The sequence below is a fragment of the Curtobacterium citri genome (assembly GCF_030362955.1).
Lineage (GTDB): Bacteria > Actinomycetota > Actinomycetes > Actinomycetales > Microbacteriaceae > Curtobacterium > Curtobacterium citri.
In genome coordinates, this window is record NZ_JAUCML010000005.1 from 1 (window position 1) to 56,371 (window position 56,371).

The window sequence follows — 56,371 nt, forward strand, 5'->3', positions numbered from 1 at the left end:
GCCGCCGGGGGCCCCCCCCCCCCCGCGGCCCCCCCCCCCCCCCCCGCCGGGGGGGGGGGGGGGGGGCGGGGGGGGGGCCCCCCCCCCGCGCCTCCAGGCGGTCACCTCAGCAGAGCGTCAGCGCACGTCCTCGTCGACCCAGTCGAAGGTCTTCGTGACGGCCTTCTTCCACAGGCGGAGCGTGCGGTCGCGCTCGGCGTCGTCGAGCTGCGGCTCCCAGCGCTTGTCCTCCTGCCAGTTGGCGCGGAGCTCGTCGAGGTTCGCCCAGAACCCGACGGCCAGACCGGCGGCGTAGGCGGCACCGAGGGCGGTGGTCTCCGCGACGACCGGGCGGACGACCGGCACGTTCAGGATGTCCGCCTGGAACTGCATGAGCGCGTCGTTGGCGGTCATGCCACCGTCGACCTTGAGCTCGGTCAGGTCGACGCCGGAGTCGGCGTTGACGGCGTCGAGGACCTCGCGGGTCTGCAGCGCCGTCGCCTCGAGGGCGGCACGGGCGATGTGGCCCTTGTTGACGTACCGGGTCAGACCCACGAGCGCGCCGCGGGCGTCCGGGCGCCAGTACGGCGCGAACAGGCCGGAGAACGCCGGCACGAAGTACACGCCGCCGTTGTCCTCGACGGTCTTGGCGAGGGCCTCGACCTCCGGTGCGCTGCCGATGATGCCGAGGTTGTCGCGGAGCCACTGGATGAGCGAGCCCGTGACGGCGATCGAGCCCTCGAGGGCGTAGTGCGTCTCCTGGTCGCCGAGCTTGTAGCCGACCGTGGTGAGCAGTCCGTTCTCCGACCGGACGATCTCCGTGCCCGTGTTGAAGATGAGGAAGTTGCCGGTGCCGTAGGTGTTCTTCGACTCGCCCTGGTCGAACGCCGCCTGCCCGAAGGTCGCGGCCTGCTGGTCGCCGAGGATGCCGGCGATCGGGACCTCGCGGAGCAGGCTCGAGGACTCGACGTGGCCGTAGACCTCGGAGGAGCTGACGATCTCCGGGAGCATCGACTTCGGCACCCCGAAGTCGGCCAGGATGTCGTCGCGCCACTGCAGCGTCTCGAGGTCCATGAACAGCGTGCGGGACGCGTTCGTGACGTCGGTCTTGTGGACGCCGCCGTCGGTGCCGCCGGTCAGGTTCCAGAGGACCCAGGTGTCGGTGGTGCCGAACAGCAGGTCGCCCGCCTCGGCCTTCTCGCGCGCACCCTCGACGTTCTCGAGGATCCAGGCGATCTTGGTGCCGGCGAAGTACGTCGCGAGGGGCAGGCCGACGACCGCCTTGTAGCGGTCGGTGTCACCGTCGGCGAGCTTGTCGACGATCGACTGCGTGCGGGTGTCCTGCCAGACGATGGCGTTGTAGACGGCCTTGCCGGTGTTCTTGTCCCAGACCACCGCGGTCTCGCGCTGGTTCGTGATGCCGACCGCCGCGACGTCGTGGCGGGTGATGTCGGCGCGGGACAGGGCCTGGCCGATGACCTCGCGGACGTTGTCCCAGATCTCGGCCGGGTCGTGCTCGACCCATCCCGCTCGCGGGAAGATCTGCTCGTGCTCCTTCTGTCCGACGGACACGATCGAGCCGGAGTGGTCGAAGACGATGGCGCGCGTCGAGGTCGTGCCCTGGTCGATGGCGACGATGTAGTCGGCCATGGGTTCTCCTTGGGGGTGTGTTCGGTGTGGTGGACGGGAGGTCGTCAGGAGACGACGGGGAGCAGGAAGGTCGACGCGCCGGCGGCGAGGGCGCCACCGATCAGCGGGCCGACGACGGGGACCCACGCGTACGCCCAGTCGCTCGAGCCCTTGCCCTTGATGGGCAGGAGGGCGTGCGCGATGCGCGGGCCGAGGTCACGGGCCGGGTTGATGGCGTAGCCGGTGGGGCCACCGAGCGAGACGCCGATCGCGATCACGAGGAAGGCGACGGGGACCGCGCCGAGCTCGGCCGGGGTCTTGCCGTTGGTGAAGGCGAGGACGACGAACACGAGGACGAAGGTGCCGATGATCTCGGTGACGACGTTCCAGCCGTAGCTGCGGATGGCCGGGCCGGTGGAGAAGACGCCGAGCTTGGCGGCTGCGTCGGGCTCCTCGTCGAAGTGCTGCTTGTAGGCGAGCCACACGATGACGGCACCGATGATCGCGCCGATGAGCTGGGCGATCCAGTAGAGGAACATCTCGCCGACGGTGATGTTGCCCAGGAGCGCCTGGGCGAGGGTCACGGCGGGGTTCAGCTGGCCGCCCGAGCTGTACGACACGGTGACGCCGGCGAAGACCGCGAAGCCCCAGCCGATCGTGACCATGAGGAAGCCGGCGCCGAAGCCCTTCGACTTCGTGAGGGACACGGCGGCGACGACACCGCCACCGAGGATGATGAGCAACGCCGTTCCGACGAGCTCTGACATGAAATTGACGCCGATGCCGTCCATCGGTGACCTCCAGTGCGAGTGGGTGGGGGTCCGGTGGTGCTGCGTCCGGCACTCCCCGTCGAGTGATTGGGGCCGAGCATAGTGACGCCGGTCACCGCTCCGCGATGCGGCGCCGAGGGAACCTCCGCGAAGTGCACGAACGTGCAGGAGCAGTGTGCGGCGCGCCATCCGAAGCGGCCCGCTGACCGCGATGGTCGTGCACGAACGTGCACGGCAGGCGAACGAGCGCCCGCTGTAGGGTGAACCCACTCCGGTCGACGACGGCGGTGGACGGCTCCTCCGACGGTAGGCCCCGCACCCGTGGAGGTCAGCGTGAAGAAGCTCATCAACGATCCGCACGACGTCGTCACCGAGACCGTCCGCGGCTTCGCCCGGGCGCACGAGGGCCACGTGGTCCTCGTCGAGGACCCGATCCACCTCCGGCGCGTCGACGCCCCGGTCGCGGGCAAGGTCGGCATCGTCAGCGGTGGCGGCAGCGGACACGAGCCGCTGCACGCGGGCTTCGTCGGCCACGGCATGCTCGACGCGGCCGTCCCCGGTCCGGTCTTCACGAGCCCGACCCCGGACCCGATCGTCGCAGCGACCAAGGCCGTCGACGGGGGAGCGGGCGTGCTCCAAATCGTCAAGAACTACACGGGCGACGTGCTCAACTTCGAGACCGCCGCCGAGCTCGCCGCGATGGACGACGTCCGTGTCGAGTCGGTCGTGGTCGACGACGACGTCGCCGTGCAGGACTCGCTGTACACCGCCGGGCGCCGCGGTGTCGCCGGGACCGTCGTGGTCGAGAAGTGCGCCGGCGCCGCTGCCGAGCGCGGCGACGACCTCGACGCCGTTGCGGCCGTCGCCCGGCACGTCAACGACGTCACGCGGTCGATGGGGCTCGCGCTCGGCTCCGGCACGGTGCCGCACGCGGGGGAGCCGTCCTTCACGCTCGCCGACGACGAGGTCGAACTCGGCATCGGGATCCATGGTGAGCCCGGTCGTGAGCGGATCGCGATGGCGCCCGCCGACGAGCTCGTCGACCGCGTGCTCGGACCGGTGCTCGCCGACCTCGACGCACCGGCCGGCTCGCAACTGCTGCTCCTGGTGAACGGCATGGGCGGGACCCCGCAGTCCGAGCTCTACATCGTCTACCGACGCGCCGCCGAGGTGCTCACCGACCGCGGGCACCACGTCGCGCGTAGCTTGGTCGGCGACTACGTCACGTCCCTGGAGATGCCGGGCTTCTCGATCACCGTCACGGTGCTCGACGAGGAGCTCACCGCCCTCTGGGACGCTCCGGTGGAGACCCCGGCACTGCGCTGGGGCCGTTGACCACCGACCACCGTCCAGGAAGGGAACACGAATTGGCGCTCGACACCGCATGGGCCATCGACTGGGTGCGTCGCACCGCGGCGACGATCGACGAGCACCGGGCAGAACTCGTCACGCTCGACCGCGAGATCGGTGACGGCGACCACGGCGAGAACCTGGACCGCGGCTTCCGCGCCGTCCTCGAGGCCGTCGACGCCGGCTCCTTCGAGACCCCGGGAGCGGTCCTCAAGGTCGTCGCGACGAAGCTCATCTCGACCGTCGGCGGCGCCGCCGGTCCGCTGTTCGGGACCGCCTACCTGAAGGCCGCGCAGGCGGCGGGGGAGGCTACCGAGCTCGACGCGGACGCCCTGGTCGCGGTGCTCACCGCCGCCCGCGACGGCGTCGTGTCGCGCGGCAAGGCCGAGGTCGGCGACAAGACGATGGTCGACGCGTGGTCCGCCGCCGTCGACGCCGCGAGCACGGCGGCAGCGGCCGGCGAGGGCCCGGAGCGGGTGCTCGAGGCCGCGGCCGACGCCGCCGTCACGGGCGCCGAGTCGACGGACCCGCTCGTCGCCCGCAAGGGGCGCGCGAGCTACCTCGGCGAGCGCGCCGTCGGGCACCGCGACCCGGGCGCGCAGTCGACCGCGTACATCCTGCGCGCAGCGGTGGACGCAGCGTGACCGTCGGCATCCTGGTCGTGTCGCACAGTGTGGCGATCGCGACCGGTACCGTCGAGCTCGCCCGCCAGATGGCGGCGGACGTCCCGCTCGTCGCCGCCGGGGGCACGGACGACGGCGGCATCGGGACGTCCTTCGAGGCGATCACCGACGGCATCGAGGAACTCGCCGCCGCGGACGCCGTCGTCGTGCTCTGCGACCTCGGGTCCGCCTACCTCACCACGGACACCGCGCTCGACTTCCTCGACGACGAGGCCCGCGCCCGCGTGCACGTCTCGCAGGCGCCGCTCGTCGAGGGGACGGTCGCCGCCGCGGTCGCCGCGCAGACCGGCGGCGACGCCGAGGCGGTCCTGGCGGCAGCGGCGTCCGCCGGCGGGTCGACGCTCGACGACGACGCCCGGCCGGGAGGCACGGCACCGGCAGACGAGGCAGCTCCCGTCGACGGGACGGTCGCCTCGGCGACCGTCGAGCTCGTCAACGAGAGCGGGCTGCACGCCCGCCCCGCGGCCGAGTTCGTGAAGGCAGCGGCGAAGCACGAGGCACGCGTCCGCGTGAACGGCGTCGACGCGAAGAGCCTGCTCGCGATCATGGCGCTGGCGCTGCCGCAGGGGGCGTCCGTGACGGTCGAGGCGGACGGTCCGGACGCGCAGGACGCCGTCGACACGCTGGTGGCACTGGTCCGCTCGGGGTTCGGCGAGTAGTCCTGCGCCCGCTCAGGCGGTCGGCAGCTCTTGCAGCCCGGTCACCCGGAGCAGGTCGAGGGCGGCTGCGTCCGGTGAACCGGGCGTCGCGGTGTAGACGACGATCCGGAGATCGCTGCCCGGCACCGTGAGGACGTCGCAGTCGATCTCCACCGGACCGACGCGGCTCGCGACGACCTTCCGGCTCGTCCGGTGCTCGGCGATCCGCCCGGTCTCCCACCGTCGCTCGAACTCCGGGGACTCGCGACGCAGGCGGGCGACCAGGGCGGCGAGGTCGCGGTCGGCCGGGTAGCGTCCGGACGCGGCGCGGAGGTCGGCGACCAGGTCGCTCGAGAAGTCCTCCTGGTGGGTGTCGTCCCACGAGACGCCGTCGTGGCCGTGCACGAAGTGCCGCCAGACGAGGTTGCCCTCGATGCCGGTCCAGCCCGAGGGGTCGCCGTTCAGGGCGGCCCACAGGTCGTTCCAGAGGACGATGTCGTGGGCGGCCGTGAACACCGCGATCGGCACGTCGCCGAGCCGGTCCACGATGCGCTGCACGCCCGGCGGCACGTGCCGGGGGACGAGCTGGCGGGACGGCGGGGCCGCGCCGGCCACCCGGAACAGGTGGTCGCGCTCCGCCACGGACAGGCGGAGTGCCGTCGCCAGCGCGCCGAGCATCTGCGGCGAGGGGTTCGTCGCCCGGCCCTGCTCGAGGCGCACGACGTAGTCGACGCTGACCCCGGCCAGCGCAGCGAGCTCCTCGCGCCGCAGTCCGGGTGTCCGACGTCCCGCGCCGGCCGGCAGCCCGACCTCCTCGGGTCGGACCCGGTCACGCCAGGACCGCAGGACGTCCGCGAACTCGCTCATGGTCCCATCCTCGCCGTTCGGGCGGGATCGGTCCTGGTACCGCTGGTCCCACCGTCGAACGGTGCCTGGGAACACGGTCGACCGGAGAGCAGGGTGGAGGCATGACGACGACACTCATCACCGGAGCCAACCGCTCCCTCGGCCTCGAGACTGCACGACGGCTCATCGACTCCGGGCACACCGTGTACGCCGGGATGCGGGACACCGCCGACGGCGACGACGTCCGGGCCCTCGGCGCGCACGTCGTGCAGCTCGACGTGACCGACCAGGCCAGCGTGGACGCGGCGATCGCGGCACTGCCGGAGCTCGACGTGCTGGTCAACAACGCCGGGGTGCTCGGCACCTCGTTCGGGGTCGACGACCTCGATGCCGGCGCCCTCGACGCCGTGCTCGCCACCAACGTCACGGGCGTGGTCCGGGTGACGCAGGCGGCGCTGCCGCTCCTGCGCGCCTCCGAGAACCCCGTGATCGTGAACGTGGCATCCGGCGTCGGGTTCGCCCGCTGGCTGACCACGCCGGGACGCGACGAGCACCCGGTCGCGGCCGTGCCGTACGCGGCGTCGAAGGCGGCGCTGATCGCGATGACGGTGCAGTACGCCAAGAACCTGCCCGGCTTCCGGGTGAACGCGAGCGACCCGGGCTACACCGCGACGGCCTTCAACGGCTTCGGCGGGCACCAGACCGTCACCGAGGGCACCGACGCGACGGTGGCCCTGGCGACGATCGGCGCGGACGGGCCGACGGGGGAGTTCCACGACCGCGACGGGCGCATCGAGTACTAGGCGGGCCGTCGAGCGCCGGGAGCGCGGTCGACCTGCCGCGCGCCCGGCGTCGCACGTCTGCCAGGATGGCGCCGTGCGCGCAGTCCAGTACGACCGGTTCGGTTCCACCCCCTCGATCGTCGAGCTCCCCGAGCCGAACGCCCCGGACGACGGCGTCGTCGTCCGGGTCGCGGCGACCGGCGTGTGCCGCAGCGACTGGCACGCCTGGCGGGGCCACGACGACTCCGTGCGGCTGCCCCACGTCCCGGGGCACGAGTTCGCCGGGGTCGTCACCGCCGTCGGGGCGTCCGTCACCCGTGTCGTCGTGGGGGACCGGGTCACCGCACCCTTCGTCTTCGCGTGCGGCACGTGCGACCAGTGCCGCGACGGCGCGACCCAGGTGTGCACACGCCAGCAGCAGCCCGGCTTCACCCTGCAGGGCTCGTACGCGGAGTCCGTGGTCGTCCCGCACGCCGACGTGAACCTCGTGCACCTGCCGGACGCGGTCGGGTTCGCCGAGGCCGCCGGACTCGGGTGCCGCTTCGGCACCGCGTACCACGCACTGCACGCCCGCGGTCGGGTGGCACCAGGGGAGTGGGTCGTCGTCTACGGCTGCGGCGGCGTGGGGCTGTCGACGATCATCGTCGCCGTCGCCGCGGGGGCCCGGGTCGTCGCCGTCGACGTCTCGACAGCGGCGCTCGACCGTGCCGCCGCGCTGGGGGCGGCCACCCTGGTGATGGACGACGAGGCGCCGGCCGCGGTGCACCGGCTGACCGACGGTGGTGCCCACGTGTCGGTCGACGCGTACGGGAGCCGGGCCACGTCCGTGGCGGCCGTGGCGTCGCTGCGTCCCCGGGGTCGGCACGTGCAGGTCGGCCTCCTGCTCGACGACGAGGCGACGCCGGCGATCCCGATGGGCCGCGTCATCGCCGACGAGCTCGAACTGCTCGGCAGCCACGGGATCGCCGTGGGGGAGTACGCCGCGATGCTCGACGACGTCGTGGCCGGTCGGCTGCGGCCCGCGGAGTCGATCGGGTCGACGATCGGGTTCGACGACCTGCCGGGTGCACTCGAGGCGATGGACCGGCCCGCGAGCGGATCCGGCATGACCGTCGCGGTGTTCTGAGGGCTCGGACTCCCGGACACCGGGGTCGGCATCTGGAATACTACGTGCATGACGGAGACTCCGGAGATCCGCGTCGACGAACCGGCCGCCGAGCCGGCGTGCACGGTGCCGCACCCGGACGGCCCCATCGAGGCGACGGTGCGCTCGCTCGTGGCGCGGATCCCGCCCGGGGGATCGACCGGGTGGCACCGGCACGACGCCTGGCAGACGGGCATCGTCGCGCGCGGACGCCTGCGGCACCGGACCGCTGAAGCGGTCCGCCACTACGGACCGGGCGACGTCCTGGTCGAGCCGCCGTTCGTCGACCACGAGGCGTCGAACGTGTCGGACGAGGAGCTCGTGCTGGTGTTCGTCGCCGTGCACCCGGAGGGGCGACCGCTCGCGACGCCGCGAGCCGCGCCGTGACCCGTCAGGAGCGGGTCGCCGAAGGCTGAGTTGACATAATATGCATTATCGGCGCTCGGGCATCACTGCTGGACAGACGGGACGAACCACGAAGACGACGTCGAACCAGCACGGTGGGCTGGTTCGACGTCGTCTCCGTGGTTCGGTGCGACCGAGCGGTTCGGTGCGACGGCCGTCCCGTCAGTGTTCAGGCGTCTCGTCGCCGGTCGGCACGTCGTCGGCGTCGATCTCGAGGGCGGCCTGCTCGCGGCCGTCCTCCTCGACGTTCGCGCGGTCGGTGTCCGGCTGCTCGGGCGCTTCGGCCTGGGTGGTCTCTTCTGCGGGGTCCGGCTGGCTGTAGCTCATGGCGCGGACGCTACTCGCCGTCGGTCCGGGCGGTCTCGGAGACCGGCCACCGGGTGCGCGACCCGGCCACGGACACACGGGAGGCGCGTGGCGACCCCGCCACGCGCCTCCCGTCCGGTGTCGCTACTGGTTCTGCATCAGCTGCGAGAAGACCACGGCTGCGAGGATGAAACCGATGACCGCGAGGACGATGGCGACGATCGACAGGATGATGCCGCCCAAGACCATGCCACGCGCCTGACCGCGGCGACGAGCCAGGAAGCCGAGGACGAGTCCGACGATGCCGCCGATGAGACCGACGATCGGGATGAACAGCGCAGCCACGGTACCGACGATGCCGAGCACCAGCGAGCCGATGGCCAGCCCGTTGCCGCCGTTCGTCGCGGGAGCGGCGCCGGGGGTGTTCGGTGCCGGCGGGTAACCGTTGGTGGACATGGGAGCTCCTCGTGTCAGGGGCCGCTGGCACGGGTTGCGTGCGGCCGTCTGAGCACAAGGTATGCGCTTCCCGCGAGTCCTGTTCAGGTTCGCTGGGCGCGCCGCCGGTCGTCGAGCGGTCAGGCGCGGCTGTGCCGACGCACGAGCCCGGGGAGCTCCGCCGGCTCGAAGGGCTGATCGGTGGCTTCGAGCTCGTCGGCCGTCCACCAGCGGGACGCCAGGATGTCGACCCGCTCGTCCTCGGTCCACCCGGCGTCGGAGAGCGTGAAGCCGGGGGTGCGGACGACGTAGAACTCGCTGTGGCCGCGGTCGTGGTCGGCGAGGTCCCACGCGACGGTGAAGTCCCACGACCAGACCGACTCCCCCGGGTCGTCGATCACGATGCCGGTCTCCTCGCGCAGCTCCCGCACCGCGGCGTCGCGGTGCGACTCCCCCGGGTCGACCCCGCCGCCGGGGGTGATCCAGCGGTGCGAGCCGTCGGACGACGGCGACCGTGTGTCCATGAGGAACACACGGTCGTCGGGGTCGAGCAGGATGATCCGGGAGGAGCGGCGGAGGCCTGGCTGCGCGGTCACCCGGTCGACGTTACTGCGTGAAGCCGCTGACGTCGCCGACGAGCTTCGTGTGGTCGGCCGGGATCGGCTCGACGGCGGCGAGGGCGATCTCGGCGGCGAACTCGGACACGCTGTAGAGCTTGCCGACCTCCTGTCGACGCCCCTCGATCGCACCCGGGTTCAGGCGGTTCAGGAGCGTCGCCGTGATCGTGCCCTCGATCATGTCGCCGGAGACGACGACGAACTCGATGCCGGCGGCCTCGAGCTGCGGCACCAGCTCGCGCAGGGCCAGCTCCCCCGCACGCTTGCTCCTGGCCACCGGGACGTACTCGTCCATCGTCTCGGCGGTCTCGACGAAGTGGGCCTGGTGGCTCGTCACGAAGACGACGCGCGATCCGACGGGCATGTGCGGGACGGCGGTCTGCAGCATGTCGACCTGCGCGTCGCGGTTGAGCCGCAGGGCGTAGTCCTCGCCGACGCCGGACTCCATGCCGCCCGAGGCGTTCAGCACGAGCAGGTCGATGCCACCCCACTCGGCGACGACCGCGTCGACCATGGCCTGCACGGAGTCGTGGTCGGTCAGGTCGGCACCGATCGCCAGGGCGGCACCGCCGTCGGCGACGACCTTCTCGGCGATCTGCTCGGCGCGACGGGCCTTGTTCCGGTAGTTGACGACGACCTTCGCGCCGGCCTCGGCCAGGTAGCCGACCGTGTCGGCGCCGATGCCGCGTGACGATCCGGTGACGAGGGCGCGCTTGTCGGTGAGGGATCCGGGGGCGAGGGGGTTCGTCACAGTGTTCTCCTGGTCGGGGTCCGGCCGGTCGGCCGCGGACGAGCCTACCAACCGGTCGACACCGGGCCGTGTCGGGCGCGCACCGCTCCCCCGCCGTGCCGGTGCATCCCCGCCCGGCGTCGGCGGGGGACGGTAGGTTGGGGGCAGGAAGACCGGCCGTCGCGACGCTGCACGCCGGAGCGCGCGATGCGAGGGAGGGAGATCGCGTGAACACCGACTGGATCCAGACCGTCGTCTGGGTCGGACTGACGCTGCTGCTCGGGGTGGTCGAGGTCTTCACCCTCGACTTCATCTTCATCATGCTCGCGGCCGGTGCGGCCGGCGGCCTGATCGCGGCCCTGCTCGGAGCGCCCTGGTGGCTCTCGACGATCGTCGCCGCCGGGGTCGCCCTGCTGCTGCTCTCGGTGGTCCGACCGCGGGTCCTCGCCGCACTCGGCCGGAGCGCCGACCCGCACCGCACCAACGTCGACGGGCTCATCGGCCTGCCGGGCACCGTGGCGGTGGCGTTCACCCCGTCCTCCCCCGGCCAGGTCCGTCTCGCGAACGGTGAGACCTGGAGCGCCCGGCTCACCGCCGACTCCCCCGTCCGCACACCGCCGCTCGGGACCCCCGTGGTCGTCGAGTCGATCGAGGGGTCGACCGCGGTCGTCCGCCTCGGAGAAAGGGCCACCTCGTGACCATCTCAGCCGGGACGATCGCTCTGATCGTCCTCGTCCTCGTCGTCGTGATCTTCGTGATCGTCGTCCTGTCGCGCGCGATCCGCATCGTGCCGCAGGCGACGGCCGGCATCGTCGAACGACTCGGCAAGTACCACAAGACCCTCAACCCGGGGTTGAACCTGCTGGTACCGTTCATCGACCGCCTCCGCCCGCTCCTCGACATGCGCGAGCAGGTCGTCTCGTTCCCGCCGCAGCCGGTGATCACCGAGGACAACCTGGTGGTGTCGATCGACACCGTCGTGTACTTCCAGGTCACGGATGCCCGCGCCGCGACGTACGAGATCGCGAACTACCTCGGTGCGGTCGAGCAGCTCACGACGACCACGCTCCGCAACGTCGTCGGTGGCCTGAACCTCGAGGAGGCGCTGACCAGCCGCGACAACATCAACGGGCAGCTCCGTGTCGTCCTCGACGAGGCGACCGGCAAGTGGGGCATCCGCGTCGGCCGCGTCGAGCTCAAGGCCATCGAGCCGCCCGTGTCGATCCAGGACGCCATGGAGCAGCAGCTCCGGGCCGAGCGCAGCCGTCGTGCCGCGATCCTGCAGGCCGAGGGCACGAAGCAGTCCCAGATCCTCGAGGCCGAGGGACAGCGGCAGGCGGCGATCCTCGCGGCCGAGGGTGACGCGAAGGCCCAGGTGCTCCGCGCCGAGGGCGAGGCGCAGGCGATCGCCACCGTCTTCGACGCCATCCACACCGGCGACCCGGACGACAAGCTGCTCTCGTACCAGTACCTGCAGACCCTGCCGAAGATCGCCGAGGGCAGCGCGAACAAGCTCTGGATGATCCCGAGCGAGTTCACCGAGGCGCTGACCGGCATCGCGCGGGGCTTCACCGGCGGACGCTCCGGCAGCGGCCCGGTCGCCGGCGCTGACGGCGGGACGGACTTCCTGTCGCGGATCTCGAAGCTCGCGAACGAGAGCCTCGCGAACACCACGACCGTGGACGGTGCCGCGGCGACGAACCCGCGGCCGGAGGCGACAGCCGCGGACATCGTGCCGGACGCCGCGCTCGACGAGCGGCTCGCCGAGTCGAACCGGAGTGTGGACGAGCACCTCGCCGCAGCCGACGAGGCATCGCAGACGGCGCTCGGCGACGAGGACCGTCGCGGGTAGTCCCCCCCCCCCCGAGATCGCAGGAACACGACGACGCCCGCCCCGGATCCGGGGCGGGCGTCGTCGTTCGTGTGCGTGTGTCCTAGGCGCCGCGTCGTGCGCGGAGGAACTGGAGCCGTTCCTGCAGCAGTTCCTCGAGTTCCTCCCGCGACCGCCGCTCGAGCAGCATGTCCCAGTGGGTCCTCGGCGCCTTGACGTCCTCGGCAGCGACCTCGACGGGGATCCCGTCGTCGCCCAGCAGCCGTCCTTCGCGCCCGGTCCGGGGCTCGGACCAGGTCTGCGGCACGTCCGCCTCGGCCGAGAAGACGATGTCGAACGTCTCCCCCGAGTCGGTCTGGTACACCGCGCGCTTGCGGTCGGAGAGCTCGACGCCCTCCTCGCTCTGGAGACTCTGGCTCCCGAGCCGCATCCCGCGGAGACTCCGATCAGCCATGTGTGTGCTCCTCTCGCTCGTCTGCCCTCCTCAACACCCTCCCACGCGCCGGGAATCCCGGTTGGGCGCATTCACAGAGCGTTCCCAGTGGGAGGTGGCGCCGTTCAGGAAGTGCGGCGCGCCGAGCGGCGTGACCGGCGGGTCCACGGTGCGCAGGCCAGCAGCACCAGGAGCGAGCCGAGCGAGACGAGGAGGGTCACGGACCCGGAGACGACCGTGGCCGGGGTGGTCCCGGTGCCGAGCGGCACGTCCGTGATCATCGACGTCGCCGTGTACTCCGGGATGCGGTCGATGGTTCGCCCCGTCGGGTCGATCACCTGTGACGCGCCGACCGTGGAGATGTTGACGAGCGCCCGACCGGTCTCGACGGCCCGCAGCCTCGCGATCTCGAGCTGCTGCAGGTTCTCATCGGTGCCCGAGAAGTCGGCGTTGTTCGTCTGCGCGAGGATGACCTGCGCTCCTCCGCGCGCCATGTCCGCGGTGAGCCCGTCGTCGACGATGTCGAAGCAGACCGCGATCCCGGCGCGGATGCCCGCGACGTCGAGCACGTTCGGCTTCGTCCCCGGCGTGTAGTCGCGCTGCAGCAGCCCGATGAGCGACGGTGCGAGCTTCGAGAAGAACCACCGGTCGGGCACGTACTCGCCGAACGGCACGGGGCGCTTCTTGTCGTAGGACGACTGCCACCCGTCGCGGGTCCAGACGAACGACGTGTTGTGCAGGACGCCGGACGGGGTCTGCGTGATCGCACCGGCGACGAGCGGCGCGCCGATCGTGTCGACGACCGAGTCGAGCGCGCCGGCGACCGCCGGGAACCGTCGGGGGTCGGCCTCGGCGGCGGCCTCGGGCCACACCACGAGGTCCACGCCCTCCGCCCCGACGTCGGTCGCTGCGACCTGCGCGCTGAGCACCTCGCCCGGCTGCGCGCGGTCGAAGTACCCGGCCGGACCGTTGCCCTGCACCGCCTCGACGCGGATGCTGCCGTCGATGCGGGTCGGCCACGCGGGCACCGCGAGGACCACGGCGACGAGCAGGCCGGCGGTCGCGACGCGGACCGGCGCCCGGAGCACCGTGCCGGGCGCGTGCGGGACGACGATCGCCAGCGAGACCACGACGGCGACGCAGTAGACCACGAGGAAGCTCACGCCGAGCACGCCGACGTACGCGGCGAGGTGTGTGAACGGGCCCTGCGACTGGGACAGACCGACGCGTCCCCAGGCGAACCCCTCGTACGGCCAGCTCCCGGAGAACCACTCGCGTCCGGTCCAGAGTCCGGCAACGACGGCCGGGAGGCCCCACACCCGCCAGGCGGTCGCGGGCAGCACGCGGGCGACCCAGCGGTACGCGAGGGCGATCGCCACGCTGCCGAGGGCGAAGTACGCGGCCTCGACGAGTGCGAGCGCGAGCCACGGGACCGGCCCGAGGTACCGGCCCGCCCACGAGATCGCCGGCAGCCAGAAGGCCGCACCGGCGACGTAGCCGAGCCAGGCGGCCCGTCGGGCGCGCTGGCCCATCGACGCGAGGAGCATGCACGCCGTGGCCGGGTAGGCGAGGAACCACCAGCCCGGAGACGGGAAGGCGAGCGCGAACAGCAGTCCGCCGACGACGGCGAGCGGGAAGGCGGTCCGCAGTGGCAGTGCCGCGAACTCGGCGGCCCGCACCGGGTCCGGCCGACCGACCTGCGGGCGCACCGCCGCCTCGAGGACCGCCACTGTTCCTCCCGTCAGACCGTCGCGTAGGCGACGATGCCGCGGCGGACCGCGTCCGTCGCTCGTCGGGCGGTCTGGGCGAGGTCGTCGTCGCCGGCGTTCCGGACCTGGTCGAGCAGGTCGATGACCTGCTTCGACCAGCGGACGAAGTCGCCGGCGGGCATGTCGAGCGTGCGCAGGACGTCGTCGAGCGCCGAGCCGGACGCCCAGCGGAACATGCCCACCGACATGGCCGGGGTCGGCGGCTGCGACCCCGCGAGCCGGGCGTCGCGTTCGATGTCGTCGAGGCGGGCCCAGATCGTCAGGGTCTCGTCGAGGGCCGGCCGGAACGCCCCGCGCGGCAGGGCGTGCTCGGTGCCGGGCGCGTCCTCGCGGCGGGGCTGGTAGACGATCGTGGCGGCCATCGCGGCGAGCTGCGCGGGGGTGAGGTCCTTCCAGACCCCGGCCTCGAGGCACTCCGCGACGAGCAGGTCGCGCTCCCCGTAGATGCGCTGCAGGCGCCGACCGCCCGCGGCGACCGTCGCCTCGTCGTCGCCGGTGACGACGAGGTACCCGAGCTGCAGGAGCACGTCGGTGACGCGGTCGAACGTCGTCGCGACCGCACCGGTGCGCGACCGGATCTGCTGCACGAGCTTGTCGTGCCCGCGCTTGAGCTTGTACCAGCGCTCGGCCCAGCGGGCGTGCGCCTCCCGGTCGGGGCAGGCGTGGCAGGGGTGCCGCTGCATCTGCCGACGGACGTCCGTGATCGCGGCCTGGCGCTCCTGGCGGGCGCCGTGCGAGGCCTCGCGACCGCCGGGCACGTTCGTGCGCTCGAGGTCGGACAGGCGGCGACGGAGGGCGGCGTACTCGGTGAAGTCGCCGAGGTGGCACTCCATCGCCCGCTGGTACCCGTCGAGCGACTCCTGCTGCGAACGGACCTTCCGCGCCAGGTCGACGACGGAGCGGTCCGCCTGGAACTGCGCGAACGACGTTTCGAGGACCTCGCGCGTGCGCTGGCGGCCGAACTGCTCGATGAGGTTCACGGCCATGTTGTACGTCGGCTTGAACGACGAGTTGAGCGGGTAGGTGCGGCGGCTCGCGAGCGAGGCGACGGCCTGCGGGTCGAGCCCGTCGGACCACTGGATGACCGAGTGCCCCTCGACGTCGATCCCGCGACGACCGGCGCGACCCGTGAGCTGCGTGTACTCCCCCGGCGTGATCGGGACCCGGGCCTCGCCGTTGAACTTCTCGAGCTTCTCGAGCACGACGGTGCGCGCCGGCATGTTGACGCCGAGCGCCAGGGTCTCGGTGGCGAAGACGACCTTGAGGAGCTTGCGGCGGAAGAGGTCCTCGACGACCTCCTTGAACGCCGGCAGGAGGCCGGCGTGGTGGGCGGCGACCCCGCGCTCGAGACCCTCGAGCCACTCCCAGTAGCCGAGCACGGCGAGGTCCTCGTCGAGCAGCGTGCGGCAGTGGTACTCGGCGGTCTCGCGGATCTCGTTGCGCTCGTCGGCCGTGGTCAGCGAGATGCCGGAGCGGAGCACCTGGCGGACGCCCTGGTCGCAGCCGTTGCGGCTGAACACGAAGAAGATCGCGGGCAGCAGCATGCGCTCGTCGAGCACCTTCGCGATCTGCTCGCGGTACATCTTCTCGGTGCGCGGTCCCCGGCGCTCCGGGTAGCCACCGCGACCACGACGGCCGCGGTGTCCGCCGCCGTTCCGCTCGCTCCGGGCACCGCCGCCGACGAGCCGCAGGAGCTCCGGGTTGACGCGGTTCGTCGCTGCCGCCCCGCTGGAGTCGAACAGGTCGACCATCTTGGTGCCGACGAGCACGTGCTGCTCGAGCGGCACCGGACGGTCCTCGGACACGATGACGTCGGTGTCGCCGCGGACGGTCTGCAGCCAGTCGCCGAACTCCTCGGCGTTCGACACGGTCGCGCTGAGCGACACGAGCCGGACCTCGGTCGGCAGGTGCAGGATGACCTCTTCCCACACGGCCCCGCGGAACCGGTCGGCCAGGTAGTGCACCTCGTCGAGCACGACCCAGGCCAGGTCGTCGAGCAGCTCGGAGTCCGCGTAGATCATGTTGCGGAGCACCTCGGTCGTCATCACGACGACGCGGGCGCGCGGGTTGACGTTCGTGTCACCGGTCAGCAGTCCGACCTCGGACTCGCCGTACTCGGCGACGAGCTCGGCGTACTTCTGGTTGCTCAGCGCCTTCATCGGCGTCGTGTAGAACACCTTCGCCGTGGGCTGGCGCATCGCGAGCCAGATCGCGAACTCGGCGACGATCGTCTTGCCGGCACCGGTCGGGGCGGCGACCAGGACGCTGCGGCCCTGGTCGAGCGCGTCGCACGCGGCGATCTGGAACGGGTCGAGGTCGAAGCGCAGGTCGGTCCGGAAGAGCTCGAGGTTGCGCGAGCGGTTGCGGACCTTCGCCGCCTGGAACCGCTCCGCGGGGCTGAGGCCGGTCGTCATGAGATCCCGTACTCCTCGTCGAGCTTCGCCTGCTTCTTCGCGAGCCGGCGGTCGTGGAACCACGTGATGATGCACGCGGCGACGTAGAGCACCGTCATCGGCACCGCCAGCAGGAACATCGAGATGACGTCCGCCGACGGGGTCACGATGGCGCAGAACACCAGGATGCACAGGATCGCCACGCGCCAGCTCTTGATGATCGAGCTGGCGGAGAGCACGCCGACGAAGTTCAGCAGCACCAGGAACACCGGCAGGACGAACGCGATCCCGACCGCGACGATGAGCTTGATGACGAAGTCGTAGTACGCCTTCGCGTCGACGATCGAGGTGTCCTGGCTGGACACGAAGCTGCCGAGGATCCCGACGATGTGCGGCAGGACGTACCAGCCGAACCAGCAGCCGGCGAAGAACAGCGGGATCGCGGTGCCGAGGAATCCGAAGACGTACTGCTTCTCGCGACGGACGAGCGCCGGCACGATGAAGGCCCAGACCTGGTACAGCCAGACCGGGCTCGCGATGACGACACCGATGGTGATGGCGATCTGCAGGCGCAGGTCGAACGCCCCGGTGATCATCGGGAAGTTCAGCTCGGCGGTGTGCCCGCCGACCTCGGCCAGCTGCGTGACCGGCGCGCGCAGTGCGTCGAGCACGAACGGCGTGAGGAACCAACCGCCGATCGCGCACACGACGACCGCGAGGACGGCCTTGAACAGGCGGTTGCGCAGCTCGATGAGGTGCTGCCCGAGCGACATGCGGCCCTCGGTGTCCTTCTTCGGACGACCGGGCCGCTCCGCTCGCCCGCTCGCGGTCGTCGAAGCCATGGACCGATCCTACGGGACCGGCACCGACAGACTCACCGCGGTGGACGGACGCACAGCCCGTGTCCGGACTGGAGGCGCGGGGCGAGCCCGACCCGCGCCTCCCGTCCGCCGTCGGGTCACCCGCAGCGACGCGGACGGCGACGCGGAGGGCGCTGGACCCGGTGGCGGGAGCCGCCTCACTCGGCGGCGAGAGCCGCCTCGGCGAAGGCCCGCACCGCGGCGCGTGCGGCCGGCGGGTCGATGACGACGGCTCGACCGGGCAGGCCCGCGACCAGGCGCACCACCCCGTCGAAGCCGTTCGACGCGGCGAGGCGGATGCGCACGCGGCCGTCGGCGTCCTCGGCGTCGGCCGTGTCGGCGAGGTAGTCGGCCACGAGCGGCAGTGACGAGCAGTCGAGCTCGACCGTGACGATGACGTCACCGCCGGACTGCTGGAACAGGGTGTCCGGGAGCACGACGTCGTCGATCGTCTTCTCGGCGGCCCGCTCGTCCACGCGCACGTTCGACATGCGGTCGAGTCGGAACGTCCGGAGTGCCTGCCGGTCCAGGTCCCACGCACGCAGGTACCAGTCGGTGTCGATCGACTCGACGCGCAGCGGGTCGACCCGTCGGGTCCCGCCCTGCGTGCGGGGGCCGACGTACTCGAACGCCAGCCCGCGGCCGCCCGCGACGGCGCTGCGGATCGTGGTGAGCGCGGCGTCGTGGAGGTCCTGGCCGACGGCCACGTTCGACGCGGCACCGCCGGCGCCGCGGGAGAGCTTCGCCATCAGCGCCCGGATCGCGTCGCGGTCGGCGGCCTCCGGCAGGGCGGACAGGTACTGCAGGCCGGCGATGAGCGCCGAGGCCTCGCGCGCGGAGAGCCGCGGGGAGTCGTCGATCGCCACCAGGTTCGTCAGCACGATCATGTCGTTCTGCTCGAAGTCGTCCCAGGCGATGTCGAAGAGGTCGCCGTGCTGGTACTGCATCGTCTCGCCGGGTACGCCGGACACCGCGATGAGCTCCACCGCGCGACGGATCCGCTGCTCCGGCACGCCGAAGTGCCGGGCCGCCTCGGCGACCGAGACGCGCTCGTGGTCGATGAGGTACGGCACCAGCACGAGCAGGAAGGCGAGCTTGTCCTGCGCCTGCAGGGGTTGCTGGTCAGCCACGTGCGCCTCCGGTCCGCTCGGTGCCCGCCGCGGCGGTGTCGTCGCCGGTGTGGTCCGCGTGGTCGGCGACGAGCCCGCGCAGCCGGGCGACGACCCGGTCGCGCAGGGCGGCCGGCTCGAGCACGCGGACCTCCGGCCCGAACGCCGCGAGCTCCTCGGCGAGGATCTGCGGGTCGACGTGGTGCAGGACGAGGACCCCGTCGGAGTCGACCTCGGTGCCGCGACGCCGCTGCAGCCGTCGTTCGGCGTCCGAGCCCGGGACGACGGCGATCCGCGCGGAGCGCTCGGACCAGACCCGGTCGAGCTCGGCCAGCGCACGCTCCCCCGCGCCCGCCGGCGCCGGGTGCCGGCCGGCCTCGTACGCCGAGACCGGTCCGACGATCCGGGACAGCAGGTAGTTCTTCGTGCCGCCGGTGGCGAACTCGTGCGCCGCGAGCATCCAGCGACCGCCGTGCTGCACGAGGGCCAGCGGGGCGAGCTCCCGGCGACGCGGCTCGTGCTCACCTGGGGTGATGTAGTCGAAGCGCACCGCTGCGGCGCGGTCGAGCGCCGAGCGCAGCGGCTCGAACGCGGCGTCGCGCGCCCGGAGCCGCGGCGCGTAGGCGGCGATGTCGGTGGGGTGCGTCGCGGTCGTCGCGTCGCCCTCGTCGGCGCCGGCCGAGCGCACCTTGAGCAGTGCGCGGCGGGAGTCCGTGGACAGCGCGCCCTCGCGCCAGGCCATCGCGGCGAGGGACAGCAGGGCGGACTCGTCCGGCGTGAAGCGGACGTCGAGCGGCAGGTCGTACTCGCCCTTCGGGATGCGGTAGCGCAGCGTCTGGTTGTTGCCGGCGGCGCCCGGGGTCTCGATCGTCTCGAGCGGGATGCCGAGCTCTCGGACGTCGTCCTTGTCGCGCTCGAACTGCCGCTCCAGCGAGGCGTTGTCGCCACCGGCGGTCCAGCGCTGGCGGTAGCCCTGGACGTTGGCCAGGATCTCCGCCTTGGTCAGCCCCGACTCCGTCGAGAGCAGCGCGAGCACGAGGCTGAAGAGCCGCTCCTCGGCGGGCACGCGGGGGGCTCGGGTCGCTGGCACGAGCCCGATCCTATGGCAGCGCGGGTGCACCGGAGTGCACCCGCGCCGCGGTCGGTGGACGGTCCGACAGGCCTCAGGCGGGCATCTTCCCGAGCACGTCGATGACGTACGCGGTGGCCTGGCCCTGCTGGTGCACGATCGCCAGGACCTGGTCGCCGACGCGGTGGCCGAGGAGGGCGTCGCGGACGCCGTCGATGACCTGGCCCTTCGCCAGCGGGATGGTCTGTGCGCCCGAGCCGTCGGTCCAGCTCGACCCGACGACCGACGAGTCGCCGGTGCTGCCGGCCCAGGAGACGGCCGTGTACTTGACGACCGCGGTGTCCTTCGCGGTGAGCTTCGCCCCCGACCCCTTGCGGAGCAGGTGGAGTGCGTCGTCCTTCGGCGCACTCCAGGACGGGATGGTGATGCCGGGGGCACCGGACGGCGCGAGGACGACGGCGGGCATGCCGTCACCGGCGAGCTGCGGCGTGCCGGTCGCGCGGGCGTCGAAGGCGCGACGGACGTCGACGATCGCGACGACCGCGTCCTCCTCCTTGCCCGACGGAGCGCTGGCGGACGCGCCACCGCTGAGCGAGCTCTTCGGCAGCGCCACGGCGAGCCGGTCGCCCACGTGCGCGCACTCGAGCGCGGTGCCGAGCGGGCCGTAGTTCTCGGCACCCGCGGTGATCGGGGCGGTCTGACCGGAGTAGCCGCTGGTCTGCGCGACCTGGCCCGTGGCGCCGTCGACGAGGGTGTACTCGATGAGGGCGGGAGTGCCGTCCTCGATCTCCCGGCCGTCGCCCGAGCGCAGCACCGAGACCTGCGTGCCCGTGGTGGTGAGCCCGGACGGGACCGTGACCTTCGGCTCCTTCCCGAACGCGCCGGTCGCCGTGACGGCTTCCGAGGCGGCGCCGGGTGCCGCGCAGGCGGACGGCGTCGAGCCGGCACCGCTGGACGCGCACGCGGTCAGCGACGCGACGAGGCCGATGGTGACCAGGAGTGCGGGGATGGTGCGCACGGACCCTCTTTCCGTTCGGTGCAGGACGGGCATGCGTAGCCTAGCGGTCGCCGTCGGGGGCGTCGCCCGACCCGGAGTCGGCCTCGGGGTCGGCCGCGGACCCGGCCTCGGCAGCGGCGACGCGTCGCGCCTGTGCCGCGGCCTGGCGGGCGACCTTGCGGAGCTTCTTGTCGCTCGCCGACCGCTCGCCCACGGCGCCGGGCGTCCACGCCTCGACGTCCTCGTCGGAGAACTCCGCCTTGCCTGCGCGACGCTTCAGGTTCGGCAGGACGACACCGTCCGCCAGCCGACGTGCGGTGACCAGGAAACCGGTGTGCCCGACCATGCGGTGGTCCGGACGGACCGCGAGCCCCTCGACGTGCCAGGTCCGCACGAGCGTCTCGCTCGACTGCGGGTCGGTGAAGCGCCCGGTGTCGCGGAGCGCCTCGGCCGTGCGGGAGAGCTGCGTCACGGTGGCGACGTAGCAGACGATCAGACCGCCGGGCACGAGGGCGTCGGCAGCGGCGTCGACGCACTCCCACGGGGCGAGCATGTCGAGGACCACGCGGTCGACGCTCTGGGGCTCGGTCGCGCCGGGGAGCTCCTCGACGAGGTCACCGACGGTCACCGACCAGTTGTCCGGCACGGCGCCGAGGAAGGTGCCGACGTTGCCGCGGGCGATCGCGGCGAACTCCTCGCGGCGCTCGAAGGACTGCAGCCGGCCGGTGGGGCCGATGGCGCGCAGCAGGAAGAGCGAGAGCGCGCCCGACCCGACGCCGGCCTCGACGACGCGGGCGCCGGGGAAGACGTCGGCGAACGCGACGATCTGGGCGGCGTCCTTCGGGTAGACGATCGCCGCACCGCGGGGCATCGACATGACGTAGTCGTTGAGGAGCGGCCGGAGCGCGAGGTACTCGTCGCCCGTGCTCGCGCGGATGACCGAACCGTCGGGCTGCCCGATGACGTCGTCGTGCCGGAGCACGCCGCGGTGCGTGTGGTACTCCCCCGCGGTCTCCAGGGACAGCGTCGTGAGCTTGCCCTTCGGACCGGTGAGCTGCACGCGGTCGCCGGCGCGGAACGGCCCGCGGGGCGGGGTGTGCGGGGCACCGCCCGCCGTGTGCGGCAGCGCGGCGGTGCCGTCCGTGCCGTCGGTGCCGGTCGGGGACTGTGCGTCGGTCATCGGTTCGCCGTCTCGGTGCGGGCCGCGAGGGCCGGGGTGGTCAGCTCGACCAGGCGGTCGACGTCGACGTCGGCCAGGGTCGTCAGGTGGACGTCGCCGCCCGCGATCTCGGACAGCGGCACGATGTGCTCGACCGCGACGGTCACCGCGCCGGACGCGACGGCCGAGGCGACACCGGTCGCGGAGTCCTCGATGGCGACGCAGGCGGTGGGGTCGACGCCGAGCTGCGCCGCGGCGGACAGGTAGGCGTCCGGGTGCGGCTTCGGGCGGTCGACGTCGTCACCGGCGACGACCACGCGGAAGCCGCTGGCACCGAGCGCGTCGGCGGCGACGAGGGCCATCTTCCGCCGAGACATCGTGACGAGGGCCGTCGGGATGCCGCGGTCGTGCAGCTCCTCGAGCAGTTCGCGGGCACCGGGCCGCCACGGCAGCTCGGCCGCCTGCAGGCGCTCCATCACGTAGTCGGTCATCCACTGGACGATCTCCTCGACCTCCATGTCGACACCGCGGTCGCGCAGGATCTCGCCCGAGCGCTCGAGGCCGCTGCCCACCAGCGACAGGCCGTCCTCGTGGGTCCACACGGCGCCGTGGCGAGCGGTCAGCTCGACCTGGGACTGCTGCCAGATCGGCTCGGTGTCGATGATCGTGCCGTCCATGTCCCACAGCACGGCTGCGGGGAGGACGCGTTCGGGGTGCTGGGCGGTCACGGGCGACGAGTCTACCGGGGCGCGCGTTCCGCTCCGGGCGGACGGGGCGGTGCCGACACCGACCCGAGGCCTATCCTGGGTGATCGACCCTGTCCGGCCGCGCGCGGCGTCGCGTGCGCCCCGCTCCACCACCAGGAGGCCCCTCCGTGCCACAGCACTCCCCCTTCAGCGACGGCCGCCTGCTCGTCGTCGCGTTCGAGGGCTGGAACGACGCCGGCGACGCGGCCAGCGGCCTCGCGCGCCGCATCGTCGACGCGCTGGAGCTCGACGAGCTGCGCGAGATCGACGGCGAGCGGTACGTCGACTACCAGTTCAACCGGCCGAACGTCGGGACGGCCGAGGACGGCTCCCGTGGCATCCAGTGGCCCCGCATCGTGCTCTACGGCCCCGGCGCCGAGGGCCGCCCCGTGATCGGCGCCACCGGCTCGGAGTCCGAGCGCGACGTGTTCGTGCTCGTCGGCCCGGAGCCCTCGCGCACCTGGCGCGGCTTCTGCGCCGAGGTGGTCGACCTCGCCGACGTCCACTCGATCGACGCGGTCGTGTTCGTCGGCGCGATGCTCGCCGACGTGCCGCACACCCGGCCGATCTCGGTCTTCGTGTCCAGCGAGAACGCCGGGGTCCGCTCGGCGTTCGACGTCGACCGGTCGACGTACGAGGGACCGACCGGCATCCTCGGCGTGCTGTCCGACGCGATGGACACCGCCGGGCTCACCACGCTGTCGCTCTGGGCCTCGGTCCCGCACTACGTGCACAACTCGCCGTCGCCGAAGGCCACCCTGTCGCTGCTCGACAAGCTCGAGGAACTCGCCGACGTCACGGTGCCGCGCGGCACCCTGCTCGACGAGGCGACCGAGTGGGAGGAGGGCATCGACGCCCTCGCCGCCGACGACGAGGACATGGCGAGCTACATCGGGCAGCTCGAGCAGGCGCGCGACACGGTCGACTCCCCCGAGGCCTCGGGCGACGCGATCGCCCAGGAGTTCGAGCAGTACCTCCGCCGTCGTGAGCGCAAGGACGGCAAGGACGGCGGCACCGCCGGTGGCGAGGGCCCGTGGCGGCCCCCGCAGCCGCCGCAGCAGTAGTCCCGACCACGGGACGGACGGGAGGCGCGGTGCCGGCTGGCACCGCGCCTCCCGTCCGTCGCGGCCCGGCTTCAGCCCAGGCGGATGCCGAGCACGGCGTCGACGAGGTCGACGAGCTCCGGCGTCGCGCGCGTCCCGGCCGCGATGGCCGTGTCGACGGCAGCGACCGCTCCCGGCGTGTCCAGGTCGTCTGCGACCCGGGCCCGGATCCGGGCGATGGCCTCGTCCGCGTCGTCGACGTGCCCCTCGCGCGCACCGGTCGCCCACTCGTCCCACGACGCCAGGCGGGTCGACGCGCTCGACAGCTCGCCGTCGAACCACTCCCAGTCGTCCGAGTACTTGTGCGAGAGCAGCGCGAGCCGGATCGCCCGCGGGTCCGCACCGTCGTCGAGCAGTCCGCGCACGGTGACGAGGTTCCCGAGCGACTTCGAGATCTTCGACCCCTGGTACGCGATCATCCCGGTGTGCACGAAGGCGTTGGCGAGCGGCTGGTGCGCCAGCGCGGCGGCGTGCCCGGCGCTCATCTCGTGGTGCGGGAAGACGAGGTCGCTGCCGCCGCCCTGCACGCTGATCGGCAGGCCGAGCTTGTCGCCCGCGATGACGCTGCACTCGATGTGCCAGCCGGGTCGGCCCGGGCCCAGTTCGGTGTCCCAGCTCGGCTCCCCGGCGCGCTCGGCACGCCAGAGCAGCGGGTCGAGCGGGTCGCGCTTGCCGGCGCGGTCCGGGTCCCCGCCGCGCTCGGCCGACAGCGCGAGCATGGTCTCGCGGTCCAGGCGGCTCTCGTCGCCGAGCGCCCACGCCTCGGTGGGACGGTTCACGTCGAAGTAGACGTCGTCGCCCTCGGAGTCCTCGGTCGGCACGTCGTAGGCGTAGCCCGTCTCCTGCAGGTACGCGACCGCCTCGGCGATCCGCTCGACCTCGTCCGTCACGGCCACGAAGTCGTCCGGCGGCAGGACGCGGAGCGCCTCCATGTCGCGGCGGAACAGGTCGATCTGCGAGGCCGCGAGCTCGCGCCAGTCGACGCCGTCGCGCGTCGCCCGCTCGAGCAGCGGGTCGTCGACGTCCGTCGTGTTCTGCGCGTACTCCACCTCGAGCCCGGCGTCGCGCCAGGCCCGGCCGAGCGTGTCGAACGCCAGGTAGGTCGCCGCGTGCCCGAGGTGGGTGGCGTCGTAGGGCGTGATCCCGCAGACGTAGAGCGCCGCACGCTCCTCGCCCCGGGTCGGGTCGACGGGGTGCCCGGCCGCCGTGTCGTGCACGACGGGACGCGGGGCGTCCCCCGGGACATCGGGGACGGACGGGGCCTGCCAGGCCCTCACGGCTGGATCACTCCGAGCGACAACAACACGATGAGCACGATACCGAGTGCGATCCGGTAGACCACGAAGGGGAGGAAGCTGCGCTTGGCGATGTAGTTCATGAAGGCGGCGATCACGACGAACCCGACGACGAACGCGACGACCGTCGCGATGAGCGTGTCGACGAGGCCGAAGGGTGCGCCGGTGTCGCCCAGGCTGGTCGCGGCCTCGTAGAAGCCGGACAGGAACACCGCGGGGACGGCGAGCAGGAAGGCGAACCGTGCGGCCGCCGGACGGGTGTACCCGAGTGCGAGCCCCATCGACACCGTCGCGCCGGAGCGCGAGACACCCGGCACGAGGGCGAGCATCTGCGCCACACCGATGAGCAGCCCGCTCCGGAACGTCATCTGCTCGATCGGACGGACCTTGCGGCCGACGACGTCGAGCACACCGAGCACCACGCCGAAGACGATGAGCACGATCGCGACGATCCAGAGCGACCGGAACGTCGTCTCGATCGAGTCCTTGAGCACCAGGCCGGCGATGCCGATCGGGATCGTGCCGAGGATGACCAGCCAGCCGAGGCGGACGTCCGGGTCGCCCTTCGGCACGTCGCGCCGGAACACCGACCGGAACCACCGCCCGACGATGCGGGTGATGTCCTTCCAGAAGTAGATGAGCACGGCGGTCTCGGTGCCGAGCTGCGTCACCGCGGTGAACGCCGCACCCGGGTCCTCCGCGTCGGGCAGGAACAGCCCGACGATGCGCAGGTGGGCGCTGGAGGACACGGGCAGGAACTCGGTGAGTCCCTGCACGAAGCCGAGGAAGATCGCCTCGAGGATGTGCATCGTGCGGGCCTTTCAGGGGTCAGCAGGCAGGACGGTGCCGCGCAGGCGACCCGGCAATGTATCAGTACGTCGCCAGCAGGTCCCCGAGGACGCGCCGCCCGAAGGCCAGCGAGTCCAGCGGCACCCGCTCGTCGACGCCGTGGAACATCGCGGGGAAGTCGATGCCTGCGGGCAGCTGCAGCGGGACGAACCCGTACCCGGCGATGCCGAGCGTCGACAGGGCCTTGTTGTCGGTGCCGCCGGAAAGCAGGTACGGCAACACCGGCGCGCCCGGGTCGTGCCGACCGAGGACGTCGCGCACGGCGTCGACGAGCGGGCCGCCGAAGTCCTGCTCGAGGCCGACGTCGCGGAAGGACGTGACGACCTCGACCTCGTCGCCCGCCAGTTCGCGGACACGCGCGAGCACGGCGTCCTCGTCGCCCGGGAGGCACCGGATGTCGACGAGCGCCTCGGCCGTGTCCGGGATGACGTTGTGCTTGTACCCGGCGGTGAGCACCGTCGGGTTCGACGTCGTGTGCAGGGCTGCGTGGATGAACCGCGACGCCGAGCCCGTGGCCAGCGCGACCTCGTCCGGGCCGGTCGTCTGCGGGTCGACGCCGAGGAACCGGGCGACCTCGGCGACCATCGCCTCGGTCGTGGCCGACAGCCGGACCGGCCACTCCTCGCTGCCGATGCGCGCGACGGCGGCCGCGACCTTCGTGACGGCGTTGTCGCGGATGACGTGGGACCCGTGCGCGGCCGTGCCCCGGGCGACGAGCTTCACCCACATCAGGGCCTTCTCGCCGGTCTGCAGCAGGTACGCGCGCCGGTCCCCGAGCGTGATCGAGTAGCCGCCGACCTCGCTGATGGCGGCCGTGGCGCCCGCGAACACCTCCGGGTGCCGGTCGACGACGTGGTGCGAACCGAGCACCCCGCCCGCCTCCTCGTCGGCGAAGTAGGCGATGACGAGGTCCCGCTCGGGCGCACCCTGGCGCTCGATGACGTCCGACAGCGATGTCAGCATCATCGCGTCCATGTTCTTCATGTCGACGGCACCGCGGCCCCACAGCATGCCGTCGCGGACGACCCCGCCGAACGGGTCGACCGACCAGTTCGTCGGGTCCGCCGGGACGACGTCGAGGTGTCCGTGCACGACGAGCGCCGGCTTGTCGCGGTCGCGACCCGGCACGCGGGCGACGACGCTCACGCGGTCCGGCTCCGACTCGAACAGCTGCGGCTCGAGGCCGAGGTCGCGCAGCGCCGCCTCGACGTAGTGCGCCGCCTCCGTCTCGCCGCGGGACTTCCCCTCGCCCCAGTTCGTCGTGTCGATGCGGATGAGGTCCCGCGCGATGGCTGCGGTGGCCTCGAGGTCCGGCTGGGCGTCGCTCATGCCCCGAGGCTACCGGGCACCCCGCGCCGGACCGCCCCGATCCGCGGCGACGTGCGGGACTCGCCCGGGATGCACGGCCGTGTGCAGCGGGCCTCCGGACCCGTGCTAGTGTCTTCTCTCGGCAGGAACGCCGGGGAAACAGCCCGGAGCGACGGCCGAACAAGTGAAGAACACCTGTCCGGGTGGCGGAAATGGTAGACGCGCTAGCTTGAGGTGCTAGTGCCCGTATTAGGGCGTGGGGGTTCAAGTCCCCCCTCGGACACGAGAAGATGCGGTGCCCCCTGGCCTTTCGGCCCGGGGGCACTTCTCATTGGTGCTTCCCCGGCGAGCATCGCCATCGCTTCGCTCAGGGCGACGAAGGCGGACGGGAGGCGCGGGGCGGGCTCGTACCGCGCCTCCCGACCGGCTGATGGGTCACCGGAGCTTCGTCAGCGACGCCGCAGGCGACGCACCAGCAGGACGACACCGCCGAGCGCCGCGAGCCAACCCCAGTTGGCGACCACCGGGTCGAGCAGCTGGTGCCGCCGGTCGCGGCGCGACGAGCCGGACCGCGAGGCCACCGGCCGGTTGCCGATCTCCGCCCGTACGCCGGTCTCGTGCACGACGCGGTCCGGACGGCCGCGCAGCGCGTCCGTCACCCGGTGCGTGGCGACGTCGATCCGGTCGCCGAGGACGAGGAGCATCCAGTGCGCCAGTCGTCCCTCGCTGAACCGGCGGTAGGCGTACCGCTTCACGACGCCGGCGAGCCCGGACAGCGGCTGCGCCGTCCCGAACACCGGCGTGACGTGGGCGTGCTCGATCGACCGTTCGCGGCCCTCGGCGCCGGGCTGCTGCTCCGGCACGTCCCAGTGCGCACCGGACGCGAAGCCGACCTCGCGGGACAGCTTGGGGACCGACGGGCGGTCGGCGGGGTCGAGGTCGCTCCCCCACCCGGGGATGCGCGCGCGGAGCTCCGCCGCCGTCGGGACGCGGCGGGGCGGATCGGCGATGTACGGGGTGTGGTCGGACACGGGTGCCTCCTTCACGGCACGATCACGGTCTTGATGCAGTCGTCGAGCTTCGACGAGAACAGGTGGTAGGCCTCGTCGATGTGCTCGAGGGGGATCCGGTGGGTGACGATGTCGCTCGGGCGGAAGTGGCCCGCCTGGATGTGCTCGAGCAGCCGTGGCCACTGGCGCTTCACCGGTGCCTGGTTCGTGTTGATGGTCAGGCCCTTGTTCATCGCGTCGCCGAACTTGACCGCGCTCGGGATCGGGCCGTACGCACCGACGGCGGACACCGTCCCGCCCTTGCGCACACCGTCGATCGCCCAGTTGAGCGCCGTCGGTGACCCGCCCTGCAGCTTGAGCTTCGACGCCGTGACCTGCTGGGTGAAGTTCCCGTCCGCCTCGGCACCGACCGCGTCGATCACGCTGTCCGCCCCGAGGAAGTCGGTCTGCTGCTTCATCTCGAGCACCACGTCGTCGACCTCGGCGAAGTTGATCGTCTCGGCGTGCGCGAAGGTCCGCGCCTTCTCGAGCCGGTACTCCAGCTGGTCGACCACGATCACACGGCCCGCTCCCATGAACCACGCGGACCGGGCAGCGAAGAGCCCGACGGGTCCGGCGCCGAGCACGACCACCGTGTCGCCCTCGTGGATCGAGGCGAGCTGCGCCCCGAAGTACCCGGTGCTCAGGGCGTCGGTCATGAGGAGCGCGTCCTCGGCGTCCAGCCACTCGGGGACGACCGACGGACCGACGTCCGCGAAGGGGACACGAACCCGCTCTGCCTGTCCGCCGTCGTAGCCGCCGGTGGTGTGGGAGTAGCCGTAGATGCCGCCGACCGCGGTGGCGTTCGGGTTCACGTTGTGGCAGTTCGAGAACAGCCCCCGCGCACAGAACCAGCACGATCCGCAGTACACGTTGAAGGGGACCATCACGCGGTCCCCCACCGTCAGGCTGCTCACCGACGAGCCGACCTCCTCGACCACACCGATGAACTCGTGCCCGAAGGTGTGCCCGACGCGGGTGTCCGGCATCATGCCGTGGTACAGGTGCAGGTCGGACCCGCAGATCGCGGCCCGCTCCACCCGGACGACGGCGTCGTTCGGGTGCTCGATCCGGGGGTCCGGCTTCTCCTCGACGCGGACCCGGTAGGGCCCGCGGTAGGTCATCGCGCGCATGGGCGCTCCTCTCGCTCGTGCTGCCCACGCTGACCGCGGGGACGTGCAAGGAGGCCCAGGACCGCGTGATCTGTGCAGTCACACCACACGACGGACGGGAGGCGCGGGGCCAGCCGGCACCGCGCCTCCCGTCCGTCAGGTGGTGACGTCAGCTCTTGGAGGCCTCGACGAAGTTGCGTCGCGGGTCGGTCTCCTTGATGAGCGAGGTCGCGTCGCGACCGGACACCGCGCCGGTGATCCAGCCGATGACGATCCGGACCTTCCGGTTCAGGGTCGGCATCGCGTACACGTGGTACGAGCGGTGGGCGAGCCACGCGAGCAGGTTCGTCATCTTGACGCCCTTGATGTTCGCCGCGCCCTTGCCGACGCCGTACGACGCGACGGTGCCGATGGACGGGTGGCGGTACTCCTCGAGCGGCTTGCCCGTGATCGAGGCGACCACGTTGTCCGCTGCGACGACGGCCTGGCGGACGGCGTTCTGCGCGTTCGGCGGGTAGTACGCCGGCTGCTTCTCGGCCGTCAGGTCGGGGACCTGCGCGACGTCGCCGAGGCCCCAGACGCCCGGGACGACCTCGTGCGTGTCCTCGGCCTCGACCTGGAGCTTCGCGTTCGCGGCGAGGTGCCCCTTCGGGCCGCGCGGCAGGTCGGTCGCGTCGAGGAGCGGGTTCGGCTTGACGCCGGCGGTCCAGACGAGCAGACCGGTGGCGAACTCGTCGCCGTCGGAGAGCTTGACGACGCCGCCCTCGCAGCTCGGCATGGTCGTCTTCAGGCGGACGTCGATGCCGCGGGCCCGGAGCGACTCGAGGGTCCACTTCGACAGCTCGGGGCCGACCTCCGGGGCGACGCGGTCGAGCGCGTCGATGAGGACCCAGCGCGGCTGCTCGCCGGCGAGCGACGGGTAGGTGGCGATGGCGGCCTGCGACACGTCGAACAGCTCGCCGATCGCCTCGACACCGGTGTAGCCACCGCCGACGAAGATGCTGGTGAGCAGGCGACGACGCTCGTCCTCGTCACGCGTCGCCGCGGCCTTCGCGATGTTGTCGAGCAGCTTCGCGCGGACGTAGGCGGCCTCCTCCACGGTCTTGAAGCCGACGCCGACCTCGTCGAGGCCCGGGGTCGGGAAGGTGCGCGTGACCGACCCGAGCGCGACGACGAGCTGGTCGTAGCCGAGGGTGCGGTCGTCACCGCCGGCCGTGGCGATCGAGACGGTCTTGTCCTTCGACGAGATGCCCGTCACCTTGCCCTGGATGACGCGGGTCTTCTTGAGCGCACGACGCAGCTCGAAGGTGACGTCCTTCGGGGCGATGTGCCCACCGGCGACCTCGGGCAGGAACGGCAGGTACGTGTAGTACGTGTTCTGGTCCACGAGCGTGATGCGCATCGGCACGGTGGCGGCGTGCTTCTGCAGCTGCTTGACGGTGGTGTAGCCAGCGGAACCGCCGCCGAGGACGAGGACGTGAGGGATCGAGTCTGCCATGCGTCCGGTCTACCGGACTTTGGCCCCCGGTGTCATCAGCCGCGCGGGCGGTCGCGCAGACGCCACCACGCGGTCTCGGCGAGTTCGGGACCGGTGTACACCCCGTGCTGCGTCCGACGGGACTCCGTCAGGGAGAACGCGCGCAGCCGGTAGCCGCCGCCGAACCGGTCGACGATGGCCTCGGGTGACGCCTCGGCGTCGCGCCGGACGTACCATGTGCGGTCGTCCACGGGGTCGAGCACGTCGCGCGCCTACCGGCGTCCGCCGATGCGGGAGCGCAGCACGTCGATGCGCTTCTGGATCTGCTCGATGCTCGCCTGCGCCACGGCCGGACCGCCGCTGATCCGTCGGAGTTCGGCGTGGATCGCGCCGTGCGGCTCGTTCGAGTGGCGCGACCAGATCGACACGAGCCGCGCGAGCTCGGTGCGCTGCTCCTTGATCGTCTGGTACATCGGCCGGTCCACGTCCTCCTTCGGCTTCGGCAGGCCGTCCTTCGCCGTGCGGCCCTTCGAACGCTTGGCCTGGGTCGCCTGGCGTGCACGGAGGAGGTCGCGCACCTGGTCGGGTTCGAGGAGCCCCGGGATGCCGATGAAGTCGAGCTCCTCGAGCGAGCCGACCTCTCCCCCGGTGCCGAACTCGCCGCCGTCGTAGAGCACCCGGTCGAACGAGGCCTGCGAGTCGAGCGCCTCGAAGGGCTGCACCTCGAGCAGGCTCTCCGAGGCCCGGTCCTCCTTGTTCGCCTCGGCGACCATGGCGTCCTCGGGGTTGTACATCCCGTCGTCGGCGTCCTTCGGCCGGTCGAGGGCGTGGTCCCGTTCGAGTTCGAGCGACGCGGCCAGCGCCATGAGGTTCGGCACGCTCGGCAGGAACACGCTCGCCGTCTCGCCGCGGCGCCGGGCACGCACGAAGCGGCCGATCACCTGCGCGAAGAACAGCGGCGTGCTGGCGCTCGTGGCGTACACGCCGACGCAGAGCCGCGGGACGTCGACGCCCTCGGACACCATGCGGACGGCGACCATCCAGCGCGACGTGTCCTCGGCGTACGCCTGGATGCGGCTCGACGCGGCGGCCTCGTCCGACAGCACGACCGTGGGCCGCTCGCCGGTGATCTGCTGCAGGATGCGGGCGTAGGCCCGGGCGGTGGTCGTGTCGGTGGCGATGACGAGCCCGCCCGCGTCCGGCACCCCGCGGCGCACCTCGGTCAGGCGCTTGTCGGCGGCGGACAGCACGGCGGGCATCCACTCGCCCTCGGGCGACAGGGCCGTGCGCCAGGCCTGGGCGGTGATGTCCTTCGTCACCTGCTCGCCGAGGGACGCCGACATCTCGTCGCCCATCCGCGTCTTCCAGCGCATCCGACCGGCGTAGGCCATGAACAGCACCGGGCGGACGACGCCGTCCTTGAGCGCCCGGCCGTAGCCGTAGTTGTAGTCGGAGATCGAGGTGCGGATGCCCTGCTCGTCGGGGGCGTACTGCACGAACGGGATCGGTGAGGTGTCGGAGCGGAAGGGCGTGCCGGACAGCGAGAGCCGGCGGGTGGCCTTCGTGAACGCCTCGCGGATGCCGTCGCCCCAGGTGAGCGCGTCGCCGCCGTGGTGGACCTCGTCGAGGATGACGAGCGTGCGGCCGCCCTCGGTGATCTTCTGGTGCACCTCGGGGTTCATGCCGACCTGGGCGTACGTGATCGCGACGCCCTGGTAGTGCCGGCCGTACATCCCGTCACCGTTCTTGAACATCGGGTCGATGCGGATGCCCACCCGGTCGGCGGAGTCGGCCCACTGGCGCTTCAGGTGCTCGGTCGGTGCGACGACCACGATGCGGTCGACCGTGCCGCGGGCGAGGAGCTCGGTGGCGAGGCGGAGCGCGAACGTGGTCTTGCCGGCGCCCGGGGTCGCGGCCGCCAGGAAGTCGCGCGGCTCGGTCTCGAAGTACTTCGTCAGCGCCTCGACCTGCCATGCGCGGAGCTTCGACGCCGTGCCCCAGGCGGCGCGCTCGGGGAACGCCGGGGACAGGTGTTCGGCCGCCGCGTTGCCGGCGTTCTCCGCCTGCTGCACGGCCTCGTCGTGGGGGCGGGCGGTGCCCTCGGCGACCGACTCCGGTCCGTCCGCGGACCGCTGTCCGGCACCGTCCGCGCCGCGTCCGGGACCCTCGTCCCACAGCGTCGCGGGCTGCTGCTGGTCGTCGTACTCCGCTGCGCTCACTGCACGAGATCCTACCGTCACGCCGGGTCCTGCCGGGCGTGCGGCGGGCGCTGCTCGGGCGTGCCGCGCACGAGCGAGGCCGGTCGGAGCACGCCGGCACCGAACCGTGCGGCGACCGCGTCGACGGTCGTCTCGGTCTCGCGCCACGGCGCGTCGTCGTCCCACAGCGCGTTGCTCGCGGCGGCGGGGACGAGGTTCTCCCCGCGGACGCCGATGAGTCGGATCCGGTTGCCCGGACGGTGCAGGACGTCGTAGAGCTCGACCGCCTCGTGGTGCAGGCGCTTGGCGACGTCGGTCGGCTCCGCGAGCGTGCGGGAGCGGGTCAGCGTCGAGAAGTCGGTGTACCGGACCTTCAGCGCGACCGTGCGGGCCTGCACGCCGGCCCGGCGCAGGCGCACGGCGACCTTGTCGGACAGCCGGAGGAGCTCCCGGGCGACGTCGTCGCGCTCGGTGAGGTCGCGACCGAACGTGACCTCGTGCCCGACCGACTTCTCGCTGACGCCCGTGTCGACCACGCGCGGGTCCCGCCCCCACGACAGGTCGTGCAGGCGCTGGCCACCGGCCGGCCCGAGTGCGGCGACGAGCGACGGCAGCGGGGTGTGCGCGAGGTCGCCGACGGTGCGGATGCCCCGGCGTTCGAGCTTCTCCTGCGTGGTGCCGCCGACCCCCCAGAGCGCGGACACCGGTTGCGGGTGCAGGAACGCCACGGTGTGCTCGGCGGGCACGACGAGCAGCCCGTCCGGCTTCGACCGGCTCGACGCGAGCTTCGCGACGAACTTGGTGGACGCGGCGCCCACCGAGCAGTGCAGGCCGGTCTCGGCGAGGACGGCCGCGCGGATCGCCCGACCGATCTCCCACGGGGTGCCGTAGAGCCGCAGTGCGCCGGCCACGTCGAGGAAGGCCTCGTCGATCCCGAGCTTCTCGACCCGGGGCGTGAACTGCTCGAACACCCGCATGACCGCGGCGGACTTCGCGCTGTACTTCTCGAAGTGCGGTTCGACGATGACGGCGTTCGGGCACCGGCGCTTGGCGACGGCCATCGGCATGGCGGAGTTCACGCCGTACTTCCGGGCCTCGTAGGTGGCGGCGGTGACGACCGAGCGGTCGGAGTCGTGCCCGACGATGACCGGCAGGCCGACGAGGTCGGGTCGGTCGAGCAGTTCGACGGACGCGAAGAAGGCGTCCATGTCGACGTGCAGGACCGTCGCCGTGCGGTCGTCGACGGGACGGTCCGAGACCAGTCGGTTGCGTCCGTCCTGCTTGCTCACCCGGCGATGATGCCACGCCCCACCGACAGCGTCGGGGCTACGCCGGCGGGCCGTGGCGCACGCGGCCGCGCTGGCGGTGCACGTGCGTCGGCATCATCCGACGTTCCACGCGTCGATCGACGCGTGCGGTGTCGCTCGGTGCGCACGTACCGTCTGCACGTGCATGGTCCGACGTTCCACGCGTCGATCGACACGTGCGGTGACGCAGACCGCGTGCCGTGCCGTGCCGGCGCCGACGCAACGACGCCCGCCGCACCGCGGGAGCACCGGGGCTACGCCAGCGGGCCGAGCTCCGCCGCGGCGATCGTCCGCGCCGCCGAGTCCCGCGTCGACGGGTGGTACTGCCCCGCCCGGACGTCCCGTGCGAGCCGTGCGAGCTCGGACGACGACCGGTACGCCGAACCACCGGCGAGCCGGAGTGCCTCGTCCACGACGTGCTGCGCGGTGTCGACGGTCCGGGCCTTCGTCCCGACGAGCAGCGGGAACCACCGGGCCCCGAGGTCGTCCTGCTCGTCGACCGACCGTGCCAACGACGCCACCTGCAGGGACACCGCGTCGACGGCGCTGCGGAGGTCGGCGACGGTGCGGCGGACGTCCGGGTCCTGCGACCGCGGCACCCCGTCCCGGTCGTGGCGAGCGGTGACCGCCGCGACGGCGAGCTCCAGCGCGCGCGACGCGATCCCGACGTACACCGACGCCACGAGCAGCTCGAACGCGGCGAACACGCCGAACACGAGCGGGTCCGCGGTCGGTCCGACCGGCAGCACCCGCACGATCCGGTCGGCCGGCACGTGCACGCCGTGCAGCCGGGTGGTCCGGCTCTGCGTCGCGCGCATGCCGAGCGTGTCCCAGTCGTCGAGGTGCTCGACGTCGCCGTCGGAGCGGAGCACGAAGCCGTGCACGAGCCGCGGCTCCGGCCCGCTGGTGTCCTTGCCGAAGACGCTCAGCACGTCCCACGCCGGCGCCAGCGACGTCGAGACCTTCGTCCCGGTGAAGCGGTAGCCGCCGTCGCCGTCCGGCTCCGCCGTCGTCGACGAGTCGAACAGGACGGCGTCGTTGCCCGGCTCGCTCACCCCGAAGGCGAGCAGGTGGTCGTCGGCGGCGTGGTCGGTGACGGTCTGGAGGAACGTCCCACCCCGCGCGGCGACCGCGCGCGCCGCCTGCACCCAGACCTGGTGCATCCCGAGTCCGAGCGCGGTCGCCGGTGCGGCCTGCGCGAGCCGCCGCTGCAGCGCAGCCGTCGCGGCGAGCCCGAGCCCGGAGCCACCCCGCTCGACGGGCACCCCGATCCGGAGCCACCCCGCCGCGCGCAGCTCGTCCAGGTCCTCGGCGCAGAAGACGTTCTCGGCGTCGTACCGCGGTGCCCGCCCGGCGATCCGCTCGAGCAGGTCCTCCGGCAGCGTCCACGCCGACGTGTTGCCCATCGTCATGGCACGAGACTACGGTCGCACGGGTGTCAGATCGTCATCCGTGGACCAGGTACGTCGCGATCGGTGACTCGTTCACCGAGGGCATCGGGGACCCGGACCCGACCGCCCCCGGCGGCAACCGCGGCTGGGCCGACCGGGTGGCCGAGGTGCTCGCCCACCGCACCGACGGTCTCGCCTACGCCAACCTCGCGATCCGCGGCCGGTTGCTCGGGCAGATCGTCGACGAGCAGGTCGAGCCCGCCCTCGCCCTCCGCCCGGACCTCGTGACGGTGTCGGCGGGCGGCAACGACATCATCCGGCCCGGCTCGGACCCGGACGAGCTCGCCGAGCGCTTCGACGGCATGGTCGAGCGGCTGCGGAGCGACGGGGCGACCGTCGTGCTCTTCACCGGCCCGGACGTCGGCATGACCCCGGTCCTCGGCATGGTGCGCGGCAAGACCGCCGTCTACAACGAGAACCTGCACGCGATCGCGCTCAAGCACGGTGCGGTCGTGGCGGACATGTGGGCGCTGCGGGTCCTGCGCGACCCGCGGATGTGGGCACCGGACCGCCTGCACCACTCCCCGACCGGGCACGCGACCGTCGCCGCGGCCGTGCTCGACGCGCTCGACGTCGACCACGGTCTCGAGCCGTTCGTCCCGGAGCCGCTCGAGGCCCGGCCGTGGCGCGAGGCCCGCGTCGAGGACCTCGGCTGGGCGCGCGAGTACCTCGTGCCCTGGGTCGTGCGGCGCATCCGGCACACGTCGTCGGGCGACGGCGTCCGACCGAAGCGGCCCGAGCTGCTGCCGGTCGTCGCGCGCGGTTCCGACACGCCCTGACTCCCGCTGCCGACCGCTGCCGACCGCCGCCGACAGCCGGCGGTCCTCAGTCGGCCGGGCGGCGGAGCGTGAGCGGACCGTCGTGGAGCGGCTGCGTGACCCACTCCGCCGTCGCCGTGCCCCGTGACGGGTCCAGGCGGAGGCGCGCGGCGTGCGGCGTCTCGACGAAGCGCACCCCGAGGTGCACCGAGCCGTCGGGGTCCGTCGCCCCGCTCGCCGCCAGGGGCCCCTCGGTCGCCCACTCCCCCTCGCCGACCGGGACCGAGAGCAGCCCGCCGTCGACGTCGACGGTCACGCGCCAGCGATCGGCGTCCCGCTCGAGCCGGAGGCCCTCGAGGACACCGGCCGTCTCGTAGGACCCGGCAGCGTCGTCTGTGAGGCGACCGCCCGCGACCGGGGGCAGCCCCAGGGCGGCGAGCCGCGCCTCCAGTGCGGCGTCCGCGCCTGTGCGGGTGTCCGCACCCGCCTCGGGGTCCGCAGCCGTGTCGGTCGGACCGTCGATCGCGGGGAGCAGGTGCTGCCAGGCCGCGTCGAGGACGGCCTGCATGTCGAGGCTCTGCCCGGTGAGCGCGAGGACGACGTCCTGCTCCGGCAGGACGACGCAGAACTGGCCGTAGGCGCCGTCGCCACGGAAGCCGTGGCGTGCCATCCAGAACTGGAAGCCGTAGCCCTGCCGCCAGTCGACGTTCTCCTCGTCGGGGTTGGCGACCTGCGCGGTCGTCGCGGCCTCGACCCAGTCCTCGTCGAGGATCCGCTCGCCGTCCCACACGCCGCGCTGCAGGTACAGCTGGCCGAGTGCGGCGACGGCCGACGTCGGGGCGTGGCAGCCGCTGAAGCCGAGTTCCGCGCCGGTCCCGTCGCGCGTCCAGGCGAGGTCGTCGATGCCGAGCGGGTCGAGCAGGCGCGGCCGGAGCCACTCGACGAGCGAGCCGCCGGTGACGCGCCGGACGATCGCGCCGAGCGTGTAGGTGCACGGCTGGTTGTAGGCGAAGACCGTGCCGGGCTCCTCGTCCGGCGGGGTCAGCAGGAAGCCGCGCACGAGGTCGGCCGGGTCGGCCGCCCGGGCCCGCTCGAGGGTCTCCTCGCGGTGACCGCTCGCCATGGCGAGGAGGTGCCGGACGCGCATCCGACGACTCCGCTCGTCCGTCACGTCGGCGTCGAGCTCGGGGAAGTACGACAGGACGGTCGCGTCGAGGTCGACCAGGCCCTGACGGACCGCGATCCCGACGGCCGCGGCCGTGAAGCTCTTGCTCAGCGAGTAGAGCAGGTGCACGCGGTCGGCGGCGTACGGCGCCCACCAGCCCGACGCCGCGAGCCGGCCGTGGCGGAGCAGCACGATGCTGTGCGGTTCGACGTCCGGCGTGGACTCGAGGGCGTCGAGGAACGCGGCGACCCCGCGTGCGTCGATGCCGAGGGCGGACGGGGTGCTGCGGGGGAACGTCGTCGTCACGCCGCCGACACTACGCGGCGGCGGCGTCCACGCCCTGGAACGGGTTCGTCCACCGCCACCAGACGCCGGGGTCCTCGATGGACCGTTCGAGCACCAGCGGCACGGTCACCGGGTCGTGGTGCTCGATCGTGAAGCGGACCGCGCCGACGCGCTCCCCGCGCTCGCCGAAGGTGATCCGCTGCAGGCGTGCCTTCGCGGTGACGGCCGTCGTGCCCCAGACGAGCACCTCGGCCGGCTCCGCCGCGACGGCGTCGGCCTCGTCGCGCCAGGGGGTCGAGAAGGTCCCGAACGTCTGCCCGGCGTGCGTGAGCGTCACGACCTGGAAGTTGTCGGCGACCGACCGCAGCAGCCGCTGCACGTCGACGTCGAGCGCGTCGTGGTCGACGCCGCCGAGCATCACGCCGACGACCGTCACCGACCGACCGCCCCGCTCGTAGGTCGCCGCGAAGAGCAGGCACGCGCCGGCCTCGTCGAGCGTGCCGGTCTTGATCCCCTCGATGCCGTCCAGGCCGAGGAGCTTGTTCGAGTTCTCGATCGCGCCGGCACCGGGGACGCTGACCTGCTTCGTCCCGACGATCTCCTTGACCACCGGGTCCGCCAGGGCCAGCTGCCCGAGCCGGACGAGGTCCGTCGCGGTCGACCGGTTCGCGGGGTCGAGGCCGGTCGGCTCGTGGATGGTGGTGTGGTCGAGGTCGTGCTCGTCGAGCCAGGCCGCGGCCGCGCGCTCGTAGGCGCCCATCGAACCGAACGCCCACAGCGCGAGGGACCCGGCGTAGTTGTTCGCCGACTTCATCAGCATGACCTGCATGGTCTGGTACTCGGACAGCCGCAGGCCGTCCGGCATCGGCGCGACCTCGCCGTTCTTCGCGAGGTAGGTCGCGTAGAGGGCCTGCATCTCGGCGTCGAACCGGATGGACGGACCCGCCTGCCCGACCTCGAGGGGCTTCTCGTCGAGCACGACGAGCGCGGTCACGACCTTCGTGATGCTCGCGATCGACCGGGGATCCGTGTCCCCGCTCGTCCGGAGGCTCTCCGGGAATCCGGTGGCCTGGACGGCGGTCGCTCCGTAGCCCGGGAAGCGGAGCTCCGGCAGCGTCGACGTCGGCGGCACGTACCGGGCGGTGGTGGCGCTCGCCGGGGCGAACGGCACGACGGCCGCGGCCACCAGGTAGCCGACAGCCAGCAGGAGCACGACGACGACGCCGATCGTCAGGGGCCTCCGGACGGCGGATCGGGGGCTGCGGACGACTCGTGGCACGGCACCACAGCGTAGTCGGCGGTCCCGCGGGCTCGGCTGGACGCGCGAGGCGACCCCGTGTGACGAACACGTAAAACATCGGCGTCCGGGCCACGACGCCGGTGCCGTCGGCCCTAGCGTGCTGACCATGCTCCACGGAACCACCCCGGACGTCGACACCGCCCCTGCCGCCCCCACCGGTCTCCCGGTGCTCCAGCCCGGGTCCGGCCCGGTCCGGTCCGCCCGGTACCTGCCGGCGGTGGCGGACGAGGTCCTGTGGGGTCGGTTGCCGAACGCCGACGACCGGCCGGTGCTCACCGTGGCGTCCGGCGACGACGTCACCGTCGACACCGTGAGCCACGAGGGGATCCTCCCCGACCAGGGCAGCGACCCGGTCGCCTTCTTCGCACGCCACGGCGTCCCCCGCGAGCACGTGCTCGAGGACGCCGTGGCGATCGCCCGTGCCGGACGGCGCGACCTCGAGGCCGACGGTCCGCACGTCGTGACCGGGCCGATCGCCGTCGAGGGAACCGAGCCCGGCGACGTGCTCACCATGACCGTGCTCGAGACCCTGCCGCGCGTGCCGTACGGGGTCGTGTCGAACCGGCACGGCCGCGGCGCCCTGCACGGCGAGTACCCCGTCGACGGCCGCACGGTCAGCGTGTTCGCCGAGGTCGTCCCCGCCGACCGCGTCCCCGGTGCCGACGGCCCGCGCGGGCGCATCCCGCTCACCGAGGGCGGCGACCGCGCCGCGCACTTCCCGCTCGCACCGTTCCTCGGCATCATGGGCGTCGCGACCACCGGGGAGCGCCGGCACTCGGTCCCACCGGGGCGGCACGGCGGGAACCTCGACGTCAACCTCCTGCAGGTGGGCGCGCAGCTCCACCTCCCGGTGCTCGTGCCCGGCGCGCTCGCCTACGTCGGGGACCCGCACTTCGCGCAGGGCGACGGCGAGGTGGCGCTCACCGCGATGGAGGCGTCGCTCCGGGCGACGATCCGGTTCGACGTGACGCCGGCCGCCGAGGCGGCGCAGCGGTTCGGCGAGCTGGTGTGGCCACTCGTCGAGACGCAGGAGCACCTCGTGCCGACCGGGCTCGACCCCGACCTCGACGAGGCCGTCCGCGCCTGCGTCCGACACGCGATCGCGATCCTCGGGGCGCGGTACGGCATGGAACCGCACCTGGCGTACGCGTACCTCAGCGCCGCGACGGACTTCGACGTCTCCCAGGTCGTCGACCTCGTCACCGGCGCCCACGCCCGGATCCGCAAGGCCGACTTCGCGGACGTCCGGTGACCGCCTCGACGCCGGCGCCCGACGGTTCGACGCCGGCGCCGGACGCCTCGGCCGCCGCGCCGGACGGGCTCCTCGCGGCGCTCGACGCCTACGAGCGCGCCCTAGCCGCCGACGACCTGCCCACCCTCGACGACGCCTTCGTCCGCTCCCCCGACACGATGCGCGGCGACGACCGCGGCCTCCTGGTCGGGCACGCCGCGATCAGCGCCTTCCGCGGGGCCCGCGGCGGGATCGCCCCACGGAGCCTCACCCGCGTCGAGGTCCGGCCGCTCACCGACGACCTGGCGCTGGTCGTCTCGGTCTCGACCTCGCACGCCGGTGGCTCCGGTCTGCAGACGCAGCTGTGGCAGCGCGACGCCGACACGTGGCGGATCGCCGCGGCGCACGTCACCGGCCGTCCCCGAGCCCTCGACACGACCGTCTGGCGCGTCGTCGGCGACCCGCTCCTGGCACCGACGGGCAGCGGCCCGCTCGACGGTGCCACCGTCGCGGTCAAGGACCTCTACGCGGTCGCCGGACACCGCACCGGCGCGGGCACCCCGACCTTCCTCGACGAGTCGACGCCCGCCGCCGCCTCCGCCACGGCGGTCGCAGCGCTCCTCGCCGCCGGCGCGTCGGTGCGCGGCATCGCGCGCACCGACGAGTTCGCCTACGCGCTCACCGGACGGAACGAGCACCACGGCACGCCGCCGAACGCCGCCGTCCCGTCCGCCCTACCGGGAGGCTCGTCCAGCGGCTGCGCGTCGGCCGTCGGTTCCGGGACGGCGGACGTGGGCCTCGGCACGGACACCGCGGGTTCGCTGCGGATCCCCGCGTCCTACCAGGGCCTCTGGGGCCTCCGGACCACCCACGGTCTCGTCGACCGTGCGGGGCTGCTGCCGCTCGCGCCGTCGTTCGACACCGTCGGCTGGCTCACCCGGGACGCCACGACGCTGCTCCGCGCCCTGGACGCCTCGGTCCCCGATCGATCGCCGACCGCCGACGCCGGTACACCGGTGGTGCTCGCCGAGCTCGTCGCCGCCGCGGACCCGGCGACCCGGGAGGCCTTCGGGGACGCCGTCGGGGACCTGCCCGTCGTCACGCTCGACGACCTCGGCCTCCCGCCGCTCGAGGACCTGCGCGAACTCCTCCGGCTCGTGCAGGGCGCCGAGGCGACCGCGGTCCACGGTCCGTGGATCGCCGCGCACCCGGGAGCGCTCGGTGCCGTCGTCGGTGCCCGGTTCGCCGCGGCGGCCGCGAACCCCCCGGCAGCCGTCGCCGAGGCACGCGCCCGCCTCGACGGCGTCCGTGCCGCGGTCCGGACGGCGCTCGTCGGCCGGCTGCTCGTGACGCCCACGGCACCGGGTCCGGCGCCGGCGCTCGCCTCGGGCACGGCCGAGCTCGAACGCGTCCGCACCGCGACGACCACCATGACCGCGCTCGCGAGCGTCGGCGGCGTCCCGTCGCTCAGCGTCCCCGCGCTCACGGTGGGCGGGGCACCCGTCGGGCTCTGCCTGACCGGCGGGGCCGGGACGGACCGTGCCCTGGTGACCACGGCAGCACGCTGGACGTCCGACGGGGTGGGGGCGGGCCTCCCGGCCGTCACGGCGTGAGTGCCGGGGTCAGCCGGCCGAGGGCCGCACCGCGCGCTGCGCGTGCGTGACCGCCCAGAGCCCGACCGCGCTCGCGGCCGCGACGTTGAGGGAGTCGACACCGTGCGCCATCGGGATGCGGACCGTCGTGTCGGCGGACGCGATCGCGGCGTCGGTGAGCCCCTGGCCCTCCGTGCCCATCACGAGCGCGACCCGCTCCGGCACGTCGGCGACGAACGCGTCGAGGTCGACCGAGCGGTCCGTGAGCGCCATCGCGGCGAGGTGGAAGCCCTGTGCCCGGAGTTCCTCGCCGGCGGCCGGCCACTCGCCGATGCGCGTCCACGGGACCTGCAGCACGGTGCCCATGCTCACCCGGACGCTCCGGCGGTACAGCGGATCCGCGCATCGCGGGCTGACGAGCACCGCATCGGCGCCGAGGCCGGCGACGCTCCGGAACACCGCGCCGACGTTGGTGTGGTCGACGACGTCCTCGAGCACGACGACGACCCGGGCGTCGCGCACGACGTCGGCGACGGACGGCAGGACCGGGCGGTGCATCGCCGCGAGGGCACCCCGGTGCATCCGGAACCCGGTGAGCTCCTCGAGCAGCGCGTCCGGGCCGACGAACACCGGGCCGTCGTGGTCGGCGACGAGCGGCAGGACGCTGTCGAGCCACTTCTCCTGCACGATGACGCTGCGCGGCACGTGGCCGGCCCGGACCGCCCGCTCGATGACCGTGTTCGACTCGGCGATGTACAGGCCGCCCTCGGGTTCGGTCACCCGGCGGAGCGCGACGTCGGTGAGCCGGGCGAAGTCGTCGAGACGGGGGTCGTCGAGGGAGTCGATGCGGACGGGGTGCACGGGGCTCGTTTCGTGGGAAGGCGGCTGGGCGTTCGGCTGTTGAGGGTACCGTGGACGACGTGCTGACCGACCCGATGCAGGACGAGCTCGACCGCGTCGTGGAGCTCCTGGCGGGCAAGCGGATCGCCGTGCTGTCCGGAGCCGGACTGAGCACCGACTCGGGCATCCCCGACTACCGCGGCGCCGGCCGCGTCGTGCGGAAGCCGATGACGTTCCAGGAGTTCCGTGCCGACCCCGCCAAGCGGCAGCGGTACTGGGCCGGGTCGCACCTCGGCTGGCGGACCTTCGCCGCGGCGCGCCCGAACGCCGGTCACCGGGCGCTCGCGGCGCTCGAGGACGCCGGGGTCGTCGGCGGCGTGGTCACGCAGAACGTCGACGGCCTGCACCTGCGTGCCGGGTCGCGCCGGGTCGTCGAGGTGCACGGCTCCATGGACCGCGCGGTGTGCCTGACCTGCGGGCAGGTGTTCTCCCGCGCCGACCTCGCGGCCGTCCTCGACCGGGACAACCCGTGGATCGACGAGCCCGGCACCGTCCAGCTGCAGCCGGACGGTGACGTCGAGATCACCGACGTGGAGCGGTTCCGGGTGCCCGACTGCTCGGTGTGCGGCGGCGTGCTCAAGCCCGACGTCGTCTTCTTCGGCGAGTTCGTGCCGGCCGAGAAGTTCCGCGAGGCGGTGTCGATCGTCGCCGACGCCGACGCCCTGCTCGTCGTCGGGTCGTCGCTCACCGTCAACTCCGGCGTCCGGCTCGTCGACCACGCCACCCGGAGGAAGCGCCCCGTCGTCATCGTCAACCGCGGCGCGACGCGGAGCGACCGTCGGGCCGTCGCCAAGATCGACGCCGGCACGACCGAGACGCTCGAGGCCCTGGCCGCGCGGCTCCTGCCCGCGGCGAGCCGACCGGACACGACGGACCCGTCCTCCGGGTCGTCTGCGATGATCGACCGGTGACGACGCTCCTCACCCTGGTCCGGCACGGCGAGACCGACTGGAACGCACAGCGCCGCATCCAGGGCTCGACCGACATCCCCCTCAACGACACCGGCCGGTCGCAGGCCGCCGCCACGGCGCTCCTGCTCGGACGGCGGCGCTTCGACGCCGTCGTCGCGTCCCCGCTCTCCCGGGCCTCCGAGACGGGCGCGATCATCGCCCGCCACCTCGGCCTGCCGGAGCCCACCACCTACCCGGGACTCGCGGAACGGTCCTACGGAGAGGCCGAGGGGCTCACCGACACCGAGGTGACCGAGCGCTACCCGAACGACGACGTGCCCGGGCGGGAGTCCCGCGCCGCACTCCTCGCGCGGGCGACCGAGACCCTCGCCGAGATCGCCGTCCGCTTCGACGCCGGGTCGGTGGTGGTGGCAACGCACGGCGCGGTGATCCGGAGCGTCGTCAACGCCGCGGCCCCCGGGACCGCCGAGCGCTGGTCCACGCCGATCCGGAACGGGTCGGTGCACTCCTTCCGCTGGGACCCCGAGCGCTTCCGTGCCGAGCTCGTCCGGTTCGACGACCCGCTCGACGAGGTCTCCGAGCAGACCGGCGACGAGTCGTTCGTGGAGCAGAACCCGCTCGAGCGCCGCTGAACGACTCCCGTCGCTGTCCGGACGGCGCTGAGCGCCACTGTCCCTGCCCGCCGCTAGGCTCCGATCCACGATCGGACGGCCAGCGTGCTCGGAGGGGGAGGCGATGACGACACAACCGACGGGACCCGGGGACGACCCGGACGACCTCGACCGCGCGTTCGGACCGGACACGGCATCGGTGACCCGTCCCCCGGTCGCCCGACGGGTCCGGAGCGGATCGGTCATCGCACTGGCCGCCGCCGTCACCGGGGTCGTGCTGGTCCTCGTGCTCTCCACCATCATCGGGAGCATCCAGAACGGCGTCGGTGGGATCTTCCCGCAGCCCGACGCAGCCCTCGACCGGCTGCGGACGCTCGCCACCGACGTCGACGGCGTCGCGTCCGTGCAGGACGGAGCGACCGAGAAGCGCTCCTTCGCGAGCTGGGACGTGTCCGCCGTCGTGGTGGCGGACGGTGGTCTGTCGCACGGCGAGCAGACGGACCTCGTGCGTGCTCTCAGCGCAGCGGTCGCGGCCGCGGACGGGAACGGTGTGCGCGTCGGTGTCGAGGCCCGCTTCGACGGGCTGCGCGTCGGGGTCTCGAACGACGCCGCCACCTCCGTCCGGCGCCTCGACCTCGCGCGGACCGTCGGGACGATCGGCGGCGTGGTCGGGGTGTCCTGCTCCTGGGGTCCGGACGGCCCGTCGGACGAACCGGCCGACCAGCGCGTCGTGGTGCTGACGGTCGGGCGGGGCGTCGCCCTCGCGGCGATCGTCGACGTGGCGACGGACCGGACGCACCGGGTGTTCCCGGGGGCGACGATCGGCTCCGCGCGGCCGTCCTGACACAGCGGCGCACACCGTCGATGTGCTCCGGCCGCGGTCCGGTGCCGCGGCCGGTCAGTACCGACCGCGCTCGATCAGCGCCGCTCGCGGTCCGTCAGCGCCGCTCGCGGTCCGTCACGGCGCGTTCCACCGCGCGGACGACCTGCTCCGCCGAGTCCTGCCACCGGAACCGTGCGGCGCGTTCGAGCGACGCCCGCGACGCGTCGTCCCAGCGTTCCTCGACGCGGCGGACGGCCGCGGCGACCGCGGCGGGTGACGACGGGTCGAAGTACTCGGCCGCGTCCCCGCCGATCTCCCGGAAGATGGGCACGTCGCTGACGACGACCGGCGTCCCGACCCCCATGGCCTCGACCAGCGGGATGCCGAAGCCCTCGTCGTACGAGGCCGTGACGAGTGCCGTCGCCGTCCGCAGTGCCGCGAGGTACTCGTCGTCCGACGCCCCGTCGTGGAAGACCACGGCGCCCTCCGGGGCCAGACGCTCGAGCCGGTGGCGGTCGGCGTCGCTCACCCGGGACATGCAGTGCAGCGTCCAGTCGGGACCGAGGAGCGGGAGCGCCGCGGCGAGCGTCTCGACGTTCTTGTACGGCATGAACGAGCCCATGTAGACGAGGGAGCGCTCGCGTCCCGCGGCGGGGTCGCGCGGTTCGGCCGGGTCGGCGGCGTTGTACGCCACCGTGACCGGTCGGCTCGTCAGCCGGTGCGCCTCGATCAGGCGTGCGGTCGTCTCCGACACCGTGACGACGCCGTCGGCCCCGTTCAGCAGGAACCGCTGCGGCGCCCAGCTCAGGTGGAAGAGCCGCCAGCCGAGCCGGATCGGCCACGAGAACTCGCGCGGGGGCGTGCGGTTCCGGTAGTAGATGAGGTCGTGCAGGGTGAGCACGAGCGCGTAGCGACGGCCGCGGGACCCCATCGTCTGCATCGGCGAGAACACGGCGTCGAGCCCGAGCCGTGACACCCGTCGGGCGACCAGCGGCTCCCCCGCGTCGGTCGGCGCCGGGATGCGCTCCCACGGGATGCCGGCGGGCAGCTGGTCGAGCTGGCGGTCGTCGTGCACCAGGAGGACGTGGTCGTGCCGGTCGGGCAGGTGCGCGACGATCCCGGCGGTGAACCGGCTGATGCCGTCGTGTCGCCCGATGCGGACGTAGCGGCAGTCGATCCCGATCCGGAGTCGCCTCACGACGCCGTCTCCCCGGTCGGCCCGTCCTGCGGTGGCGTCGGCTTCGGTGGCGACGCCTTCGCGGATGCCCGTCCGGTCGTCGACCGCTTCGCACCGCCGCGCGCCGAACGCTTCGCGGGCGTGTCCGCCATCCGCCGGAGCACGGCGTCGGCCGCTGCTCCCGGCGTCTCGTAGTGCACCAGGTGCCCCACGCCGGGCACCACGACGAGCTCGGCGTCCGCCAGCCGCTCAGCCAGTCGGCGCTGCGCCGGCACCGCCGTGATGTCGTCGTGCTCGGCCGCGACGAGCAGCACCGGCACGTCGATCCGGTCCGCGTACTCGGACACGTCGTGCGACACGGAGGTCCGGAACGCCTCGAGCACGCTCGTCCGGTCGGCGAAGGCTGAGAAGTACCGGTCGTGCTGGTCGTGCACCCACCGGCGCGTGTCGCGGTCACGCGTCTTGAGCATCGCGACGCTCATGCCCCGCACGATGGCCGGGTTCCGGAGCAGTCCGAGGCCGAGCGGGCGGGGCAGCACGGCCCCGGCGCGGTAGTAGCCGACCGCGATGGCGGTCGCGACGCCCCGGGGGCCCTGCAGTGCCGGGGCGGCGATCGGGTTCACGAGCACGAGCAGCCGGGTCGCGAGTCCGGCGGCGACGGTCGCCGCGGTCACGATCGACCCGAACGAGTGCCCGAGCACGACGGTGTCGACGCCGAGTCCGAGGGCGCGGTGGAACCCGGTGAGCCAGTCGACGTAGGCACCGATGTCCGACACCGGGAGCGGGTCCGAGACGCCGAAGCCGGGCAGGTCGGGCACGATGACCCGCACTCCGCGGAGGTGTGCCGCGATCGTCTCGAGCCCGTGGTGGTCGCCGCGGAACCCGTGCACCGCCAGCACCGTCGCGGTGGCGTCGGCGGGGCCGTACTCCCAGTAGTGGGTCGTGCGGCCGTCGACCGCGACAGCGCGGTGCACGACCGGGGTCGCGGCCACGAGCGACTGGTACGGGGAGATCACGGGTGGTTGCATCGCGGCCAGTCTACGAAGCCGCACCGCGGCGGCGGGCACTCCGCGCCCGGCGGTGGACGACGACGGGCGGGAGGCGCCCTGTGGAGGAGGGTGTGCCTCCCGTCCGGCCACCCGGCGCGGTCGTGACCGCAACCCGCGGACAGCAGCAGCGGGACGCGCCTACTGTTGGTCGGGTCGGGCCACGCCACCGGCCCGCCGACGACTGAGGAGCACGCTTGACCTTCACGGCCCCGATCCAGCTGCCCGGACTCACGCTGGACCCGCAGTGGTACAAGCGTTCGGTCTTCTACGAGTGCATGATCCGCTCGTTCGTCGACTCGAACGGCGACGGCATCGGGGACATCCAGGGCGTCATCGGCAAGCTCGACTACCTCCAGTGGCTCGGCGTCGACGCCATCTGGCTGCCGCCGTTCTTCCAGTCGCCGATGCGCGACGGCGGGTACGACATCTCGGACTACCGCGCGATCCTGCCGGAGTTCGGCACGCTCGACGACTTCCGCGAACTCGTCACGAAGTCGCACGAGCGCAACATGCGCATCGTGATCGACATGGTGATCAACCACACCTCGGACCAGCACGAGTGGTTCCAGCAGTCCCGCGAGGACCCGGACGGCCCCTACGGCGACTTCTACGTGTGGCGCGACACCGACGAGCACTACGAGAACATCCGCATCATCTTCGTCGACACCGAGGAGTCGAACTGGACGTTCGACCCGGTGCGCCGGCAGTTCTTCTTCCACCGGTTCTTCTCGCACCAGCCCGACCTCAACTTCGAGAACCCGGCCGTGGTCGAGGCTGTGTACGACGTCGTCCGGCACTGGCTCGACCTCGGCGTCGACGGGCTGCGGCTCGACGCCATCCCGTACCTCTTCGAGTCCGAGGAGGGCAACGGCGAGGGCGAGCCGGAGACCCACGAGTTCATCAAGAAGCTCCGGTCGATGGTCGACGACGAGTACCCCGGTCGCGTCCTGCTCGCCGAGGCGAACCAGTGGCCGCGCGAGACGGCGGCGTTCTTCGGTACCGACGAGGAGCCCGAGTGCCACATGGCGTTCGACTTCCCGGTGATGCCGCGCATCTTCTACTCGCTCCGCGCCCAGCACGCCGCCGAGCTCAAGGCGATCCTGTCCGAGACCCTCGACGTGCCCGAGAAGGCCGCGTGGGGCGTCTTCCTCCGCAACCACGACGAGCTGACGCTCGAGATGGTGAGCGAGGAGTACCGGCAGGCGATGTACGGCTGGTACGGCTACGACCCGCGCATGCGGTCGAACATCGGCATCCGCCGTCGCCTCGCACCGCTGCTCGACAACTCCCGCGCCGAGCTCGAGCTCATCCACGCCCTGCTGTTCTCGCTGCCCGGGTCGCCGTTCCTCTACTACGGGGACGAGATCGGCATGGGCGACAACATCTGGCTGCCGGACCGCGACTCCTCGCGCACGCCGATGCAGTGGACGCCGGACCGCAACGCGGGCTTCTCGACCGCGGACCCGGGCAAGCTCTACCTGCCCGTCGTGCAGTCGCTCGTCTACAACTACGCGCAGGTGAACGTCGAGGCGCAGCTCGCCCAGTCCCGGTCCCTGCTGCACTGGGTCCGCAACGTGATCCACGTCCGCAAGGCGCACCCGGTCTTCGGCATGGGATCACTGCAGGTGCAGGACACCGACAACGACTCGGTGCTGGCGTTCGTGCGCTCGTGGGAGGGGTCCGGGCAGCAGTTCGGCCCGTCCGCCGAGGACGTGCTCTGCGTGTTCTCGTTCGCCACGAACCCGACGTCGGTCACGATCACGGCGCCGGAGTTCGCCGGTCGGCCGCTGTACGACCTGTTCGGCGGCGGGTCCTTCCCGTCGTTCGACGAGGACGGGACCGTCACGCTGACGATGGGGACGCAGTCCTTCTACTGGCTGCACGTCGGGCGGCCGGTCGCCCAGTAGGGCGGTCGCGTCGTCCGGCGCGGTCGTCGTGTCCGGACGGGAGGCGCGGCTCACCGCCGACGAGGCGGGTCGCGTGGACCGTGTCGGTGCGTCCCGTTAGCCTCGGGACGTGACGTACACCGGAACCACGCTCGACACGCCCGCACCGGCCTTCCCCGGGATGCAGGACCTCAGCGGACGCCCGTGGTGGCACGCCCTCGGCGTGTTCGACCTCGAGACCACCGGCGTCGACGTCGAGACCGCGCGCATCGTCACCGCGCACGTCGGCCTGATCGACATGACGGGCCGCTCCATCGTCGGCGGTGCGTGGGTCGCCGACCCGGGCATCGCGATCCCCGAGGGAGCCGCGGCCGTGCACGGCTACACGACCGAGCGCGCCCAGGCCGAGGGGCGTCCGGCGAGCGAGGTCGTCGCCGAGGTCATCGCCGCGGTCGAGGCCGTGTTCGCCCGCGGGATCCCGCTCGTCATCTACAACGCCCCGTACGACCTCACCGTGCTCGACCGCGAGGCCAAGCGGCACGGCTTCGCCTCCCCCGTCATCGGCAACGTCGTGGACCCGCTCGTGATGGACAAGGCGCTCGACACGTACCGGAAGGGCAAGCGGACGCTCGAGGCGGCGTCGGAGCTCTACGGCGTCACCCTCTCCGACGCGCACGACGCCCAGGCCGACGCCGTCGCTGCCGGACGTGTCGCGCAGGCCCTCGCCGCGAAGTACCCGGAGGAGCTCGGCATCTCCGCCGAGGAGCTCCACCGCAAGCAGGTCGGCTGGTGCTCCGACCAGGCGACCTCGTTCCAGGAGTACATGCGCAAGCAGCGCGACCCGTCCTTCACCGCCGACGGGCGCTGGCCGCACCGCAACGCCTGAGCGCGTCGGCGACGCCGCGTCCTGCCCGCGCGAGCGGCGTGGCGGGGTGGCACCGCGCCTCCCGGCCGCCGCTGCCGTGTCGTCCGCACAACGGGAGGCACGTCGCACCACGCGATCGCACGGCACGACGTGCCTTCCGTGGTGCCGGAGCACGGCGCACCACGAAGCAGCGCCCGGGCGCACTGCGCCCGCACCGCGCCCGCGACGCAGAACGGGCGGTCTTCCCGCAGGAGGACCGCCCGTTCGAGCGCGGGGGCTGCTTACTTGCTGAAGCCCTTGAAGCGCTGGTTGAACTTCTCGACGCGACCGGCCGAGTCGAGGATGCGCTGCTTGCCCGTGTAGAACGGGTGCGACGCCGACGAGATCTCGACGTCGATGACCGGGTAGGTCGCACCGTCGAGCTCGATGGTCTTGTCGCTGGTCGCGGTCGAACGCGTCAGGAACGTCTCACCGGAGGCCAGGTCGCGGAAGACGATGGCGTTGTACTCGGGGTGGGTGTCGGTCTTCATGGAGATTCCTCGGTTGGAGATGGTGGGAGGTGCGCGGATGCCCGGTCCGGGCGGACCCGGGTGGCCACCGCGCGGGAAGTCTGCGGCGTGCGCCAGCCGTTCACGTTACCAGACGACGGCCGTGATCGGGAGCGTCAGACGGCGCGTGCCGTGTACCGACCGGCGTCCTTCGACACGGTCAGTTCGATCCCGAACGCCTCGGAGAGCGTGGCGGCGGTCAGGACCTCGTCGACGGGACCGGCGGCCTGGATGCGGCCGTCGGCGAGCACGAGGGCGTGCGTGAAGCCGGCGGGGATCTCCTCGACGTGGTGGGTCACGATGACGATCGCCGGCGAGTCGCCGCTCTGGGCGTAGCCGCCGAGCGTCCGGACGAGGCTCTCGCGGGCGCCGAGGTCGAGCGACGCCGCCGGCTCGTCGAGGAAGAGCACCTCGGGGTCGGTCATCACGGCGCGGGCGATCTGCACCCGCTTCTGCTCGCCGTCGCTCAGCTCGCCGAAGGTCCGCTCGGTGAAGTCGCCGAGGCCCCACTCGTCGAGCACGCGCTGGGCACGACGGACGTCGAGCTCCTCGTACTCCTCGTTCCAGCGGCCCGTGACGGAGTACGCGGCGGTGAGGACGACGTCGAGGACCTTCTCGGTCACCGGGATGCGCCGGGCGAGCGCGGTCGACGCGAAGCCGATGCGCGGCCGCAGCTCGAACAGGTCGGCCCCGCCGAGCTCGGTGCCGAGCACCTCGACCTCACCCGACGTCGGGAAGGTCTGGGCACCCGCGACCTGGAGCAGCGTCGTCTTGCCGGCGCCGTTCGCGCCGAGCACCACCCAGCGTTCGTCGTCCTGCACCTCCCACGAGATCCCGTCGAGGATGGTGGCCCCGTTGCGGACCACGGAGACGTCTGACAAGCGCACGACCGAGGGCATGGCCCCAGCCTACGGCTTCCGGGCGAGCACCCCGTCGTAGACCTGCCGTGTCCGCCGTGCGATCGCGTCCCACGTGAACTCGCTCTCGACGCGCATGCGTCCGGCGCGTCCCATGAGCTTCGCGAGCCCCTCGTCGGCGAGGACCTCCTCGAGCCCGGCCGCGAGGTCCGCGACGAACCGGTCCGGGTCGTTCGGCGTGCCGGTGCCGTCCTGCGCCTGGTCGATCGGCACGATGCGTCCGGTCAGGCCGTCGGCCACGACCTCGGGGATGCCGCCGGTGCGCGTGCCGACGACGGGGATGCCGCACGCCATGGCCTCGAGGTTCACGATGCCGAGGGGCTCGTAGATCGACGGGCAGACGAAGACCGTGCCGGACGAGAGCACGTTGACGATCTCGCGGTGCGCGAGCATCCGGTCGATCCACACGACGCCGTCGCGCTGCTGCCGCAGCGACTCGACGAGCCCGGTGACCTCGGCCATGATCTCCGGGGTGTCGGGCGCGCCGGCGCACAGGACGATCTGCACGTCCGACGGCAGGGACGCCACGGCGCGGAGCAGGTAGGGCAGGCCCTTCTGCCGGGTGATGCGCCCGACGAAGACGACCGAGCGGCGCGTCGGGTCGATCCCGAGGGCGCGGACGGCGTCCTCGTCGACGGTGGGCTTCCACTCGTCGATGTCGATGCCGTTGTAGACGACGTGCACCTTGGCCGGGTCGATCGACGGGTACGAGCGGAGGATGTCGGCGCGCATCGCCTTCGACACCGCGATGACGCCGTCGGCCTGCTCGAACGCCTCGCGCTCCATCCAGCTCGACAGGCGGTAGCCACCGCCGAGCTGCTCGGCCTTCCAGGGGCGCAGCGGCTCGAGGCTGTGCGCGGTCACCACGTGCGGGATGCCGTGCGTGAGCTGCGCGATCCGCCCGGCGGCGTTCGCGTACCAGGTGTGCGAGTGCACGAGGTCGGCACCCGCGACGTCGGCCGCGATGGCCACGTCGGTGCCCAGCGCCTGCAGCGCGCCGTTCGCGCCCTCGAGCCCGGCGGGCGTGCCGTACGCCGTCACGCCCTGCTCGTCGCGGTGGCCACCGAAGGCCCGCACCCGCACGTCCGTGTCCGTCCCCGACCGCAGCGCAGCCGTGAGCTCGGCCACGTGGACACCCGCTCCGCCGTAGACCTCCGGCGGATACTCCCTGGTCAGTAGATCGACTCGCACGGACTCAACGTAACGGGTTCACTGTCCGGACGCCTACTGTGAACCACATGGCACCAAAGAAGGTATTCGGCATCGTGCTCGCCGGAGGCGAGGGCAAGCGGCTCATGCCGCTCACGGCCGACCGCGCGAAGCCCGCTGTCCCGTTCGGTGGGAACTTCCGCCTCATCGACTTCGCGCTCTCGAACCTGGTCAACTCCGGGTTGCAGAAGATCGTCGTCCTGACGCAGTACAAGTCGCACAGCCTCGACCGCCACGTCGCCGAGACATGGCGCATGGAGGGGCTGCTCGGGTCCTACGTCGCGTCGGTGCCGGCGCAGCAGCGTCTCGGCAAGCGGTGGTTCGCCGGTTCGGCGGACGCCATCCTGCAGTCGCTCAACCTGCTGCGCGACGAGCGCCCGGACATCGTGGTCGTGGTCGGTGCCGACCACGTCTACCGCATGGACTTCCACCAGATGATCGAGGCCCACATCGCCTCCGGCCGCAGTGCCACGGTCGCGGCGATCCGCCAGCCGATCGGACTCGCCGACCAGTTCGGGGTCATCCAGGTCGACCAGGACGACCCCACCAAGATCGACGCCTTCCTCGAGAAGCCCAAGGACGCCGTCGGCCTCGCGGACTCCCCCGGCGAGATCCTCGCGTCGATGGGCAACTACGTCTTCGACGCCGACGCCCTCGTCGACGCCGTGCTCCGCGACGGCCAGATCGAGTCGAGCGCGCACGACATGGGCGGCGACATCGTGCCGGACTTCGTGTCCCGCGGCGACGCCGGCGTGTACGACCTGCAGCGCAACGACGTCCCCGGTTCGAACGAGCGCGACCGCTACTACTGGCGCGACGTCGGCACGATCGACTCGTTCTTCGACGCGCACATGGACCTCATCGCCCCCGTGCCGGTCTTCAACCTGTACAACCAGGACTGGCCGATCTTCAACCAGCAGACGAACCTGCCGCCGGCGAAGTTCGTGCGCGACGCGAACGGCAACACGGGTTCGACCGTCGACTCGATCGTCGCGCTCGGCTGCCTGCTGTCCGGCGCCCAGGTCGAGCGCAGCGTCATCGGTCCCTGGTGCGGGATCGACTCGGGCGCGAAGGTCCTCGACTCGATCGTGTTCGAACGCGCCTCGATCGGGGCCGGCGCCGTCGTCAACCGCGCCATCCTCGACAAGGACGTGGTGATCGCCCCGGGCGCGCAGGTCGGCGTCGACCGCGAGACGGACGAGGGCCGCGGCTTCACGGTGACCGAGTCGGGCATCACGGTCGTGGGCAAGGGCGTCCGCGTCGAGGCCTGACACCTCGGACCCGGCCTGGAGGCGCGGCTGACGTCACAGACGTCGGCCGCGCCTCCTGCTGTCGGTACCGTTGGTCCGTGCCACGCTTCCTCGTCGTCCTCGATGCCGACTCCACGCTGCTCGAGGACGAGGTCATCGAACTGCTCGCCGACCACGCCGGGACCCGGCCACAGGTGCAGGCGGTGACGGAGCGCGCCATGCGCGGGGAGATCGACTTCGCCGAGAGCCTGCGGGAGCGGGTCGCGACCCTGGCGGGCCTCCCGGCCGACGTCACCGCACGCGCGCAGGAGGCGGTCCGCGTCACGCGGGGCGCCGACGAGCTGGTCCGCGGCGTCCACGCCGCGGGCGGGACCGTCGGCGTGGTGTCCGGCGGCTTCCACGAGGTCCTCGACCCGTTCGCCGAGCGGCTCGGCCTCGACCACTGCCGGGCGAACCGGCTCGAGGTGGTCGACGGCGTCCTCACCGGGCGGGTCCGGGGCGAGGTCGTCGACGCGCAGGCCAAGGCGGCCGCGCTGCGCGAGTGGGCCGGTGCCGACGGGGTGGGAGCAGCGCAGACGGTCGCGGTCGGCGACGGGGCGAACGACCTCGAGATGATGCGCGTCGCGGCACTGTCGGTCGCCTTCGACGCGAAGCCGCGCGTGCGCGCCGAGGCCGACGTGGCGGTGGTCGACCGCGACCTCTCGTCGGTGCTCGCCGCACTGGGCCTGCGCGGCTGAGCGGCCGCGCGACCCGAGTTCCGGCCTAGTGGCCCATCCCGAGACCGCCGTCGACCGGGATGACCGCCCCGGAGACGTACCCGGCGCCGTCGCTCGCCAGGAACAGCGTGGCGTCGGCGACGTCGTCCACGGTGCCGTAGCGCGCCGCCGGGATCTGCTTCTTGAACTCGGCCTGCAGCTCCTCCGGCAGCGCCGCGGTCATGTCCGTCTGGATGAAGCCCGGCGCCACGACGTTCGCCGTGATGCCCCGCGAGCCGAGCTCACGGGTGATCGACCGCGCCATGCCGACGAGCGCGGCCTTCGACGACGCGTAGTTGACCTGGCCGACCTGGCCGTAGGCACCGACGACGCTCGACATCAGCACGATCCGGCCGAACCTCGCCTTCATCATCCCCTTCGTGGCGCGCTTGACGACCCGGAAGGTGCCGGTCAGGTTCGTGTCGACCACGCTCGTGAAGTCCTCCTCGGACATGCGGAGCAGCAGCTGGTCGTTCGTGATGCCGGCGTTGGCGACGAGCACCTCGATCGGGCCGAGCTCGGCCTCGACCCGCGTGAACGCGGCGTCGACCGAGGCGGAGTCCGTGATGTCGGCGGCGACGGTGAGCGCGCCCTCGGGGCCGCCCTGGCCGCTGCGGGAGGTGACGGCGACGCGGTGTCCGGCGGCGACGAAGCGGGCCGCGAGGGCGTGGCCGATGCCGCGGTTGCCGCCGGTGACGAGGACGGTACGAGAGGTGGTCATGATCGCGCTTCCGTTCGAGTGGTGGTGACACGGCGCACCACGGTCGCGAGGACCGCCGGACACGCCCGGACGAGCGTACCGGAGCCGGTCCCCGCAGCTGTCCCCCGCGCGGCGGGCCCACTGTCGGTGGTGCGGGCTTAGGCTGGTGTCCGGGCGAATGGAAGAACACCGTATGAAGTCGACGCAGCGCCGGTTCCACGCGACGCACACCACCTCGGGTTCCACGCAGAGCATCACGTCACTGCCGGACTCCCCTGAACTCGATCGCGCACACCGGCTGTCGAAGTACGTCTGGCAGATGGCCGTCCGCGTCGTGTGTTTCATCGGCGCCGTGCTCATCTGGACGACCTGGCACTCGTGGCTCGCGGTGATCCCGATCGTCCTCGCCGCCGTCATCCCGTGGGTCGCGGTCATCCTCGCGAACGCCGGCAGCCGCGCCGAGAGCGACATCGTGTCCCCGGCCGGCGCCATCGAGCTGTACGACGCCGTCGACCCGCGCCTCCGCGAACGGCAGGAGGACGCCCGTGCCGAGGCGTACCGTGCCGAGCAGGAGCGCCTGCGCGAGCAGGCGCAGCACGCGCAGGAGGAG

General features: G+C 72.6%; 55 protein-coding genes and 1 tRNA gene (1 of these 56 cut by a window edge). 21 read left to right on the forward strand and 35 right to left on the reverse strand.

Features of this window, described 5'->3' with window-relative positions; genetic code table 11:
• Positions 1 to 117: 117 nt before the first annotated feature.
• Together glpK and QUG92_RS08845 are read right to left on the reverse strand one after the other, a co-directional pair.
• Positions 118 to 1,629 (reverse strand): glycerol kinase GlpK, encoded by a 1,512-nt coding sequence (gene glpK / locus QUG92_RS08840; RefSeq protein ID WP_182046669.1) that lies wholly within the window; start codon positions 1,627 to 1,629, stop codon positions 118 to 120.
• Between the two features lie 44 nt (positions 1,630 to 1,673).
• Complete coding sequence (locus QUG92_RS08845) at positions 1,674 to 2,399, reverse strand: MIP/aquaporin family protein (RefSeq protein ID WP_182046670.1); 726 nt, start codon at positions 2,397 to 2,399, stop codon at positions 1,674 to 1,676.
• A 312-nt stretch (positions 2,400 to 2,711) separates the two neighbouring features.
• On the opposite strand from QUG92_RS08845, the gene dhaK reads away from it, so the two are divergent.
• Genes dhaK through dhaM form a run of 3 tightly spaced genes read left to right on the forward strand, consistent with a single transcriptional unit; the run spans position 2,712 to position 5,070 of the window.
• Positions 2,712 to 3,713 (forward strand): dihydroxyacetone kinase subunit DhaK, encoded by a 1,002-nt coding sequence (gene dhaK / locus QUG92_RS08850; protein ID WP_289458771.1) that lies wholly within the window; start codon positions 2,712 to 2,714, stop codon positions 3,711 to 3,713.
• A gap of 32 nt (positions 3,714 to 3,745) precedes the next feature.
• The gene (gene dhaL, locus QUG92_RS08855) at positions 3,746 to 4,372 is read left to right on the forward strand and encodes a dihydroxyacetone kinase subunit DhaL (RefSeq protein ID WP_069710885.1); all 627 of its coding nucleotides are present in this window, start codon (positions 3,746 to 3,748) and stop codon (positions 4,370 to 4,372) included.
• Positions 4,369 to 5,070 carry a dihydroxyacetone kinase phosphoryl donor subunit DhaM gene (gene dhaM / locus QUG92_RS08860; RefSeq protein ID WP_289458772.1) on the forward strand — a complete coding sequence of 234 codons (702 nt, stop codon included), beginning with the start codon at positions 4,369 to 4,371 and terminating at the stop codon, positions 5,068 to 5,070. The genes dhaL and dhaM overlap by 4 nt, the downstream gene beginning before the upstream one ends.
• Positions 5,071 to 5,082: 12 nt before the next feature.
• Here the strand turns inward: dhaM and QUG92_RS08865 are convergent, their stop codons facing one another.
• Positions 5,083 to 5,916 carry a helix-turn-helix domain-containing protein gene (locus QUG92_RS08865; protein ID WP_182046673.1) on the reverse strand — a complete coding sequence of 278 codons (834 nt, stop codon included), beginning with the start codon at positions 5,914 to 5,916 and terminating at the stop codon, positions 5,083 to 5,085.
• A gap of 101 nt (positions 5,917 to 6,017) precedes the next feature.
• Here QUG92_RS08865 and QUG92_RS08870 point away from each other — a divergent pair, with 101 nt between their 5' ends.
• From QUG92_RS08870 to QUG92_RS08880, 3 genes are all read left to right on the forward strand, one after another.
• On the forward strand, positions 6,018 to 6,698 hold the full coding sequence (locus QUG92_RS08870) for an SDR family NAD(P)-dependent oxidoreductase (RefSeq protein WP_182046674.1): 681 nt from the start codon (positions 6,018 to 6,020) through the stop codon (positions 6,696 to 6,698).
• Positions 6,699 to 6,771: 73 nt separating this feature from the next.
• Positions 6,772 to 7,803, forward strand: a complete 1,032-nt coding sequence (locus QUG92_RS08875; RefSeq protein ID WP_182046675.1) for an alcohol dehydrogenase catalytic domain-containing protein — start codon at positions 6,772 to 6,774, stop codon at positions 7,801 to 7,803.
• 48 nt (positions 7,804 to 7,851) lie between these two features.
• Positions 7,852 to 8,208, forward strand: coding sequence for a cupin domain-containing protein (locus tag QUG92_RS08880; RefSeq protein WP_289458773.1), 357 nt, complete (start codon positions 7,852 to 7,854; stop codon positions 8,206 to 8,208).
• Positions 8,209 to 8,388: 180 nt separating this feature from the next.
• On the opposite strand, the gene QUG92_RS08885 is transcribed toward QUG92_RS08880, so the two are convergent.
• The 4 genes from QUG92_RS08885 to QUG92_RS08900 form a co-directional block, all read right to left on the reverse strand.
• Complete coding sequence (locus QUG92_RS08885; protein WP_182046699.1) at positions 8,389 to 8,553, reverse strand: hypothetical protein; 165 nt, start codon at positions 8,551 to 8,553, stop codon at positions 8,389 to 8,391.
• A gap of 123 nt (positions 8,554 to 8,676) precedes the next feature.
• Positions 8,677 to 8,988, reverse strand: coding sequence for a DUF4190 domain-containing protein (locus QUG92_RS08890; RefSeq protein WP_182046700.1), 312 nt, complete (start codon positions 8,986 to 8,988; stop codon positions 8,677 to 8,679).
• A gap of 119 nt (positions 8,989 to 9,107) precedes the next feature.
• Positions 9,108 to 9,563 (reverse strand): NUDIX hydrolase, encoded by a 456-nt coding sequence (locus QUG92_RS08895; RefSeq protein WP_289458774.1) that lies wholly within the window; start codon positions 9,561 to 9,563, stop codon positions 9,108 to 9,110.
• 10 nt (positions 9,564 to 9,573) lie between these two features.
• Positions 9,574 to 10,335 (reverse strand): SDR family oxidoreductase, encoded by a 762-nt coding sequence (locus QUG92_RS08900; protein ID WP_182046702.1) that lies wholly within the window; start codon positions 10,333 to 10,335, stop codon positions 9,574 to 9,576.
• 206 nt (positions 10,336 to 10,541) lie between these two features.
• On the opposite strand from QUG92_RS08900, the gene QUG92_RS08905 reads away from it, so the two are divergent.
• Positions 10,542 to 11,012, forward strand: coding sequence for an NfeD family protein (locus QUG92_RS08905; RefSeq protein WP_259346149.1), 471 nt, complete (start codon positions 10,542 to 10,544; stop codon positions 11,010 to 11,012).
• Positions 11,009 to 12,166: an SPFH domain-containing protein gene (locus QUG92_RS08910; RefSeq protein WP_289458775.1), complete on the forward strand. Its 1,158-nt coding sequence runs from the start codon at positions 11,009 to 11,011 to the stop codon at positions 12,164 to 12,166. The genes QUG92_RS08905 and QUG92_RS08910 overlap by 4 nt, the downstream gene beginning before the upstream one ends.
• An 82-nt stretch (positions 12,167 to 12,248) precedes the next feature.
• Here QUG92_RS08910 and QUG92_RS08915 read toward each other — a convergent pair whose 3' ends face one another.
• The 9 genes from QUG92_RS08915 to QUG92_RS08955 form a co-directional block, all read right to left on the reverse strand.
• Entirely contained in the window at positions 12,249 to 12,599 is a 351-nt protein-coding gene (locus tag QUG92_RS08915; RefSeq protein WP_069710875.1) for an RNA polymerase-binding protein RbpA, read from the reverse strand.
• 104 nt (positions 12,600 to 12,703) lie between these two features.
• A complete protein-coding gene (gene lnt / locus QUG92_RS08920) occupies positions 12,704 to 14,308 on the reverse strand; it encodes an apolipoprotein N-acyltransferase (protein WP_289458776.1) in 1,605 nt (534 codons plus the stop codon).
• A gap of 11 nt (positions 14,309 to 14,319) precedes the next feature.
• Positions 14,320 to 16,761: a DEAD/DEAH box helicase gene (locus QUG92_RS08925; RefSeq protein ID WP_182046704.1), complete on the reverse strand. Its 2,442-nt coding sequence runs from the start codon at positions 16,759 to 16,761 to the stop codon at positions 14,320 to 14,322.
• Positions 16,758 to 17,513, reverse strand: coding sequence for a twin-arginine translocase subunit TatC (gene tatC, locus QUG92_RS08930; RefSeq protein ID WP_182046712.1), 756 nt, complete (start codon positions 17,511 to 17,513; stop codon positions 16,758 to 16,760). Before tatC ends, QUG92_RS08925 begins: the two co-directional genes overlap by 4 nt.
• 245 nt (positions 17,514 to 17,758) lie before the next feature.
• Complete coding sequence (locus tag QUG92_RS08935) at positions 17,759 to 18,730, reverse strand: helix-turn-helix transcriptional regulator (RefSeq protein ID WP_182046705.1); 972 nt, start codon at positions 18,728 to 18,730, stop codon at positions 17,759 to 17,761.
• Entirely contained in the window at positions 18,723 to 19,799 is a 1,077-nt protein-coding gene (locus QUG92_RS08940; protein WP_289458777.1) for a helix-turn-helix transcriptional regulator, read from the reverse strand. Before QUG92_RS08940 ends, QUG92_RS08935 begins: the two co-directional genes overlap by 8 nt.
• A 73-nt stretch (positions 19,800 to 19,872) precedes the next feature.
• Positions 19,873 to 20,796 carry an FKBP-type peptidyl-prolyl cis-trans isomerase gene (locus tag QUG92_RS08945; protein ID WP_289458778.1) on the reverse strand — a complete coding sequence of 308 codons (924 nt, stop codon included), beginning with the start codon at positions 20,794 to 20,796 and terminating at the stop codon, positions 19,873 to 19,875.
• 40 nt (positions 20,797 to 20,836) lie between these two features.
• Positions 20,837 to 21,955 carry a tRNA (adenine-N1)-methyltransferase gene (locus QUG92_RS08950; protein WP_289458780.1) on the reverse strand — a complete coding sequence of 373 codons (1,119 nt, stop codon included), beginning with the start codon at positions 21,953 to 21,955 and terminating at the stop codon, positions 20,837 to 20,839.
• Positions 21,952 to 22,662, reverse strand: coding sequence for an HAD family hydrolase (locus QUG92_RS08955; RefSeq protein WP_223246483.1), 711 nt, complete (start codon positions 22,660 to 22,662; stop codon positions 21,952 to 21,954). Before QUG92_RS08955 ends, QUG92_RS08950 begins: the two co-directional genes overlap by 4 nt.
• Positions 22,663 to 22,808: 146 nt before the next feature.
• On the opposite strand from QUG92_RS08955, the gene QUG92_RS08960 reads away from it, so the two are divergent.
• Positions 22,809 to 23,744 (forward strand): proteasome assembly chaperone family protein, encoded by a 936-nt coding sequence (locus QUG92_RS08960; RefSeq protein WP_069710871.1) that lies wholly within the window; start codon positions 22,809 to 22,811, stop codon positions 23,742 to 23,744.
• A 71-nt stretch (positions 23,745 to 23,815) separates the two neighbouring features.
• Here the strand turns inward: QUG92_RS08960 and mshC are convergent, their stop codons facing one another.
• From mshC to QUG92_RS08975, 3 genes are all read right to left on the reverse strand, one after another.
• Positions 23,816 to 25,060, reverse strand: coding sequence for a cysteine--1-D-myo-inosityl 2-amino-2-deoxy-alpha-D-glucopyranoside ligase (gene mshC, locus QUG92_RS08965; RefSeq protein ID WP_289458782.1), 1,245 nt, complete (start codon positions 25,058 to 25,060; stop codon positions 23,816 to 23,818).
• Complete coding sequence (locus tag QUG92_RS08970) at positions 25,057 to 25,887, reverse strand: undecaprenyl-diphosphate phosphatase (RefSeq protein ID WP_289458783.1); 831 nt, start codon at positions 25,885 to 25,887, stop codon at positions 25,057 to 25,059. The genes mshC and QUG92_RS08970 overlap by 4 nt, the downstream gene beginning before the upstream one ends.
• A 61-nt stretch (positions 25,888 to 25,948) precedes the next feature.
• Positions 25,949 to 27,256 carry a M20/M25/M40 family metallo-hydrolase gene (locus QUG92_RS08975; RefSeq protein ID WP_289458784.1) on the reverse strand — a complete coding sequence of 436 codons (1,308 nt, stop codon included), beginning with the start codon at positions 27,254 to 27,256 and terminating at the stop codon, positions 25,949 to 25,951.
• Positions 27,257 to 27,432: 176 nt separating this feature from the next.
• Between QUG92_RS08975 and QUG92_RS08980 the strand changes: the two genes are divergently transcribed.
• Positions 27,433 to 27,518: transfer RNA gene (locus tag QUG92_RS08980), tRNA-Leu, on the forward strand.
• Positions 27,519 to 27,684: 166 nt separating this feature from the next.
• On the opposite strand, the gene QUG92_RS08985 is transcribed toward QUG92_RS08980, so the two are convergent.
• The 7 genes from QUG92_RS08985 to QUG92_RS09015 all read right to left on the reverse strand — a co-directional run bounded on the left by QUG92_RS08985 (position 27,685) and on the right by QUG92_RS09015 (position 35,790).
• Positions 27,685 to 28,266: a CxxCxxCC domain-containing protein gene (locus QUG92_RS08985; protein WP_259346268.1), complete on the reverse strand. Its 582-nt coding sequence runs from the start codon at positions 28,264 to 28,266 to the stop codon at positions 27,685 to 27,687.
• Positions 28,267 to 28,277: 11 nt separating this feature from the next.
• A complete protein-coding gene (locus QUG92_RS08990; protein ID WP_182047944.1) occupies positions 28,278 to 29,417 on the reverse strand; it encodes a zinc-dependent alcohol dehydrogenase in 1,140 nt (379 codons plus the stop codon).
• A gap of 148 nt (positions 29,418 to 29,565) precedes the next feature.
• The gene (locus QUG92_RS08995) at positions 29,566 to 30,894 is read right to left on the reverse strand and encodes an NAD(P)/FAD-dependent oxidoreductase (RefSeq protein WP_069710865.1); all 1,329 of its coding nucleotides are present in this window, start codon (positions 30,892 to 30,894) and stop codon (positions 29,566 to 29,568) included.
• Positions 30,895 to 30,929: 35 nt separating this feature from the next.
• Positions 30,930 to 31,136, reverse strand: a complete 207-nt coding sequence (locus QUG92_RS09000; protein WP_069710864.1) for a hypothetical protein — start codon at positions 31,134 to 31,136, stop codon at positions 30,930 to 30,932.
• A 9-nt stretch (positions 31,137 to 31,145) separates the two neighbouring features.
• Positions 31,146 to 32,945, reverse strand: coding sequence for a DEAD/DEAH box helicase (locus QUG92_RS09005; RefSeq protein WP_289458932.1), 1,800 nt, complete (start codon positions 32,943 to 32,945; stop codon positions 31,146 to 31,148).
• Between the two features lie 164 nt (positions 32,946 to 33,109).
• Positions 33,110 to 34,360 carry a DNA polymerase IV gene (dinB, locus tag QUG92_RS09010; RefSeq protein WP_069710863.1) on the reverse strand — a complete coding sequence of 417 codons (1,251 nt, stop codon included), beginning with the start codon at positions 34,358 to 34,360 and terminating at the stop codon, positions 33,110 to 33,112.
• 272 nt (positions 34,361 to 34,632) lie between these two features.
• Positions 34,633 to 35,790, reverse strand: a complete 1,158-nt coding sequence (locus tag QUG92_RS09015; protein WP_289458785.1) for an acyl-CoA dehydrogenase family protein — start codon at positions 35,788 to 35,790, stop codon at positions 34,633 to 34,635.
• Between the two features lie 23 nt (positions 35,791 to 35,813).
• Here QUG92_RS09015 and QUG92_RS09020 point away from each other — a divergent pair, with 23 nt between their 5' ends.
• Entirely contained in the window at positions 35,814 to 36,608 is a 795-nt protein-coding gene (locus QUG92_RS09020) for an SGNH/GDSL hydrolase family protein (RefSeq protein ID WP_182048054.1), read from the forward strand.
• A gap of 46 nt (positions 36,609 to 36,654) precedes the next feature.
• Here the strand turns inward: QUG92_RS09020 and QUG92_RS09025 are convergent, their stop codons facing one another.
• On the reverse strand, positions 36,655 to 38,058 hold the full coding sequence (locus QUG92_RS09025; protein WP_289458786.1) for a serine hydrolase domain-containing protein: 1,404 nt from the start codon (positions 38,056 to 38,058) through the stop codon (positions 36,655 to 36,657).
• Between the two features lie 10 nt (positions 38,059 to 38,068).
• Complete coding sequence (locus QUG92_RS09030) at positions 38,069 to 39,316, reverse strand: D-alanyl-D-alanine carboxypeptidase family protein (protein WP_289458787.1); 1,248 nt, start codon at positions 39,314 to 39,316, stop codon at positions 38,069 to 38,071.
• A gap of 127 nt (positions 39,317 to 39,443) precedes the next feature.
• Between QUG92_RS09030 and QUG92_RS09035 the strand changes: the two genes are divergently transcribed.
• Positions 39,444 to 40,589, forward strand: coding sequence for an acetamidase/formamidase family protein (locus QUG92_RS09035; RefSeq protein ID WP_289458788.1), 1,146 nt, complete (start codon positions 39,444 to 39,446; stop codon positions 40,587 to 40,589).
• Positions 40,586 to 42,181 carry an AtzH-like domain-containing protein gene (locus QUG92_RS09040; protein WP_289458789.1) on the forward strand — a complete coding sequence of 532 codons (1,596 nt, stop codon included), beginning with the start codon at positions 40,586 to 40,588 and terminating at the stop codon, positions 42,179 to 42,181. The genes QUG92_RS09035 and QUG92_RS09040 overlap by 4 nt, the downstream gene beginning before the upstream one ends.
• 9 nt (positions 42,182 to 42,190) lie before the next feature.
• Here the strand turns inward: QUG92_RS09040 and QUG92_RS09045 are convergent, their stop codons facing one another.
• Positions 42,191 to 43,021, reverse strand: a complete 831-nt coding sequence (locus QUG92_RS09045; protein ID WP_289458790.1) for a TrmH family RNA methyltransferase — start codon at positions 43,019 to 43,021, stop codon at positions 42,191 to 42,193.
• 74 nt (positions 43,022 to 43,095) lie between these two features.
• Here QUG92_RS09045 and QUG92_RS09050 point away from each other — a divergent pair, with 74 nt between their 5' ends.
• From QUG92_RS09050 to QUG92_RS09060, 3 genes are all read left to right on the forward strand, one after another.
• Positions 43,096 to 43,971, forward strand: coding sequence for a Sir2 family NAD-dependent protein deacetylase (locus QUG92_RS09050; protein ID WP_182048056.1), 876 nt, complete (start codon positions 43,096 to 43,098; stop codon positions 43,969 to 43,971).
• On the forward strand, positions 43,968 to 44,603 hold the full coding sequence (locus QUG92_RS09055; RefSeq protein WP_289458791.1) for a histidine phosphatase family protein: 636 nt from the start codon (positions 43,968 to 43,970) through the stop codon (positions 44,601 to 44,603). Before QUG92_RS09050 ends, QUG92_RS09055 begins: the two co-directional genes overlap by 4 nt.
• A 103-nt stretch (positions 44,604 to 44,706) precedes the next feature.
• Entirely contained in the window at positions 44,707 to 45,426 is a 720-nt protein-coding gene (locus QUG92_RS09060; RefSeq protein WP_289458792.1) for a hypothetical protein, read from the forward strand.
• Between the two features lie 94 nt (positions 45,427 to 45,520).
• On the opposite strand, the gene QUG92_RS09065 is transcribed toward QUG92_RS09060, so the two are convergent.
• Both QUG92_RS09065 and QUG92_RS09070 read right to left on the reverse strand, forming a co-directional pair.
• Complete coding sequence (locus tag QUG92_RS09065) at positions 45,521 to 46,603, reverse strand: glycosyltransferase family 4 protein (protein ID WP_289458793.1); 1,083 nt, start codon at positions 46,601 to 46,603, stop codon at positions 45,521 to 45,523.
• Positions 46,600 to 47,610: an alpha/beta fold hydrolase gene (locus tag QUG92_RS09070; protein ID WP_289458794.1), complete on the reverse strand. Its 1,011-nt coding sequence runs from the start codon at positions 47,608 to 47,610 to the stop codon at positions 46,600 to 46,602. The genes QUG92_RS09065 and QUG92_RS09070 overlap by 4 nt, the downstream gene beginning before the upstream one ends.
• Positions 47,611 to 47,825: 215 nt before the next feature.
• On the opposite strand from QUG92_RS09070, the gene treS reads away from it, so the two are divergent.
• Both treS and QUG92_RS09080 read left to right on the forward strand, forming a co-directional pair.
• Positions 47,826 to 49,538: a maltose alpha-D-glucosyltransferase gene (gene treS / locus QUG92_RS09075; protein ID WP_182047410.1), complete on the forward strand. Its 1,713-nt coding sequence runs from the start codon at positions 47,826 to 47,828 to the stop codon at positions 49,536 to 49,538.
• A 160-nt stretch (positions 49,539 to 49,698) separates the two neighbouring features.
• On the forward strand, positions 49,699 to 50,403 hold the full coding sequence (locus QUG92_RS09080) for a 3'-5' exonuclease (RefSeq protein WP_069710851.1): 705 nt from the start codon (positions 49,699 to 49,701) through the stop codon (positions 50,401 to 50,403).
• A gap of 260 nt (positions 50,404 to 50,663) precedes the next feature.
• Here the strand turns inward: QUG92_RS09080 and QUG92_RS09085 are convergent, their stop codons facing one another.
• The 3 genes from QUG92_RS09085 to glgA all read right to left on the reverse strand — a co-directional run bounded on the left by QUG92_RS09085 (position 50,664) and on the right by glgA (position 53,038).
• The gene (locus QUG92_RS09085) at positions 50,664 to 50,912 is read right to left on the reverse strand and encodes a type B 50S ribosomal protein L31 (RefSeq protein ID WP_022905175.1); all 249 of its coding nucleotides are present in this window, start codon (positions 50,910 to 50,912) and stop codon (positions 50,664 to 50,666) included.
• A 134-nt stretch (positions 50,913 to 51,046) separates the two neighbouring features.
• Positions 51,047 to 51,829 carry an ABC transporter ATP-binding protein gene (locus QUG92_RS09090; protein ID WP_182047411.1) on the reverse strand — a complete coding sequence of 261 codons (783 nt, stop codon included), beginning with the start codon at positions 51,827 to 51,829 and terminating at the stop codon, positions 51,047 to 51,049.
• A 9-nt stretch (positions 51,830 to 51,838) separates the two neighbouring features.
• Positions 51,839 to 53,038, reverse strand: a complete 1,200-nt coding sequence (gene glgA / locus QUG92_RS09095) for a glycogen synthase (RefSeq protein WP_182047412.1) — start codon at positions 53,036 to 53,038, stop codon at positions 51,839 to 51,841.
• 47 nt (positions 53,039 to 53,085) lie between these two features.
• Between glgA and QUG92_RS09100 the strand changes: the two genes are divergently transcribed.
• Together QUG92_RS09100 and serB are read left to right on the forward strand one after the other, a co-directional pair.
• A complete protein-coding gene (locus tag QUG92_RS09100; RefSeq protein WP_182047413.1) occupies positions 53,086 to 54,327 on the forward strand; it encodes a glucose-1-phosphate adenylyltransferase in 1,242 nt (413 codons plus the stop codon).
• A 77-nt stretch (positions 54,328 to 54,404) separates the two neighbouring features.
• Positions 54,405 to 55,043 (forward strand): phosphoserine phosphatase SerB, encoded by a 639-nt coding sequence (gene serB, locus QUG92_RS09105; RefSeq protein ID WP_289458795.1) that lies wholly within the window; start codon positions 54,405 to 54,407, stop codon positions 55,041 to 55,043.
• Positions 55,044 to 55,068: 25 nt separating this feature from the next.
• On the opposite strand, the gene fabG is transcribed toward serB, so the two are convergent.
• Complete coding sequence (gene fabG, locus QUG92_RS09110) at positions 55,069 to 55,782, reverse strand: 3-oxoacyl-ACP reductase FabG (protein ID WP_289458796.1); 714 nt, start codon at positions 55,780 to 55,782, stop codon at positions 55,069 to 55,071.
• A 157-nt stretch (positions 55,783 to 55,939) separates the two neighbouring features.
• Here fabG and QUG92_RS09115 point away from each other — a divergent pair, with 157 nt between their 5' ends.
• Positions 55,940 to 56,371 carry the 5' portion of a DUF3099 domain-containing protein gene (locus QUG92_RS09115; protein ID WP_182047415.1) on the forward strand. 60 nt of this gene lie beyond the right edge of the window, so the window shows 432 of its 492 coding nt (coding positions 1-432); it begins with the start codon at positions 55,940 to 55,942; the stop codon falls past the right edge of the window.

Bases quoted from the DNA above. Each gene is read 5' to 3' on its own strand.
- QUG92_RS09085 (WP_022905175.1), bottom strand. From the start codon at position 50,912: ATGAAGACCGACACCCACCCCGAGTACAACGCCATCGTCTTCCGCGAC.
- QUG92_RS09050 (WP_182048056.1), top strand. From the start codon at position 43,096: ATGCAGGACGAGCTCGACCGCGTCGTGGAGCTCCTGGCGGGCAAGCGG.
- QUG92_RS09070 (WP_289458794.1), bottom strand. From the start codon at position 47,610: ATGCAACCACCCGTGATCTCCCCGTACCAGTCGCTCGTGGCCGCGACC.
- QUG92_RS08865 (WP_182046673.1), bottom strand. From the start codon at position 5,916: ATGAGCGAGTTCGCGGACGTCCTGCGGTCCTGGCGTGACCGGGTCCGA.
- QUG92_RS09100 (WP_182047413.1), top strand. From the start codon at position 53,086: ATGGCACCAAAGAAGGTATTCGGCATCGTGCTCGCCGGAGGCGAGGGC.
- QUG92_RS08885 (WP_182046699.1), bottom strand. From the start codon at position 8,553: ATGAGCTACAGCCAGCCGGACCCCGCAGAAGAGACCACCCAGGCCGAA.
- QUG92_RS08950 (WP_289458780.1), bottom strand. From the start codon at position 21,955: ATGACCGACGCACAGTCCCCGACCGGCACCGACGGCACGGACGGCACC.
- QUG92_RS08970 (WP_289458783.1), bottom strand. From the start codon at position 25,887: ATGCACATCCTCGAGGCGATCTTCCTCGGCTTCGTGCAGGGACTCACC.
- QUG92_RS08915 (WP_069710875.1), bottom strand. From the start codon at position 12,599: ATGGCTGATCGGAGTCTCCGCGGGATGCGGCTCGGGAGCCAGAGTCTC.
- QUG92_RS08925 (WP_182046704.1), bottom strand. From the start codon at position 16,761: ATGACGACCGGCCTCAGCCCCGCGGAGCGGTTCCAGGCGGCGAAGGTC.
- QUG92_RS08975 (WP_289458784.1), bottom strand. From the start codon at position 27,256: ATGAGCGACGCCCAGCCGGACCTCGAGGCCACCGCAGCCATCGCGCGG.
- QUG92_RS08870 (WP_182046674.1), top strand. From the start codon at position 6,018: ATGACGACGACACTCATCACCGGAGCCAACCGCTCCCTCGGCCTCGAG.
- QUG92_RS09090 (WP_182047411.1), bottom strand. From the start codon at position 51,829: ATGCCCTCGGTCGTGCGCTTGTCAGACGTCTCCGTGGTCCGCAACGGG.
- QUG92_RS09060 (WP_289458792.1), top strand. From the start codon at position 44,707: ATGACGACACAACCGACGGGACCCGGGGACGACCCGGACGACCTCGAC.
- fabG (WP_289458796.1), bottom strand. From the start codon at position 55,782: ATGACCACCTCTCGTACCGTCCTCGTCACCGGCGGCAACCGCGGCATC.
- tatC (WP_182046712.1), bottom strand. From the start codon at position 17,513: ATGTCGCTCGGGCAGCACCTCATCGAGCTGCGCAACCGCCTGTTCAAG.
- QUG92_RS08995 (WP_069710865.1), bottom strand. From the start codon at position 30,894: ATGGCAGACTCGATCCCTCACGTCCTCGTCCTCGGCGGCGGTTCCGCT.
- glpK (WP_182046669.1), bottom strand. From the start codon at position 1,629: ATGGCCGACTACATCGTCGCCATCGACCAGGGCACGACCTCGACGCGC.
- QUG92_RS09035 (WP_289458788.1), top strand. From the start codon at position 39,444: ATGCTCCACGGAACCACCCCGGACGTCGACACCGCCCCTGCCGCCCCC.
- QUG92_RS08890 (WP_182046700.1), bottom strand. From the start codon at position 8,988: ATGTCCACCAACGGTTACCCGCCGGCACCGAACACCCCCGGCGCCGCT.
- QUG92_RS08990 (WP_182047944.1), bottom strand. From the start codon at position 29,417: ATGCGCGCGATGACCTACCGCGGGCCCTACCGGGTCCGCGTCGAGGAG.
- QUG92_RS09015 (WP_289458785.1), bottom strand. From the start codon at position 35,790: ATGACGATGGGCAACACGTCGGCGTGGACGCTGCCGGAGGACCTGCTC.
- QUG92_RS09080 (WP_069710851.1), top strand. From the start codon at position 49,699: ATGCAGGACCTCAGCGGACGCCCGTGGTGGCACGCCCTCGGCGTGTTC.
- QUG92_RS08880 (WP_289458773.1), top strand. From the start codon at position 7,852: ATGACGGAGACTCCGGAGATCCGCGTCGACGAACCGGCCGCCGAGCCG.
- QUG92_RS08845 (WP_182046670.1), bottom strand. From the start codon at position 2,399: ATGGACGGCATCGGCGTCAATTTCATGTCAGAGCTCGTCGGAACGGCG.